The organism is Rhodococcus rhodnii NBRC 100604 (genome assembly GCF_001894925.1).
GTDB lineage: Bacteria > Actinomycetota > Actinomycetes > Mycobacteriales > Mycobacteriaceae > Rhodococcus_F > Rhodococcus_F rhodnii.
Window position 1 is genome coordinate 1 of sequence record NZ_BCXD01000017.1, and the last position, 57,671, is coordinate 57,671.

General features: G+C 69.8%; 47 protein-coding genes and 1 pseudogene (1 of these 48 running past the window's edge). 31 read left to right on the forward strand and 17 right to left on the reverse strand.

Going from position 1 to position 57,671, the window contains the following annotated elements; genetic code table 11:
* Positions 1–26 precede the first annotated feature (26 nt).
* From RR1_RS13505 to RR1_RS13520, 5 genes are all read right to left on the reverse strand, one after another.
* Entirely contained in the window at positions 27–794 is a 768-nt protein-coding gene (locus RR1_RS13505) for an ABC-2 membrane transporter-related protein (RefSeq protein ID WP_143153839.1), read from the reverse strand.
* Positions 795–825: 31 nt separating this feature from the next.
* On the reverse strand, positions 826–1,566 hold the full coding sequence (locus RR1_RS13510) for an ATP-binding cassette domain-containing protein (protein WP_010837752.1): 741 nt from the start codon (positions 1,564–1,566) through the stop codon (positions 826–828).
* Between the two features lie 188 nt (positions 1,567–1,754).
* A complete protein-coding gene (locus RR1_RS22910; protein WP_238558970.1) occupies positions 1,755–2,039 on the reverse strand; it encodes an RNA-directed DNA polymerase in 285 nt (94 codons plus the stop codon).
* Positions 2,036–2,989 carry a reverse transcriptase family protein gene (locus tag RR1_RS13515; RefSeq protein WP_238558969.1) on the reverse strand — a complete coding sequence of 318 codons (954 nt, stop codon included), beginning with the start codon at positions 2,987–2,989 and terminating at the stop codon, positions 2,036–2,038. Before RR1_RS13515 ends, RR1_RS22910 begins: the two co-directional genes overlap by 4 nt.
* A gap of 189 nt (positions 2,990–3,178) precedes the next feature.
* Complete coding sequence (locus tag RR1_RS13520; RefSeq protein ID WP_040772713.1) at positions 3,179–4,567, reverse strand: aminotransferase-like domain-containing protein; 1,389 nt, start codon at positions 4,565–4,567, stop codon at positions 3,179–3,181.
* Between RR1_RS13520 and RR1_RS13525 the strand changes: the two genes are divergently transcribed.
* Positions 4,566–5,597: a DMT family transporter gene (locus tag RR1_RS13525; protein WP_010837748.1), complete on the forward strand. Its 1,032-nt coding sequence runs from the start codon at positions 4,566–4,568 to the stop codon at positions 5,595–5,597. The two genes, RR1_RS13520 and RR1_RS13525, sit on opposite strands and share 2 nt — an antisense overlap.
* Positions 5,522–6,397 carry a class I SAM-dependent methyltransferase gene (locus RR1_RS13530; RefSeq protein WP_040772711.1) on the forward strand — a complete coding sequence of 292 codons (876 nt, stop codon included), beginning with the start codon at positions 5,522–5,524 and terminating at the stop codon, positions 6,395–6,397. The genes RR1_RS13525 and RR1_RS13530 overlap by 76 nt, the downstream gene beginning before the upstream one ends.
* On the opposite strand, the gene RR1_RS13535 is transcribed toward RR1_RS13530, so the two are convergent.
* Together RR1_RS13535 and RR1_RS13540 are read right to left on the reverse strand one after the other, a co-directional pair.
* Positions 6,372–7,937, reverse strand: a complete 1,566-nt coding sequence (locus RR1_RS13535; protein ID WP_238558968.1) for a glycosyltransferase family 39 protein — start codon at positions 7,935–7,937, stop codon at positions 6,372–6,374. The genes RR1_RS13530 and RR1_RS13535 overlap by 26 nt on opposite strands.
* Entirely contained in the window at positions 7,934–9,835 is a 1,902-nt protein-coding gene (locus tag RR1_RS13540; protein ID WP_143153840.1) for a glycosyltransferase, read from the reverse strand. Before RR1_RS13540 ends, RR1_RS13535 begins: the two co-directional genes overlap by 4 nt.
* Positions 9,836–10,064: 229 nt before the next feature.
* Between RR1_RS13540 and RR1_RS13545 the strand changes: the two genes are divergently transcribed.
* The 3 genes from RR1_RS13545 to RR1_RS13555 are packed head-to-tail and all read left to right on the forward strand — an operon-like array spanning position 10,065 to position 14,301.
* Positions 10,065–12,314, forward strand: coding sequence for a hypothetical protein (locus tag RR1_RS13545; protein WP_010837744.1), 2,250 nt, complete (start codon positions 10,065–10,067; stop codon positions 12,312–12,314).
* A gap of 38 nt (positions 12,315–12,352) precedes the next feature.
* Positions 12,353–13,366: a glycosyltransferase gene (locus RR1_RS13550; RefSeq protein ID WP_010837743.1), complete on the forward strand. Its 1,014-nt coding sequence runs from the start codon at positions 12,353–12,355 to the stop codon at positions 13,364–13,366.
* Positions 13,363–14,301 (forward strand): NAD-dependent epimerase/dehydratase family protein, encoded by a 939-nt coding sequence (locus tag RR1_RS13555; RefSeq protein WP_010837742.1) that lies wholly within the window; start codon positions 13,363–13,365, stop codon positions 14,299–14,301. The genes RR1_RS13550 and RR1_RS13555 overlap by 4 nt, the downstream gene beginning before the upstream one ends.
* 9 nt (positions 14,302–14,310) lie before the next feature.
* On the opposite strand, the gene rfbB is transcribed toward RR1_RS13555, so the two are convergent.
* On the reverse strand, positions 14,311–15,318 hold the full coding sequence (rfbB, locus tag RR1_RS13560) for a dTDP-glucose 4,6-dehydratase (RefSeq protein WP_072713639.1): 1,008 nt from the start codon (positions 15,316–15,318) through the stop codon (positions 14,311–14,313).
* 93 nt (positions 15,319–15,411) lie between these two features.
* On the opposite strand from rfbB, the gene rfbA reads away from it, so the two are divergent.
* The 5 genes from rfbA to RR1_RS13585 are packed head-to-tail and all read left to right on the forward strand — an operon-like array spanning position 15,412 to position 19,427.
* Positions 15,412–16,284: a glucose-1-phosphate thymidylyltransferase RfbA gene (gene rfbA / locus RR1_RS13565; protein ID WP_040772980.1), complete on the forward strand. Its 873-nt coding sequence runs from the start codon at positions 15,412–15,414 to the stop codon at positions 16,282–16,284.
* Positions 16,285–16,330: 46 nt separating this feature from the next.
* Complete coding sequence (locus RR1_RS13570; RefSeq protein ID WP_010838042.1) at positions 16,331–16,918, forward strand: dTDP-4-dehydrorhamnose 3,5-epimerase family protein; 588 nt, start codon at positions 16,331–16,333, stop codon at positions 16,916–16,918.
* 11 nt (positions 16,919–16,929) lie between these two features.
* The gene (locus RR1_RS13575; RefSeq protein WP_010838043.1) at positions 16,930–17,412 is read left to right on the forward strand and encodes a GtrA family protein; all 483 of its coding nucleotides are present in this window, start codon (positions 16,930–16,932) and stop codon (positions 17,410–17,412) included.
* Positions 17,409–18,263: a glycosyltransferase family 2 protein gene (locus tag RR1_RS13580; RefSeq protein ID WP_010838044.1), complete on the forward strand. Its 855-nt coding sequence runs from the start codon at positions 17,409–17,411 to the stop codon at positions 18,261–18,263. The genes RR1_RS13575 and RR1_RS13580 overlap by 4 nt, the downstream gene beginning before the upstream one ends.
* A gap of 57 nt (positions 18,264–18,320) precedes the next feature.
* Positions 18,321–19,427: a S1C family serine protease gene (locus RR1_RS13585; RefSeq protein WP_010838045.1), complete on the forward strand. Its 1,107-nt coding sequence runs from the start codon at positions 18,321–18,323 to the stop codon at positions 19,425–19,427.
* Between the two features lie 37 nt (positions 19,428–19,464).
* Here RR1_RS13585 and RR1_RS13590 read toward each other — a convergent pair whose 3' ends face one another.
* Positions 19,465–22,863, reverse strand: a complete 3,399-nt coding sequence (locus RR1_RS13590) for a bifunctional proline dehydrogenase/L-glutamate gamma-semialdehyde dehydrogenase (RefSeq protein ID WP_040773026.1) — start codon at positions 22,861–22,863, stop codon at positions 19,465–19,467.
* Between the two features lie 84 nt (positions 22,864–22,947).
* Between RR1_RS13590 and RR1_RS13595 the strand changes: the two genes are divergently transcribed.
* The gene (locus RR1_RS13595) at positions 22,948–23,325 is read left to right on the forward strand and encodes a hypothetical protein (protein WP_010838047.1); all 378 of its coding nucleotides are present in this window, start codon (positions 22,948–22,950) and stop codon (positions 23,323–23,325) included.
* Positions 23,326–23,328: 3 nt separating this feature from the next.
* On the opposite strand, the gene RR1_RS13600 is transcribed toward RR1_RS13595, so the two are convergent.
* Positions 23,329–23,820: a GtrA family protein gene (locus tag RR1_RS13600; protein ID WP_010838048.1), complete on the reverse strand. Its 492-nt coding sequence runs from the start codon at positions 23,818–23,820 to the stop codon at positions 23,329–23,331.
* Between the two features lie 98 nt (positions 23,821–23,918).
* Between RR1_RS13600 and dprE1 the strand changes: the two genes are divergently transcribed.
* The 7 genes from dprE1 to RR1_RS13645 all read left to right on the forward strand — a co-directional run bounded on the left by dprE1 (position 23,919) and on the right by RR1_RS13645 (position 37,695).
* On the forward strand, positions 23,919–25,367 hold the full coding sequence (gene dprE1, locus RR1_RS13605; protein WP_040773030.1) for a decaprenylphosphoryl-beta-D-ribose oxidase: 1,449 nt from the start codon (positions 23,919–23,921) through the stop codon (positions 25,365–25,367).
* Positions 25,364–26,125, forward strand: coding sequence for a decaprenylphospho-beta-D-erythro-pentofuranosid-2-ulose 2-reductase (dprE2, locus tag RR1_RS13610; RefSeq protein WP_010838050.1), 762 nt, complete (start codon positions 25,364–25,366; stop codon positions 26,123–26,125). Before dprE1 ends, dprE2 begins: the two co-directional genes overlap by 4 nt.
* Positions 26,126–26,135: 10 nt before the next feature.
* Positions 26,136–28,034, forward strand: coding sequence for an arabinofuranosyltransferase (locus RR1_RS13615; protein WP_197736978.1), 1,899 nt, complete (start codon positions 26,136–26,138; stop codon positions 28,032–28,034).
* Positions 28,035–28,188: 154 nt separating this feature from the next.
* Complete coding sequence (locus tag RR1_RS13620) at positions 28,189–28,497, forward strand: hypothetical protein (RefSeq protein ID WP_010838052.1); 309 nt, start codon at positions 28,189–28,191, stop codon at positions 28,495–28,497.
* Positions 28,498–28,575: 78 nt separating this feature from the next.
* Entirely contained in the window at positions 28,576–31,803 is a 3,228-nt protein-coding gene (locus tag RR1_RS13625; protein WP_010838053.1) for an arabinosyltransferase domain-containing protein, read from the forward strand.
* A 69-nt stretch (positions 31,804–31,872) separates the two neighbouring features.
* A complete protein-coding gene (locus RR1_RS13630; protein WP_040772986.1) occupies positions 31,873–35,187 on the forward strand; it encodes an arabinosyltransferase domain-containing protein in 3,315 nt (1,104 codons plus the stop codon).
* 858 nt (positions 35,188–36,045) lie between these two features.
* Complete coding sequence (locus tag RR1_RS13645) at positions 36,046–37,695, forward strand: carboxylesterase/lipase family protein (RefSeq protein ID WP_010838058.1); 1,650 nt, start codon at positions 36,046–36,048, stop codon at positions 37,693–37,695.
* Positions 37,696–37,698: 3 nt separating this feature from the next.
* Here RR1_RS13645 and RR1_RS13650 read toward each other — a convergent pair whose 3' ends face one another.
* From RR1_RS13650 to RR1_RS13665, 4 genes are read right to left on the reverse strand one after another with little or no spacing between them, the layout of a single operon-like run.
* A complete protein-coding gene (locus RR1_RS13650) occupies positions 37,699–38,304 on the reverse strand; it encodes a response regulator transcription factor (RefSeq protein WP_010838059.1) in 606 nt (201 codons plus the stop codon).
* Positions 38,301–39,440, reverse strand: a complete 1,140-nt coding sequence (locus RR1_RS13655; RefSeq protein ID WP_081634143.1) for a sensor histidine kinase — start codon at positions 39,438–39,440, stop codon at positions 38,301–38,303. The genes RR1_RS13650 and RR1_RS13655 overlap by 4 nt, the downstream gene beginning before the upstream one ends.
* Positions 39,377–40,117 (reverse strand): hypothetical protein, encoded by a 741-nt coding sequence (locus tag RR1_RS13660; RefSeq protein ID WP_010838061.1) that lies wholly within the window; start codon positions 40,115–40,117, stop codon positions 39,377–39,379. The genes RR1_RS13655 and RR1_RS13660 overlap by 64 nt, the downstream gene beginning before the upstream one ends.
* Positions 40,114–41,016, reverse strand: a complete 903-nt coding sequence (locus tag RR1_RS13665; RefSeq protein ID WP_010838062.1) for an ABC transporter ATP-binding protein — start codon at positions 41,014–41,016, stop codon at positions 40,114–40,116. Before RR1_RS13665 ends, RR1_RS13660 begins: the two co-directional genes overlap by 4 nt.
* Positions 41,017–41,170: 154 nt before the next feature.
* Between RR1_RS13665 and RR1_RS13670 the strand changes: the two genes are divergently transcribed.
* From RR1_RS13670 to RR1_RS13720, 12 genes are all read left to right on the forward strand, one after another.
* Positions 41,171–41,704: a DUF2243 domain-containing protein gene (locus RR1_RS13670; RefSeq protein ID WP_010838063.1), complete on the forward strand. Its 534-nt coding sequence runs from the start codon at positions 41,171–41,173 to the stop codon at positions 41,702–41,704.
* On the forward strand, positions 41,701–42,669 hold the full coding sequence (locus RR1_RS13675; protein WP_010838064.1) for a cytochrome c oxidase assembly protein: 969 nt from the start codon (positions 41,701–41,703) through the stop codon (positions 42,667–42,669). Before RR1_RS13670 ends, RR1_RS13675 begins: the two co-directional genes overlap by 4 nt.
* A 62-nt stretch (positions 42,670–42,731) precedes the next feature.
* The gene (locus RR1_RS21960) at positions 42,732–43,046 is read left to right on the forward strand and encodes a hypothetical protein (protein WP_143153841.1); all 315 of its coding nucleotides are present in this window, start codon (positions 42,732–42,734) and stop codon (positions 43,044–43,046) included.
* A 321-nt stretch (positions 43,047–43,367) separates the two neighbouring features.
* On the forward strand, positions 43,368–44,777 hold the full coding sequence (locus RR1_RS13680) for a tryptophan 2,3-dioxygenase (RefSeq protein WP_010838067.1): 1,410 nt from the start codon (positions 43,368–43,370) through the stop codon (positions 44,775–44,777).
* A gap of 154 nt (positions 44,778–44,931) precedes the next feature.
* Positions 44,932–46,221 (forward strand): aspartate aminotransferase family protein, encoded by a 1,290-nt coding sequence (locus RR1_RS13685; RefSeq protein WP_197736979.1) that lies wholly within the window; start codon positions 44,932–44,934, stop codon positions 46,219–46,221.
* A complete protein-coding gene (locus tag RR1_RS13690) occupies positions 46,218–47,570 on the forward strand; it encodes an amidase family protein (RefSeq protein WP_010838069.1) in 1,353 nt (450 codons plus the stop codon). The genes RR1_RS13685 and RR1_RS13690 overlap by 4 nt, the downstream gene beginning before the upstream one ends.
* A gap of 160 nt (positions 47,571–47,730) precedes the next feature.
* The gene (locus tag RR1_RS13695) at positions 47,731–48,918 is read left to right on the forward strand and encodes a pyridoxal phosphate-dependent aminotransferase (RefSeq protein WP_338010967.1); all 1,188 of its coding nucleotides are present in this window, start codon (positions 47,731–47,733) and stop codon (positions 48,916–48,918) included.
* 25 nt (positions 48,919–48,943) lie between these two features.
* Entirely contained in the window at positions 48,944–50,077 is a 1,134-nt protein-coding gene (locus tag RR1_RS13700; RefSeq protein WP_255312195.1) for a DegT/DnrJ/EryC1/StrS family aminotransferase, read from the forward strand.
* Positions 50,078–50,355: 278 nt separating this feature from the next.
* Positions 50,356–50,652, forward strand: a complete 297-nt coding sequence (locus RR1_RS13705) for a hypothetical protein (protein WP_010838073.1) — start codon at positions 50,356–50,358, stop codon at positions 50,650–50,652.
* A 283-nt stretch (positions 50,653–50,935) separates the two neighbouring features.
* Complete coding sequence (locus RR1_RS13710) at positions 50,936–51,478, forward strand: HNH endonuclease (RefSeq protein WP_010838075.1); 543 nt, start codon at positions 50,936–50,938, stop codon at positions 51,476–51,478.
* A 25-nt stretch (positions 51,479–51,503) separates the two neighbouring features.
* A complete protein-coding gene (locus tag RR1_RS13715; RefSeq protein WP_010838076.1) occupies positions 51,504–51,767 on the forward strand; it encodes a WhiB family transcriptional regulator in 264 nt (87 codons plus the stop codon).
* Between the two features lie 77 nt (positions 51,768–51,844).
* On the forward strand, positions 51,845–52,276 hold the full coding sequence (locus RR1_RS13720) for a VOC family protein (RefSeq protein WP_010838077.1): 432 nt from the start codon (positions 51,845–51,847) through the stop codon (positions 52,274–52,276).
* A 29-nt stretch (positions 52,277–52,305) separates the two neighbouring features.
* Here RR1_RS13720 and RR1_RS13725 read toward each other — a convergent pair whose 3' ends face one another.
* A complete protein-coding gene (locus tag RR1_RS13725; protein WP_040772994.1) occupies positions 52,306–52,740 on the reverse strand; it encodes a nuclear transport factor 2 family protein in 435 nt (144 codons plus the stop codon).
* Between the two features lie 109 nt (positions 52,741–52,849).
* Between RR1_RS13725 and RR1_RS13730 the strand changes: the two genes are divergently transcribed.
* Positions 52,850–53,323 carry a MarR family winged helix-turn-helix transcriptional regulator gene (locus tag RR1_RS13730; protein WP_010838079.1) on the forward strand — a complete coding sequence of 158 codons (474 nt, stop codon included), beginning with the start codon at positions 52,850–52,852 and terminating at the stop codon, positions 53,321–53,323.
* Between the two features lie 28 nt (positions 53,324–53,351).
* Here RR1_RS13730 and atzF read toward each other — a convergent pair.
* A pseudogene (gene atzF, locus RR1_RS13735) lies at positions 53,352–55,063 on the reverse strand (allophanate hydrolase).
* On the reverse strand, positions 55,060–57,671 hold the 3' portion of the coding sequence (uca, locus tag RR1_RS13740; RefSeq protein ID WP_010838082.1) for an urea carboxylase. The gene runs 976 nt beyond the window's last position; only the last 2,612 of its 3,588 coding nucleotides appear in the window; its start codon lies beyond the right edge, outside the window; its stop codon occupies positions 55,060–55,062. Before uca ends, atzF begins: the two are co-directional and overlap by 4 nt.

A 57,671-nucleotide genomic window follows, 5' to 3' on the forward strand; every position in this document is an offset into this window, starting at 1 on the left:
GCATCACGCATCGCAAGCGCGAGGATTCAGGCCGGTCGCCGGGCGCTCATCCGCTGCAGCCCCACGACCGCCGCGAACAGCATCGCGATCGATACGGCCACCATGACGGCGCCCCCGACGCCTTGCACGAGCCCGAACTGGGCGTTGGGCAGGAACGTGACCAGGCTTCCGCCGTCGGCGAGGGGCGACACGTCCAGCACGTGACCTTCGGTCAGGTAGACCTCGAGCGGGTCGGCCGATGCAGGCAGAACGCTGGTGTCCTCGCTCGCCAGCGACAGAAACGCCTTGGGGAGCACTAGCAGGAGCACGACCTGCGAGATGAGCGTCAACGCGATCGCGGGAACGATCAGGCGGGTGACCACCGACAGCAGCAGTCCGGCACTGACCGCCAGCAGCGCCGACGCCGGCAGAAAGACTCCGTGGGTCGCCACGTACTGATCACTCATGTGGTCGAACCCGGCCAGCAGGGGCCGCCTACGGTCGCTGATCTCGACGATCACCGTCAGCAGGACGCCGAATGCTGCGGCACCGAGCAGCGCCGGCGAGATCCGGGACCAGAACCATCGTGCGCGGGTGACGCCCTGGGTCCACGACCAGATGTTCGTCTCGGATTCGAACTCCTTCGAGAGGCTTGTCGCGCCCCACGCGACACCGACGAGAACCACGCCGAAGGACGCCAGGTACTGCGTCACACCCGAACCGGGCTTGTACGTGGACTCCCACAGTGCCGCTCCCAGCAGCGCGGCCGCCGCCGCGACGCAACTGACGATCGCCGTCCGGTCCAACCGGATCATGTGTCCGAGCATGTTCGCGAATCCCCCGTGCCTATCGTCGTTCTCGGCCTGCGGCCGAACTCGTGCGTGTCGACCGGAGCGCACCGAGCACCTTCGCCTCGAGTGCTGCGTGATCCAGCCGTACGCCCTCCGGGAATGTCGTGCCGATGTCGAGCGCGACGGCCCCGTCTGCCAGTACGACGATCCGATCGCAGATCGAGGACACGTACGCCAGCACGTGCGTCGACACAAGGAACGTCCGGCCCGACTCGGCCGACATCAGCGCGATCCGTTCACACACACGCTCTTTCGCGATGGGATCCAGATCGGCGAGCGGCTCGTCGAGGACGACGACATCGGTGCGCTGGCCTACCGCCACCGCGAGCGCCACCTGCGTGTGCTGGCCGCCCGAGAGGTTCTTGCACCGATCCCCCAGCGAGACACCGAAGTCCTCGACCCAGTCCATGGCGAGGCCGATGTCGAACTCGTCGTTGAGATCCGCCGCGTAGGCCAGGATCTCGCCGACGCGCAGCGTCGTGTGAAGCGGACGAGACTGCGCCAGATAGGAGACGCTCGGCGGGACGCCGAAGCCCACGGGCATCCCGGCCACTTTCACCGTTCCCGCGTCGGCACGCTCCAGTCCCGAAGGGATCTTCACGAGTGTGGATTTTCCGGATCCGTTGAGCCCCATCAGCGCGGTGATCGATCCCGCGCCGACCGAGAAGCTGCATCCGTCCAGCACTCTCTTCGATCCGAGAGTCTTCACCACTGCGTCGACCGTCACTGCATCCACTCGGACCTCCCCCGTTCGATCGCCACGTCATCCGCAGTGCCGATTCCGAAATATACTGCAATGCAGTATTTCTCGATCGAACCACTCGTCGGTGGCGCGTTCGTAGCGAACGAGAATAGACCGCGCACCCTCTGGCCGGGCGCCGCCGGACACCATTCTCGGCACCGGTACCGAATCGTGATCTACGTCTACCCGTGCGCCCAGTCGATACGGGATTCCAGCGCGAGAAGCACATCGCGGCGGCGCGTGCTGGTCTGCCCCACCCACGCGATCCGGCCTCGCAGGTGGGAGCGAAAGTCACTCCTCCCCTGCATATTCTGCGAATCCGGTCCGAACCGAACACAGTTGAACAGGAGCGCGCGTAGTGCGTCGTACTCGCTCCTCGGCACCTGCGCGCCCGCGTTGACGACGAGCCCGGCGAGCTTCTGCTGCCGATGCGCTCGCATGATCCGCGTCTTGCGTACGTTGATCACGAAGCCCTCGTCCGCACACACGGCGGGACCATCGCGAGCAGTCGCGAGACGTCGACGTCGCTGCCCGAGAACGCGAGATCGTCCGCATAGCGCGTGTACGTGAGCGCGTGACGTCGTGCGACGCCCGACAGTCTGCGGTCGAGATTCCCCGCTACGAGATTCGAGAGCGCCGGTGACGTGGGCGCGCCCTGGGGGAGATGAGGTGCCCGCATGAGCGACGCGATCTCGAACGGCACGCCGGCCAGCGCGGCGGGAGGCGTCGACGTCGTGCACAGCCCCGCGAGTCGGCCGGCGACCCACGGCGGGTACCCGAGCGCGGCGAAGACTGCTCGCACGCGTGTCGCCGTGATCGTCGTGAAGAACGCGCGGAGGTCGACGCGGATCACGACCTCCGAATTCGAGTGCGCCGCGGCGAAACCGACGACTCCCCGACCGGCCCGGAAGCCATGGGCGGCGGGATGCGGCGGCACGGCGTCGAGAACCGACACGCGGACCTTCCGTTGAACCTCGCGCAGTCGTTCCTTGGGGATCTCGACGACACGTCCCGAGGGAAGCGTCTTGACCCGATAATGCTGCAGCCGATCAGGTTTCGTGCGCAACCAGCCTCGCGGGTCGGCGAACCAGTCGAGTTCGCCCGGCGTGAGATTCAGTGAACTCGCGAGCGCGGGAAGCGTGTTCCATCTCGGGACGCCGAACAGCCATTGCGGCCGCTGCGCACGTACGGGAATCGGACCTTCGAGCCGCGGCAACTCGGCGAGAAGCCGATCGACGGCATCCACTCCATCGACGGGAGGCGTGGGCGCGAGATCGTGAAGCCGCCGCGCGATCTCCTCGGCACGATCGAACCCGATTTCGGAGAACCTCTGCGCGAGTGCGTTCTTCGTCCACGGACCGGACATGGCGGCTGCAGCGAGCCTCGCCGCCCAGCCCGCATCGAGTGCGCGGCTCATGTGCGCGAAGGTGCGAGCCGACCGAGACCTGTCGTCTGCGGCGCACGGTGGCGCGCGGAGCGCGCGGGAGTGCGTCGGACGGTGTGCCCTGCCGATATCCGTGTGCCAGGGGTTGCCCCTGACCCGGATCGTGCCGACGAATCGGCCGATCCGCTCTCGCGCTCGCACCTTCGCACGCGCGGCAGCATCTCACACCCCGGCGGCCTCCGCGAGGATTCCCACGGCCTCGCGATAGCGCGTCGGCAACGTCGCAACAAAACCCATACGTACGCATTGTCCTGGAGGTTCGGCAGGAAACCAGTCGTCGCCCGGAGCGACCTCGAGCCCCAGAGCCGATGCCCGACGCGCGACGTCACGCGCAGGCACGTCGCCGGGCAGCCGCACCCACACGCTCATCCCGCCGCCCGGCACGCGGTCCACGGACAGGGGCGTCGCCCGCAACTCCCGCACCAGCGCGTCACGACGCTCGCGCAGCTCGCGACGCAGCGTCGCGATGTGCCGGCGCCAGCCCGGCGCGGTGAGGACGTCGAGCGCGACGTGCTGCGCGAGCCCCGGGACGAACATCTCCCCCGCCCACCGGCTCGTCGAGATCCGGCGCAGCGCGGGGCCCCTCGCCACGATCCCGGCGACCCGGATCGACGGCGACATGCTCTTCGTCAGCGAGCGGACGTAGACGACGTGCCCGTCCGGATCGGCCGCCGCGAGCGGCGGTGGGGCGTCGTCGATCGCGAGGTCGCGCGCCCAGTCGTCCTCGACGACGAACGCCTTGTGCTCGGCGAGGACTCGCAGCGTCTCCGCCCGCACGGACGGCGACCAGACCTCGCCGCTCGGATTCGCGAACGTGGGCTGCGCGTAGAACACCCGCGCGTTGTGGGCGGCGAGCGCATCCGCCAGATCCCCCGGATCGATCCCGTCCACCGTCCGCGCGATCGGCACGATCCGCAGGCCGTGCGCACGGGCGGCGAGCATCGCGCCCCAGTACGTCGGCGACTCCATGACGACGGCGTCGCCCGGCGCCGCGAGCGCGCGCAACGTCGCCGACACCGCCGACTGCCCGCCGTTCGTGACGAGGACGTCGTCGGCGTCGTACCCCGCAGCAGGACCGGGCTCGTTCGCGAACCAGGCGCGCAGCCGCGGCAGTCCTGAGTTCATCTGAGCATCGAGCACCACCGACGAATCGCGCGCGGCACGGGCGAGCGCCGAGCGCACCAACGCACCCGGAAGCAGTTCGGGCGCCGGGTAACCGCCGTGCATCGCGAGGGCACCGGGCGCCGCCGAGCGCGCACCCGGCAGCTCGACGTCGAGCGGACCGGCCGGGCCCAGCGCCGTGGTCTGCCACGACAGATCCCGCTCATGCGGCGGCCGCGGCCTCCTGGCGACGAAAGTGCCGTTCCCGGGCCGGGTCTCGACGATTCCCTCGGCCACGAGCAGCCGCAGCGCACTCTGCACCGTGACGGGTCCGACGCCGTGCTGCGCCGCGATGGCGCGGGTCGACGGCAGCCGCGTCTCGGGCGGCCGGCCGCCGTACTCGCGGCGAAGACTGTCGGCCACCGTGTGCGCACTGCTACTCTCGGACATGGGTATTGATGATAGCGCTACTGCTCCCAGGCGAGAAACGCTTTCGCTCGGACGATCGGGGCTCCTGTGGGGGCTCCTCGGCGTCCTCGCGTTCTCGTTCACCGTTCCCTTCACCCGCGTCGCCGTCGGCGCGATGGAACCGCTGTTCGTCGGGACGGGACGCGCCGTGGTCGCCGGCGTGCTCGCCGCGATCGTGCTCGCCGTCGCGCGCCCCGCCCGGCCCCGTGGCCGGCAGTGGCTCTCGGTGGCCGTGGTCGCGGGCGGCGTCGTCCTCGGCTTCCCGGTGCTCACCTCGCTCGCCCTCGAGACGGCGTCCGCGTCGCACTCCGCCGTGGTCATCGGTGTGCTCCCCGCCGCCACCGCCGTCGTCGCCGTCATCCGCGGCGGCGAACGCCCGAGCCTCGGGTTCTGGGTGTGCGCGGGCGCCGGAGCGCTCGCCGTCGCGGCGTTCGTCGCGACGAGCGGCCCCCTCGGGACCGTCGGCGTCGCGGACCTCCTCGTCGCCGGGGCCGTGATCGCGGCGGCCTTCGGCTACGCCGAGGGCGCACTGCTCGCGCGCTCGCTCGGCGCGGGGTTCACGATTTGCTGGGCGCTCGTCGTCTCGCTCCCGGTCACGACGGCACTCACCGCGACGACGCAGTGGCCCACCGCCGCCTCGCCGACCCAGTGGGCGGCCTTCGGGTATCTCGCCGCCGTCAGCATGTTCCTCGGGTTCTTCGCCTGGTATCGCGGCCTCGCTATCGGGCCGATCGCGAGGGTGGGCCAGGTGCAACTCGTCCAGCCCGTCTTCACCCTCGCGTGGGCGGCGATGCTGCTCGGCGAGACCATCACGCCCGTGACGATCGCCGGCGCGGTCGCCGTCGTCGCGTGCGCCGCAGCCGCGGTGCGCTCGCGGGTCCGGACGAACGCGCCGAGACCGGCACGGGACGGCGATCGACAGCCTAGATTCAGGGCATGTTCGAGCGCATCCGGGCAGCAGCACGCGACCGATTCCAGCGCGCCGTCGACGAAGTCGTCGACACGCGGCTGACCGAGCAGGCCGACGCCGCCGCCGCCGCCGACGCGATGGCGGAACTGCACGCCGAGGTCCGAGAGCTGCGCACCGAGCTCGCGCAGACGCGGGATCTCGTCGACGAACGTACGCACGCACTCGACACCCTGACGCGGGAGATCGATCATCGGCGGCGGCGCGACATCGCCGTCGCGGCCGAGACCGACGCTCTCACGGACACGGCGCGCTTCGTCACCGAGCACCTGCCGCTCGCGCAGCGGCGTCCCGATCCCCGCGCGACTCTCGACTACGCCCTCTCACAGGTAGACCGCGGCCTCGGCGGACTCGCGCTCGAGTTCGGCGTCGCGACGGGGGCGACGCTCACCGCGATCGCGGACGCACTCCGCGGCGCCGTCACCGTCGCGGGATTCGACGTCTTCAGCGGTCTACCCGAGACGTGGCGAACCGGCTTTCCCGCAGGCGAATTCGCGCAGGACACGATCCCCGATGTCGACGGCGCGGACGTCGTCGTCGGGCTCTTCGAGGACACCCTGCCCGGCTACCTCGCAGAGCATCCGGGGCCGGTCGCGTTCGCGCACCTCGACGCCGACCTGTACTCGTCGACGGCGACCGCACTGACACTGATCGAGCCGCGCGTAGTGGCAGGCACCGTCCTCGTGTTCGACGAGTTCTTCAACTACCCCGGCTGGCGTGAGCACGAGTACCGCGCGTGGCAGGAGTTCGCCGACAGGACCGGCTGCGAGTACGAGTACCTCTGCTACACACTCGATCACGAACAACTGGCGGTACGCGTCACCGCGCTTCCGTCCCGCGAGTGAGCAGCACGACCTGAGTGACGTGGATCGGCCACCTCTCCCGCACCTCCAGTCCGGTGTCCCGCATGACGGCGATCGCCGGGTCGTCCAGGATGTGGTGGGCCGGCAGATCCCAGACCTCGCCCGTCTCGTGCCGGATACGCTCGGCCACATCGCGATCCTCGTCGGCGACGAACCACACGACGTCGCACGCGGCGTAGCGCTCGGGCTGCTCGGTGGGGCCGATCTCGATGTCCCACAGCCATCCCGTCTCGTCGGCGCTCTGCCGCAGCCCGATGTCGCGGGCACCCTCGAACGCATGGGGATGCACGATCGCCACGAGCCGTTGCGACGCCGGATTCCATGCGGCACTGCCGAACACGACGCAGTCGCCGGGCTCGACGCGGCCGTCCAGAAAACGCCCGACCGCACTGAAGTCCATTCCACTGGGTTTCGCGAACGCCGTCCGTTGCTCGAGATACGCGGGCGCGGCGGCCGCCGCGAACACGGCGACGACGAGCAGCGCGCTCCACCAGCGCCGGGTGAGCGTCGTGACGAGTCCCCCGAGCAGCAGGCCGACCGCGGGTGCGGTGAACGTCGGATACCGCGCGAGGAAGGTCGGATCGTGTACTGCCGACAGCACGAGCAGCGCGGCCGGCGGCACCACGAGCCACGGAACCGTCACCGCGACAACGGCTCCGAAGCGCCGACCACCACGGATGCGGACGACGACGGCCGCGACGATCAGCACGGCCGCGAGCACCGCCGCCAGCGGAGCGCCGGGAAACCACATCACCTGCGCCACCGTCCGCACGGTGGACCGGTCGAGCGGCGGAATCCACGAGACCTGTCCGGTCTGCGCGACGACGACACGAACGAACGCCGCCGTCGCCGCCCCCGCGAGAACGACCGCCCCCGTCCACCACGCCCACAGTCGCCTGCCGGTACGCAGCCAGAGCAGCGTCACGGCATGCGCGAGCACCAGCAGCGACGAGTACACGAACACGACGGTCCCGAGCGCGATCGCCGCCGCGTAGAGGAGCCACAGCCACCATCGCGACCGATCGCACACGGCCGCCACCACGGCGACCGTCGCCCACACGGCGACCGCCGCGGACAGCGCGTAGCCGCGCGCCTCCACCGCCGCCCATGTCAGCCTCGGCGTGACGACGCACAGTGCGGCGGCGACCACCGCCGTCCGGGTGCCACCGAACCTGCGACCGAGCACCGCGACGCCTGCCGCCGCCGCGCCCACGGCGAGCGCGCTCGGCAGCCGCGCCGACAGCTCGGAGACGCCGAACACCCCGAACCAGACGTGCATCAGCAGGTAGTACGCGCCGTGCACCGCGTCGATGTTGCCGAGCATCCGCCACAGGTCCCCGGTGCTGCGGGTGCTCGCCCGTACCGTCGCCGCCTCGTCGTACCAGAACGACGGGACCCACGAACTCCAGAACCCGACGAGGGTTCCCACCACGAATACCGCCGCAGGGACGGCGAATCCGAGAAAACGTGGACCATCGCGCCCGCGCCGTGAGGGCGCAGGAGCGATGGTCCCGGTGGTCACCGGCCGTACAGTCTGGCCCAGTTCTCCCTGCTCGTCAGCTCCGGCATCGCGTCGCGGTAGGTGCCCGCGACGTCCGGCATCTCACGGCGCAGCCGCCGCAGCGCCCGCAGCCCGCGGACGAGGAGCGTCCGGGCCAGCGCCTTGTCGCGCCGCCGGACCCGCACCCCCTCCTGCGAGCTGTCGGTGACCACGACGTGCGAGAACAACGACACGTGCCACCAGTGCGCGTCCTCTGCCGGGACAGCGACGGGGTGCCCGATCACGCGGCCACGCCACTGCCCGAGGGCGCGCTTGGCGAGGATCGCCCACATGAGGCTCTGCTTCGGCGTCGATGCTGCCGGGTGGATCGTCATGTCGGCGGGACGCAGTCCCGGAACGTCGTTCGCGGGATGCCGGATCGTCTCGCCGTAGTCGCTGCGATCACGCCGGATCGCCGCCGCGGCCTCGACGCCGCCGTCCTTCAGGAACTCCGGTCCGCGCAGGAAGTCCTCGATGGCCTTGATCAGCGTGAACGCCATGCCGTACTGCATCGAGACCAGGTACCGGAACAGGTCGGTGCGCAGCTGCGCAGCAAGGGCTTTCGAGTCGACATCGATGTGCAGCGCCGCCGTGATCATCGCGTTGCGGAGGTTGAAGTAGCGGTGCCACTCGTCCCAGTCCTTCCACGCGAAGTCCGCGTGCCACACCGCGGCACCGGGCAGCGTCACCGTCGCGAAACCCTGTGCACGCGAACGGTATCCGAACTCGATGTCGTCCCACTGGAAGAACACCGGCAGCGGGTAGCCGACGGACGCGACGATCTCCGACGGGATCAGGCACGACCACCAGCCGTTGTAGGCGGCGTCGACGCGGAAGTCCTGCTTGTTCTTGATCGCGTTGCGGTTCGCGAGCGCGTCCTTGACGGGCAGACCCGCCTCGAGGCGCTGCAGATCCGCTGCCTCGGCGCCCACGTGCACGCGGTCGGGGTGAAGCAGATACAGCATCTGCGCGCCCACGATCGCCGGCTCCGTCGTCAGATTGGCGAAGGTGTTCATCCGGACGACGGCCTCGGGCTCGCACAGCACGTCGTCGTCCATGAAGATCACGTTCGCGTGGTCCTGCCCCCGGACGTCGTGCACCTCGAAGAGGCCGCGCGTGAAGCCGCCTGCGCCACCGAGATTCGGCTGGTTCAGGTAGACGAGCTTGCTGCCGAGCAGCTCGCGCACGTGCTGGAAACCGGCGCGCGAGTCGACGCGGTCGGTGCCCTGGTCCACGACGTACACCGTGTCGACGTCGAGCAGCGCGATCGGGTCGTCGGCCATCGCCGTGAGCGTCGCGACGCAGTCGTCGGCGCGGTTGAACGTGCAGATGACGACCGACGCCGGCCGCAGCCGCCCCTCGAACGGCACCGTCCACTCGGCGTGATGCACGGTCAGGCCCGCACCACCTGCGCGCAGCCGCGCGAACAGCGCGCCGCCGTCGACGAAGCGGTCGATCCGGGCGGGGATGCGGACGAGCTGCGTCGTCCCCGACGTGGCGTCCACGCGCGCCGTCGCGACGGTACGGCGCCGGCCCTCGTAGTCGGTCGCGACGATCTCGACGTCGCCGCGGCCCTCGACCTCGGCGACGAAGGCGACCTCGGTGACCGTCGTCCACCGCTGCCAGTAGCTCGCCGGAAACCGGCCGAAGTAGGTGTTGGTCTCGACGCTGCCGCGCGGGCCGAGCTGGATTCCCGCCCGCGACCGGGCGGCCGAGCCCTTGACCGACGCGTACATGTCGTCACTGACGAGGGGCGACGGAGCAGCGAACAGGGTGCGCTGCACCGTCAGGCCCGAGGGCCGGTCGGTGGACCCCACCTGCAGGCCGGTGAGCCCGGAGAGTTCTCCGTTCTCGGTGACTGTGGGGTGCTGCTCCTGCATCTGCTCTCTCAACCTCTCGACACTCTCGTACGGCATTTCCCGCTCGGCCAGCGTATCGCGACGGCACACGGCCGCCCGGCGGTCCAGTCGATCGCGGCCACCAGCGACCGAATCGAGACCCGTCCATCACCTGGCCGAGACGTGAGCCGACCGCCCGGTTCGGGAGTCCGCGCTCGGTTAGGGTCGGATGTCCGGGCGCTGCGGCGCGACTCACGAAGGGGGCGATCGAGTGGCTGCGCTGCAGGTCACGTCGCAGACCGCGCGGTCTCGGCAGGCGCGATATCTGTGGGGTGGGGCGATCGCCGTCGTCGTGGCCGTGACGTTCGCGGGGCTTCGTGCCGTGAACCCGCAGTTCTTCTACACCGAGGACACCTCGTCCGGCGCGGTCGGCAACTGGCTGCAGCTGGGCCGGATGATGCGCGAGGGCGACTGGTTCCCGACGCTCGTCCCGCACCAGTGGATGGCGGGCAACTATCCACTCGAGGGGCAGGGCGGGCTGTTCAATCCGCCGCAGATGCTCGTCAACTGGATCGCGCCGTCGGTCGACGACCTCTCGCTGCTGTCCGCGCTGGTCAAGCTCGTGTTCTCGATCGTCCTCGCGTGGGGCACCTATCGCGTCGCCCTCGAGTACGGGGCGCGTCCGCCGTGGGCGGCCGTCGCCGGCGCCGCGGCACCGTTCGTCGGGTTCTCGCTGTTCTTCGATCAGCCGTCGTGGGTCACCGCGCTCACCGGCGCCGCGTGGCTGATGCAGGCATGGGCGTCCGCAGTCCGGTACGCCCGCGGCAGGTCCGGGCCCGTCCCGATGTTCGTCTTCCTCGTCTTCGCCATGACGGTCGGCTACGTCCACACCGCACTGCTCGCGGGCGTGACGATCCTGTGCGTCGTCGTCGGCGAGATCGTCGTGAGCCGGAGCTGGTGGCCCGGGCTCCGCGTCGCGATCGCCGCGGGCGCCGCGGCGGCGTGCTCGGCGATCACCTTCCTGCCCGGCGCCCTGAGCTCGGACGTCACGTGGCGCATGGACTCCGGTGTGAGCAACGACAACTTCCTCACGGCGCCGTGGTCCGAGACGTTCACGGCGAGCATCCCGTCCGCCGTCTCGGCGATCGAGTCGTGGAGCGGCGAGACCACTCCGGCGCCGATAACCTACATCGCGTGGTTCGCGGTCCCCGCCCTCGCGTTCGTGTCGTGGCGCGCGGTCTCACGGTCGATCCGGTCGTTCACGACGCCGCTGCTGCTCCTCGGCGCACTGCTGCTGTTCACCGCCGGGCCCAGCGCGATCGGCCCGCTGCGCTGGCCTGCCCGCGTCCTGCCGACGGTCGCCGTCGTCTCGCTCGTCCTGCTCGTCGTGCTGCTTAGCCGGTTCGGGACGACGAAGCCGCTGCGCGGCCGCCTCGTCGCGGCGGGACTGCTGGTCCTCGTCCAGGTGCTGCGGGCCGGATCGTCGGGGCCCGAACTGTTCGGCCGTCACGTGCTGTGGGGGCTCGCGATCGTCGCCGTCGGCGCGGCACTGGTGTTCGCCGCACGCCGCGCCGGCGCCGTCCCGGTGGCCGTCGTCCTGCTGATCACGACGGCGCCGATCGCGTGGTACCAGGCCGCGAACTACTCGTATCCGGACGATGCGTGGCTGCTCCCGACGCATCAGTCCGAGGCTCGTGACGGTTTCCCGGACTGGGAGGGCACGACGGTGCAGCTCGGCGATCGTCAGCAGCTGGCGCCGTTCGACGGCCGCGACGACCCGGACTGGCCGTGGCACTCGCAGGTCTACGGCAACTACGCGAAGATCCTCGACCGCGACTACGTCAACGCCTACACACCCGTCGGGCACGAGCGCTTCGGCGTGCTGCTGTGCATGCAGTACGACGGCTCGACGTGCCCGGGCGGATTCGACGGACTGTTCCGCGTCGAGCCGTACACCGGGCTCACCAACGCCGACCTCATGCGCGTCGACCGGGTCGTGTTGCAGGACGAGCTCTTTCCCGACATCGACGTCCTGCCGATCCCGCCCGGCTGGGAGTTCGTGGAGCCGCCCGCCGTCACGGGCGGGCTCGTCCACGTCCTCGAACGCACCGACGAGCGCCTCTCCGATCTGCCCGGCACCGTCTCCGCGACGGTCGACGCCACCGCGACGAGCACCGAGTCGTCCGCGAACAGCGAACACGTGCGGGTCTCCGCGCCCGACGGCGGCTCCGTCGTCTTCTCGCGCCTCGCCTGGCCCGGATACACCGCGACGCTCGACGGCGAGCCCGTAGAGGTCGTCGGGCTCGACGATCTCTACGTGATGGTCGACCTGCCGCCGGGCACCGTCGACGCCGACCTCGCACTGTCGTTCCGGCCGCCCGGCTGGCGACTGGGCACCGCGTCCGCCGCCGGTGGCGTCCTGGTGCTCGCTGTCCTGACGGCCGTCCATCACGGTGCGCGGTTGCCGCGCAGGCGTTCGCGGGAGACGCCGGAAACGACCGCGCCGAGTGATGCCAAGTGAGCGGGACACCCCAGGGAGGTGGCCTAGACTCCCGGCCTGTGGCCGATTCTCCGCACCGGATCTCGATCGTCGTCCCCGTCTATCAGGGAGAACTGACGCTCGACGGGCTGATCGCGGAGATCGCTCCCCTCACGACGCCCTCGGTCACTCCTGACGGCCACCCGATGGTCGTCGAGGAGGTCCTGCTCGTGTTCGATCACGGGCCGGACGGCTCGGCCGCCGTCATCCGCCGACTCGCCACCGAACACGAGTGGATCCGGCCGGTCTGGCTGAGCCGCAACTTCGGTCAGCACCCCGCGACCCTCGCCGGCATGGCGTCGAGCGGCGGCGAATGGGTCGTGACGCTCGACGAGGACGGCCAGCACGACCCCGCCGACATCGGTGGACTGCTCGACACCGCGCTGCGCACCGGGTCGACGCTCGTGTACGCCGAACCGACCAATCCCGCCCCGCACGGTGCCGTCCGCAACGCCGCGTCGCGCGGCGCGAAGTGGGCGCTCGCGACGCTCCTCGCGGCCGACGGGACGCAGCGCTACCAGAGCTTCCGGCTCGTCCTCGGCGAGGTCGGCCGCTCCGTCGCCGCCTACGCCGGATCGCAGGCGTATCTCGACGTCGCGCTCGGCTGGATCGCGGGAGAGGTGGCGACGAGCCCCGTGCACCTGCGCGACGAGGGCGACCGCCGCTCCGGATACCGGCTGCGCACGCTGCTCTCGCACTTCTGGCGCATGGTCCTGTCGAGCGGCACCAAGGGGCTGCGGCTCGTGAGCTTCCTCGGCTGCGCCTTCGGCATCGGCGGGCTCGTCCTCATGGTCTACGTGATCATCGGCGCCGTCTTCCTCGACGACGGCGACGTCCGCGGCTGGGCGTCGACGATGGTCGTCCTGCTGTTCGGCTTCGGCGCGACGCTGTTCTCGCTCGGCGTCATCGCCGAGTACGTGGGCGTCTCCGTCAAGACGTCGATGGGCAAGCCGCCCTATCTCATCGTGAGCGATCCCGCGGCAGGTCCGCTCGGGCGCACGAGGCGCGTCGAGCGGCCGCCGACGACGCGATGACGCCCGCCACCGTGCCCGCGTGGGTCGTCGGCGCCGGCGGCCTGCTCGGCCGCAGCGTCCACGGCGAACTCGAGCGGCGCGGTGGCCCGGTGCGGGTGAGCAGCGTTCCGTGGCACGACGCCGACGCCGCGCGCGCCGTCCTGGTCCGCGACGCGCGGCAGTTCGCCGACGACGTGCGCGGCGGGCCGTGGCAGCTCGCGTGGTGCGCGGGCGCGGGCGTCAACGGGACGACGGACGAGCAGTTCGCCGTCGAGAATTCCCTGCTCCAGGCGACGCTCGACGCGCTCGCCGTCGCGGAGCCCGGTCACGGCGCACTGCTGTACGCGTCGTCGGCGGGCGGCGTCTACGCAGGCGGCGACGCGGCCCCGTTCGACGAGCACTCCCCCGTCGCGGCACTCTCGGCGTACGGCCGCGCGAAGCTCGCGGCCGAGGACGTCGTCGGCGAGTTCACGCGCCGTACCGGCGTACCGAGCGTGCTCGCGCGGTTCGCCAACCTGTACGGGCCGGGCCAGAACCTCGCCAAGCCGCAGGGGCTCGTCTCCCACCTGTGCCGCGGCTACCTGCTGCGCCGGCCCGTCTCGATCTACGTCTCGATGGACACCCTTCGCGACTACCTGTACGTCACCGACGCGGCGGAGATGACCGCCGATGCCCTCGCGCGGGCACTGCGTCACCCCGACGCCGACGGCCCCGTCGTCAAGGTGTTCGCGTCGGGACGCACCGTGACGATCGGCGCTCTGCTCGCGACGTGCCGGGCGGTCTTCCACACCCGGCCCGAGGTCGTGCTCGCGACGTCACCGCTCGCCGCGGGACAGCGGCGCGACCTGCGGCTGCGGTCACGGGTGTGGCCGGAACTCGACGACCGCAGCCATCGCACGCTCGTCGACGGCGTGGCCGCGACGCTCGCGTCGATCCGGGGTCAACTCACCACGTGACGGCCCCGGCTATTTCGTGACGGCTTCGCCGGCGGCGCGGTAGGCGGCCTCGGTCGCGTCCTTGCGCGGGCCCCACCAGTCCTCGTGGGCGCGGTACCACTCGATCGTCGCCTCGAGCCCCGCGCGAAAGTCGGCGAACCGCGGCTCCCAGCCGAGTTCGGTGCGCAGCAGCGTCGAGTCGATCGCGTACCGGCGATCGTGACCGGGCCGGTCGGTGACGAAGTCGAAGTCCTGCGAGTCGCGGCCGAGCAGTTCGAGCACCGTCTCGACGACCTCGCGATTGCTCGTCTCACCGTCCGCGCCGATGAGATACGTGCGGCCGATCGTGCCGCCGTCGAGGATCGCCCACACCGCACTGTTGTGGTCGTCGACGTGGATCCAGTCGCGCACGTTGCGGCCGTCGCCGTAGAGCCGGGGCCGCACGCCGCGCAGGACGTTCGTGATCTGGCGCGGCACGAACTTCTCGACGTGCTGGTACGGGCCGTAGTTGTTCGAGCAGTTCGAGAGCGTCGCGCGCACCCCGAACGACCGGGTCCACGCGCGCACGAGCATGTCGCTGCCGGCCTTGGTGGACGAGTACGGGCTCGACGGGTTGTACGGCGTCGACTCGGTGAACCGCGACGGATCGTCGAGTTCGAGATCGCCGTACACCTCGTCGGTGGAGATGTGGTGGTACCGCACGTCGTACCGGCGCACCGCCTCGAGCAGCGTGTACGTGCCGATCAGGTTCGTCTGCACGAACGGCCACGGGTCGCCCAGCGAGTTGTCGTTGTGCGATTCGGCGGCGAAGTGGACGACGACGTCGGTGTCGCGGACGAGGTCGTCGACGAGCGGGCCGTCCGTGATGTCGCCGTGGACGAACCGGATGCGATCGGCCACCGGGGCGAGCGATTCGCGGTTGCCGGCGTACGTCAGCGCGTCCAGAACCGTGATCTCGACGTCGGGGCGCTCCGCGACCGTCGCGTGCACGAAGTTCGCGCCGATGAAGCCGGCGCCCCCGGTGACGAGCATCCGCATGGCAACTCCCTGTTCCCCGTCGTTCCCGGTTCGCTGCCGGGCTGTTCCCTGTCGGACCTCCCGGCCACACCCGGGCATGGAACACTACCCGCCATGCGCGGAATCATTCTGGCCGGTGGCACCGGTTCCCGATTGCACCCGATCACCCTCGGAGTCAGCAAGCAACTCGTCCCGGTGTTCGACAAGCCGATGATCTACTACCCGCTGAGCACCCTCATGCTCGCGGGGATCCGCGACATCCAGATCATCACGACCCCCGACGACGCGCCGCAGTTCCAGCGACTTCTGGGCGACGGATCACGTCTCGGCATCTCGCTGACGTACTGCGTGCAGCATCGGCCCGACGGCCTCGCGCAGGCGTTCGTGCTCGGCGCCGACCACATCGGCAACGACTCGGTCGCGCTCGTGCTCGGCGACAACATCTTCTACGGCCCGCGCCTCGGCAGCACCCTCTCACGGTTCGAGAACATCGACGGCGGCGCCGTGTTCGCCTACTGGGTCAAGGACCCCGCCGCGTACGGCGTGATCGAGTTCGACGAGAACGGCACCGCGCTGTCGCTCGAGGAGAAGCCCGACAAACCGCGCTCGAACTACTCCGTACCCGGCCTGTACTTCTACGACAACGACGTCGTCGAGATCGCCCGCGAACTGAAGCCCTCGGAGCGCGGCGAGTACGAGATCACCGACGTCAACCGCGCGTACCTCGACCAGGGGCGGCTCGAGGTCGAGGTGCTGCCCCGCGGGACGGCGTGGCTCGACACCGGCACGTTCGACTCACTGCTCGACGCCTCGAACTACGTCCGCACCATCGAGCAGCGTCAGGGCCTCAAGATCGGCGCGCCCGAGGAGGTCGCGTGGCGACGCGGGTTCATCGACGACGACGAACTGCGGGCCTGCGCGCAGCCGCTCGTGAAGTCGGGTTACGGCAGTTACCTCCTGGACCTGCTCGAGCACGACCGCCGGTAGAGTTCGTCTCCGGCCACAGCGACGGCGCCGGACCCGAAGGAGAGCGATGGAGTACCGCGAACTGAAGGTTCCGGGAGCCTGGGAGATCACGCCACGCCAGTTCGGCGACGACCGCGGCGTCTTCCTCGAATGGTTCCGCGAACCGGGGTTCTCCGAGGCGACGGGCCGCGTCCTCGACCTGCAGCAGGCCAACTGCTCGGTGTCGGCGGCCGGCGTCCTGCGCGGCATTCACTTCGCCGACGTCCCGCCCGGGCAGGCCAAGTACGTCACGTGCGTCTCCGGTGCCGTGCTCGACGTCGCGGTGGACCTGCGCGTCGGCTCCCCCACCTTCGGGGTGTGGGACGCGGTGCTTCTCGACGACCGCGAGCGTCGCGCGATCTTCCTGAGCGAAGGACTCGGGCACGCCTTCCTGTCGCTCGAGGACGGCTCGACCGTCGTCTACCTGTGCAGCACCGGGTACGCGCCCGAGCGCGAACACGAGATCTCCCCGCTCGACCCCGAGATCGGCATCGAGTGGCCTGCCGTCGACCGCGCCGGGGCGCCCCTCGAGCTCGTCCTCTCGGACAAGGACCGCGCCGCCCCCACCCTGCGGGAGGCGCGCGAGCGCGGACTGCTCCCGGCCCACCGCGAGTGAGGACGGACCGTGTGAGCGAGCCGGAACCGGAGTCCGCCGAGCCGCCCGACACCCCCGACGGGGTGCGGGTGGGGCGGCCCGGACCGCTCATGCGGGTCGTCCGCAATCAGAAACTCGCGTTCCTCCTCGTCGGCGGCTTCAACACCGTCCTCGGCACGCTGTGGTTCATCGGATGGCAGACGGCGATCGGCGACCACGCCGACTACCGCGTCTCGATCGTGCTGGGGTACCTGTGCAACGTCGCGTGCGCGTTCGCGATGTACCGCTACCTCGTGTTCGAGGTCCGGGGGAACTTCTTCACCGACCTGTGGCGGTTCGTCGTCGTCAACCTCGGTGCGTTCGTGACGAACATGATCCTCATGACGATCGCCGTCAGCGTCCTCGGCTTCCCGCCGATCCCCGCCCAGATCGCGATCACCGCGATCACCGCGGTCGCCAGCTTCTTCGGCTACCGCGACTTCTCGTTCCGTCGCTCGAAGAAGGTGATCTCGTGACCAGTCCGTCCGGCGACCGCGCTCCCCGGGTCTCGGTGGTGATCCCGGCGTTCCAGAACGGCGCCTACATCGGCGAGACGATCCGCTCCGTCCTCGCGCAGACGTTCACCGACTTCGAACTGATCGTCGCGGACCACTCCTCGACCGACGACACGCTCGCCGTGATCGAGTCGTTCGACGATCCGCGGATCACGGTGCTCCACACCGACGCCGGCGGCGGCGCCAAGCGCAACTGGGACCGGGTGAGCCGCGCCGCGCGCGGCGAGCTGATCAAGCTGCTCCCCGGCGACGACACGATCTTCCCGAACTGCCTCGCCGAGCAGGTCGCGGCGTTCGACGCGCATCCGTCGGCGGTGCTCGTCGCGTCCCGGCGCACCCTCACCGACGCGCGCGGCGAGACCATCGCCGCCGCTCGCGGGCTCGGGGGGCTCTCGGGTCTCGTGCCCGGCCGCGACGCCGCGCGCGCGACCGTCACGGCAGGCTCCAACATCTTCGGCGAGCCCGGCTGCGTGCTCGTGCGCCGCGACGTGCTCGAGAAGGTCGGCTGGTGGGACGACACGCAACCGTTCCTCATCGACGAGGCCACCTACGTCCGCGTCGCACTGCACGGCGACGTCGTCGCGCTGCCGGAGCCGCTCGCGTCGTTCCGGATCAACGCCGGGCAGTGGAGCGTGCGCCTCGCACGGCAGCAGGCCCGGCAGGCGGCCGACTTCCATCGCGGGCTGCGCGAGAGCGACCCGACGCTCGTGTCCGCGAACGACGTCCGGATCGGCGACTTCAAGGCGCTCGTGACGTCGTTCCTGCGGCGCGGCGTCTATCTGCTGTACCGGAAGCGGCTGCGCACGCCGTGATCCACGCGAGACGGAAACCGTTCCCGGCGCACCGTCCGCTTCGTTAGTTTCAATGACGTGCCGAAGTCGGGTGCGGTGCGCCGAATGGTGGTCGCCGCCATCGCAGTCGTCGCCGTCGGGACCGGGCTCGTCGCGACGGCTCCCGCGCTGCGCGACGGCGTGCACGACGTCCCCGCCGCCGCCCCACCGGCCGCTCCGTCGCACGAGCCCGTCGAGGACGCTCGTCCCGCCGACGTCGCCGAGGTCGCGCTCGAACCCGCCGCCCTCGAGCAGCACGTCGCGTCGGGGATCGTGGTCATCGACACCGACCTGGGCGCCTCGCACACCGCGGGCACCGGCATCGTCGTCGCCGACGACACCGTCCTGACGAACCATCACGTCGTGGACGGCGGCCGCTCGATCGTCGTCGCGATCCCCGGGAGCGGAACCGTGTCGCACGCGTACCTGCTCGGCTACGACCGCAGCCGCGACCTCGCGGTGCTCGACGTCCCCGGCCTTCCCGCGCCGACGCTGTCGTTCGCACCCGACGCCGACGTCACCCCGGGGACGGCGATCACGGCCGTCGGCAACGCCGAGGGTGCGGGCGTGTTCGCAGCCGCGCCCGGCACCGTCACGAGCGTCGGCAACACCATCACGACGCGCAGCGCGACGGACGGTTCGCTCAACCGGTTGCACGATCTCATCGAGGTCGACGCGCGCGTGCGGCCCGGCGACTCCGGCGGTCCGCTCGTCGACGCCGCAGGCCGCGTGATCGGCGTCAACACCGCGGGCGACGCGGACCAGAACACGCGCATGCAGAACGCTCGCGCGCGGTCGTTCGCGATCCCGATCGCCGATGCGCTCGCGACGGTCGACGCCGTGCTCGCGGGCCGCGAGACCGACACGGTGCACATCGGGCCGCCGCCCGCGCTCGGCGTCGAACTCGCCGACCGCGGCCACGGCCCGCAGGTCCAGGCCGTCACCCCCGACGGTCCGGCCGACCTCGTCGGCATCACGGTCGGCGACGTCCTCACGATGTTCGACGGCGCGCCGCTGCACTCGAGCACCGACGTCCGCGATCACATGAACGACGCCCACCCCGGCGACCGCGTGCAGATCACCTGGCTCGACGCCGCAGGTGCGACCCGCTCCGACACCGTCGTCCTCGTTTCGCGGGGGCGATGAGGACGGGGGCACTCCACTCGCGTCGCCGAACTCGCTGTCACAGCACCCCGTCGGTGAGGTGATCGGGCGTCCCGAACCGGTGCGCCGTGACGCTGATCGCCTGTTCGCGGAGGAACGGCAGGGCCTCGATCCGACCCGACTCGGTGACGGCCGCGTCGTGGATCGCGACGGTCGCATCGCCGCGCCGAGCGAGGGCGGCCGCGTCGTCGCCGAGCACCCGGACCCTCGCCTCGCTGGGCGTGTGCGCGAGCCACCGCTCCCGCGACTCGACGCGCACGACCACGCCGTGCTCGGTGCACAGCGCCGCCACCGACTCCGGGAGAGGCTCGGCCGTCGAGACCGTCAACGGCCCGCCCGCGCGCAGTCCCGCCGCGACGACGCGCACCACGAGCGCGAGCGATTCGCCCTCGCTCGCCCTGACCGTCACCGGCACCGGCAGGTACCGCAGAATATTGCGCTCGACGCCGAGCGCCGACGGATCCGCCGCGCGCGAGAAGCGTTCGTCCCAGGCCGCGACGTCGCTGCGCAGTGCGCGTTCGAGATAGGCCCTGTCGCCCGCGGCCGCGGTGTCGTCGATCGACGTGAGCACCTCGCGGGCGAGGTCGTCGAGCGGGTTCACCGCGGCGGCCGTCGTCGTCCGCCAGCCGGTGAGGGCGACGAGGTACTCCGCCCCGCCCGCCTTGGTCCCCGGCCCGACCGACGAGCGCTTCCAGCCGCCGAACGGCTGACGCCGGACGATCGCGCCCGTGATCGACCGGTTGACGTAGAGATTGCCCGCCTGCACGCCCGCGAGCCACTGCGCGAGTTCGCCGGAATCGAGCGTGTGCAGGCCCGCCGTGAGCCCGTACGCGGTGCCGTTCTGCAGCGCGATCGCGTGCGGCAGGTCGTCGGCGGCCATGATGCCGAGCACCGGGCCGAAGTACTCGGTCGTGTGCATCGGCGAGCCCGGCCGCACGCCCTCGCGCACGCCGGGCGAGTAGAGCCGGCCGGAGTCGTCGAGCGCGCGGGGCCGGACGAGCCACGACTCACCGGGCTCGAGCGTCGTGAGCGCATCGCGGAGTTTGCCGTGCGCCGGTTCGACCAGCGGTCCCATGCGCACCCGCGGATCGGACGGGTACCCGACCGGCAGCGACCGCACGGCGTCGGCGAGCTGATCGCGGAATCTGCGCGAGCGCGCGACCGAGCCGACGGCGACGACGAGCGAACACGCCGAACACTTCTGCCCCGCATGCCCGAACGCCGAGGCGACGATGTCGCGGACCGCGAGATCGAGATCGGCACTCGGGGTCACGACGATCGCGTTCTTGCCCGACGTCTCGGCGAACAGCCGCAACTCGGGCCGCAGCGAACGGAACGCGCGCGCGGTGTCGAACGCGCCGGTGAGGATCACCTGGTCCACCCGCGGGTCGGCGACGAGGGCGCTGCCGACCGTCGCCTCGTCGGCGTCGACGACGTGCAGGACGTCGCGCGGCACCCCGGCGTCGTGCAGCGCCGCGACGACGAGTGCGCCGCAGCGCACGGCCTGCGGCGCGGGCTTCATCACGACGCTCGACCCGGTCGCGAGCGCCGCGAGGACACCGCCCGCCGGGATCGCGACGGGGAAGTTCCACGGCGGCGTCACGACGGTGAGCCGGCGCGGCACGGGCTCGGCGCCGTCGGTCAGTGCGAGCTCCTCCGCACACAGCGCGTACCAGCGGGCGAAGTCGACGGCCTCCGACACCTCCGGGTCGGCCTGGTCGACGGTCTTCCCGGTCTCGGACGCCATCACCTCGATCAGCTCGCCGCGGCGGGCCTCGAGCCGGTCTGCTGCGGCGCGCAGGATCCCGGCGCGCTCGTGGGCGCCGCGCTGCGCCCACTCCGGTGCCGCGTACCGTGCGCGAGACAGGATCGCGTCGAGGTCCTCGCGGGTGCGCACGAGCGCGGCGTCGGCTTCCTTGCGCCCGGCGTCCGAGCCGTCGATTCGCGCGGTGATCGCGGCCATCCACGCGCGGTTCGGAGCGAGCGACGGGTCGGTGTCGGGGGTGTTCGCGAAGGGCTCCGGCGCCGTCTGCTCGGGCGGGCGCGTCCGGTCCTGTGTGCGGCGGCGCGTGGGCGGCGGCGCATCGCTCGTGGCGCGCGTCCACGCGGCCTCGAAGCGTGCCCGCTCGCGCTCGAACGCCTCGGCGTCGTCGTGCAGCGTGAACGCGGAGGAGACGAAGTTCTCGGGCTCGGCGCCCTCGTCGAGCCGCCGCACGAGATACGAGATGGCGACGTCGAACTCGCGAGGGTGGACGACGGGCGTGTAGAGCAGGACGCCACCCGTGTCGGCGCGGACCACCTCGGCCTGCCCCTCGGCCATGCCCAGCAGCATCTCGATGTCGACGCCGTCGCGCACCCCGCGCTCGCCGGCGAGCAGCCACGACCACGCGACGTGGAAGAGGTTGTGTCCCGCGACGCCGATCCGGACGTTCGCGATGCGGTCCGGGGTGAGCGCGCGGTCGAGCAGCCGCAGGTAGTGCGCGTCGGTGTCCGCCTTGGTGTCCCACGTCGCCTGCGGCCACCCGTGCATCGCCGCGTCGACCCGCTCCATCGGCAGGTTCGCGCCCTTGACAACGCGCACCTTCACGGGAGCACCGCCGGCCGCGCGACGCTGCGCCGCCCACGTCTGCAGCCGCTCCATCGCGTCCCACGAGTCGGGGAGGTAGGCCTGCAGCACGATCCCGGCCTCGAGGTCCGCGAACTCGGGGCGGCTCAGGATCTCGGTGAACACCGCGACCGTGAGATCGAGATCGTGGTACTCCTCCATGTCGAGGTTGACGAAGGTCCGCGGCGTGACACTCATCGCCGCCCGGTACAGCGGCGTGAGCCGGGCCGCGATGTCGGCGACGACCTCGTCGAACGCCCACGGCGAGTGCGGCGCGACGGACGACGACACCTTGAGCGAGACGTAGTCGACGTCGCTGCGCGCGAGCAGCCGCTCGACGGCGCGCAACCGGCGCTCCGCTTCGGCACCGCCCAGCACGGCCTCGCCGAGCACGTTGAGGTTCAGCCGCACCCCCTCGCCGCGGAGCGAGGCGATCGCACGGCCGAGGCGGCGCGGCGACGCGTCGACGACGAGATGGCGCACCATCTGCCGCATCGCCCGTCGCGCGACGGGCACGACGAGCCACGGTGCGATCGTTCCGGCCCGCGCACCCGCGGCCAGCGCCACGCGCAGGTGCCGCGGCACGAACGCGGGAGCATCGCGTGCGATCTCGGCGAGCGCCCGGGCCGCCTCGCGCGGATCCTCGGGGCGGATCACCCGATCCACGAAGCCGACGGTGAACTCGAGCCCGCGCGGGTCGGCGAGCACGTCCGCGAGCAGTCGCGACGACCGCCGCACCGGACGGCGCGCGGCGTCGTCGACCCAGCGGCGCACCTGGGACGAGACCTCGCCCAGCAGTCTCGTGTCGGCCATGCCAGCCTCGATTCCCGCCCGTCCGGCGATCGTGTCCGCTTCGGCCCGTGCGCCGCAGCGCACACCCGACTCGATTGTGCGCCGATGTTCCACGAGAAGCGCGGCGGTGACGTTAGATTCGGGACATGCCGCGGATCTAACGTCACCGCGACCGGTCTGGCGCTGGGCGCGCTCGTGTACACCGGCGCCTACGTGCAGAGTTCACCGAGACAGCTGTGCGACGGATTCGAGCAGCAGGTCATACACTCGGCCCCCGGCTATCCGGTGTTCGACGTCCACGAACGACTCGCGCGGCTGCCCGTCGTCGCGGCGCGATGCACCGTCGACTTCGCCGACGGCACGACCCCCGACCGCGCGACGCTCGTGATCGACTGGCAGGCGAATCTGACGGTCCTCGCCGGTGTCATCCTCATGATCGCTGCCGTCGCCTATCACTTCCGGCACCGCCACGACGTGACGTGACGGTCACCGCAGCTTGAAGATCACCGCGCGCTGGACGACGAAGTTGATGACCGTCGCGGTGCCCTGCGCGACGACGAAGCCGGCGGGAAGCCGCCACCACTCGTCCGGCAGGACGCTGTACATGATCGAGTTGAGCCCGACCTGCACCGCGAACGTCGTGGCGTAGAGCACCACGACCGCCGCGAACCGCGAACGGCTCGGCGGCGCGCGGAACGTCCACCGGCGGTTGAGCAGATACGCCGTCGTCGTCCCCACGACGAAGCTGATCGCCTTCGCGATGTCGACGTGGACGCCGACGACCGCGTACAGCAGCGCGTACAACCCGAAGTCGACGATCGCGGACAGTCCGCCGGTGACGACGAAGCGCACCATCTGCGTCCCGAGCGGTACGGGCTGCTGCGCGACGGCACTGTCGAGGGGGAGCTCGGCGGGAAGCGGAAGGTCACCTTCGAGGTGATGCGTCGGTTCTTCCGAGTGCGGGCGATCAGAGGACACGGAGCGAGCGTACTCACCCGCACGCCCGGCGAAGCTCCTCACCGGGCAGGGACCGAGTGCCGTTCCCGCCCGGATACCGCGGGGTAATGTCTCTCTCGATGTCCGAGACAGCGAACGAGACGGCCCCGGCGACACCACCGCGACCGCTCGACACCACCACACGCAAGCTCGACGGCTGGGGTCGTACGGCGGCGACGACGGCACACGTCCTGTCGACGCCCGACGTCGACGTGATCGCGTCGGCGGTCGCCCAGGTCGCCGATCACAACGCCTCCAAGCCCTCGTGGCTGCGCCGCGGCGTCATCGCGCGCGGCCTCGCGCGCTCGTACGGCGACGTCGCGCAGAACGCCGGCGGCCTGGTGATCGACATGAACGCCCTGAACACGATCCACAGGATCGACCGCGAGACGCGGCTCGTCGAGGTGGATGCGGGCGTCAATCTCGATCAGCTCATGAAGGCCGCGTTGCCATTCGGGCTGTGGGTCCCGGTGCTTCCGGGGACGCGCCAGGTCACCGTCGGCGGTGCCATCGCGAACGACATCCACGGCAAGAATCACCACAGCGCAGGCAGCTTCGGCGACCACATCGTCTCGCTCGATCTGCTCACCGCGGACGGCAAGGTCCGCACGCTCACCCCCAAGGGCGGACGCAACGATCCGAAGGGCGCGCTGTTCTGGGCGACGATCGGCGGCATCGGCCTCACCGGCGTCATCCTCAAGGCCACGATCGAGATGACGCCGACCGAGACGGCGTACTTCGTCGCGGACGGCGACGTCACGGCGACGCTCGACGAGACGATCGCGCTGCACGAGGACGGCAGCGAGTCGAACTACACGTATTCGAGTGCGTGGTTCGACGCGATCTCGGCGCCGCCGAAGACCGGTCGTGCAGCGATCTCGCGCGGCTCGCTCGCGCGGCTCGATCAGCTGCCCGCGAAGCTGCAGAAGAACCCGCTGAAGTTCGATGCGCCGCAGTTGCTCGACCTTCCGGACGTCTTCCCGAACGGGCTCGCGAACAAGTACACCTTCGGCCCGATCGGCGAGGTCTGGTACCGCAAGTCCGGCACGTACCGCGGCAAGGTCCAGAACTTGACGCAGTTCTATCACCCGCTCGACATGTTCGGTGACTGGAACCGCGCGTACGGCTCGAACGGCTTTCTGCAGTACCAGTTCGTCGTGCCGACCGAGTCGGTCGAGGAGTTCAAGAAGATCATCTACCGGATCCAGAGCTCCGGGCACTACTCCTTCCTCAACGTCTTCAAGCTCTTCGGCGAGGGCAACCGGGCGCCGCTGAGCTTCCCGATGCGCGGCTGGAACATCGCCGTCGACTTCCCTGTCACCAAGGGCCTCAACGAGCTCGTCACCGAACTCGACAAGCGCGTCCTCGAGTTCGGCGGCCGCCTCTACACCGCGAAGGACTCGCGCACCACCGCCGAGACCTTCCACCGCATGTACCCGCGCATCGACGAGTGGCTCGCCACACGCCGCAAGTACGATCCGGACGGCGTTTTCGCATCCGACATGTCGCGACGATTGGAACTGCAGTGATCAATGCCGTGGGCAACCCTCAGACCCTCCTGCTGCTCGGCGGGACGTCCGAGATCGGCCTGGCCATCTGCGCCGAGTACCTGAAGAAGGGCCCGATGCGCGTGGTCCTCGCCGCACTGCCCGGCGACGAACTGCGGGAGACCGCCGTCGCTCAGCTCAAGGCAGACGGCGCGACCGACGTCGACATCGTCGACTTCGACGCACTCGACACCGCGTCGCATCCCGCCGTGATCGACCAGGCGTGGGCCAAGGGCGACATCGACGTCGCGATCGTCGCGTTCGCCCTCGACGGCGATCCCGAGGTGCTGTGGCAGGACCAGGCGAAGGCCGTCAAGGTCGCCGAGGTCAACTACACGGCCTCGGTCTCCGTCGGGGTGCTCGTGGGCCAGAAGATGCAGGCGCAGGGCTACGGCCGCATCGTCGTCATGTCGTCCGTCGCCGGCGAGCGCGTCCGCCGCTCCAACTTCGTCTACGGCTCCACCAAGGCGGGCCTCGACGGCTTCTACCTCGGTCTCGGCGAGGCGCTCGCGCCGTCGGGCCCGCGGGTCACGGTCGTGCGTCCCGGCCAGGTGCGCACCCGCTTCTCCGCACACGCGAAGGAGGCGCCGCTCACCGTGAACAAGGAGGAGGTCGCCGCACTCGCGGTGCGCGCCTCGGACAAGGGCAAGGAGATCGTGTGGGCGCCGAACGCGTTCCGGTTCGTCATGACCGGACTGCGTCACGTGCCGCGCGCCGTTTTCCGCAAGCTTCCCGTCTGATCCGGGCTTCGTGAGTACGCTCGCCCCCGCCCGTAGGAGCGTCGCGGCACTCGCGGAGATCGTGGCGGCCGTCGTGGTCGCCGCGGTGGTCGCCGCCGCGGGACTCTTCGCGTTCGCGCAGATCTCGTGGCCCGCGTTCCCGTCGTCGAACGTCCTGCAGGCCGTGACGACGGCAGCGCAAGTCGTGACGCTCGCGGTCCTCGCGTTCGTCGTGTGGTGGATCCGCCGCTCGCGACGACTCGGCCGTCGCGCGGGCTGGTGGCCGAAGCCGCTCGCGTGGGCGTCGCTGTCGGGATTCGTGACGGCGAGCCTGGGGCTGCCGCTCGCGGCGACGACGCTCTACCTGCACGGCGTCTCCGTCGATCAGGAGTTCCGGACGCAGTACCTCACGCGGCTCACCGACTCGGCGGCGCTGCGCGACATGACCTACGCAGACCTGCCGCCGTACTACCCCGCCGGATGGTTCTGGCTCGGCGGACGCGTCGCGTCGGTTCTCGGGCTCGACGGCTGGGAGGCGTTCAAGCCGTACTCGATCGGGTCGATCGCGGTCGCCGCCGTCGTCGCGCTCGTGCTGTGGATGCGCCTCGTCCGGACGGATCTCGGTGTGCTCGCGGCGGTCGCGACGACGGCCGTGACCGTGACGTTCGCGTCGCCCGAGGCGTACGGCGCCGTCGTGATCGTGGTCGCGATTCCCGCGCTCGTCCTCGCATGGGGCGCGCTGCGCCGGCCGCCGGGACGGGGCGGGTGGGGTGCCGTCGTCGGGACGGGTCTCTTCCTCGGCGCCGCCGCGACCGTCTACACGCTGTATCTGGGGTGGGCGGCGTTCACCGTCGTCGTGATGGGTCTGATCGCCGCGATCCTCGCCTATCGCAGCGGCACACGCCGTGACGCGCTCGAACCGCTGCTGCGGGTCGCCGTGATCGCCGCGGTGTCGGGGCTCGTCGCGCTCACCGCCTGGCTCCCCTATCTCGTCGCGGTCGTCGGCGGCACGCCCGCCGAGTCCGGGACGGCACTGCACTATCTGCCCGAGGCCGCGGCGACGCTGCCGCTGCCCATGGTCGACTTCTCGCTCACCGGCGCGCTGTGCCTGATCGGCACGCTGTGGCTCGTCACGCGTGCCGCGACGTCGCGGCGGGCGCAGGCGCTGGGGCTCGGCGTCGTGACGGTGTACGCGTGGTACCTGCTGTCGATGGTCGCGACCGTCCTCGGCACGACGCTGCTCGCGTTCCGGCTAGAACCCGTCCTGCTCGCGCTGCTGGCGGCGGCGGGCGCGTTCGGCGTCGTGGAGTTCGGCCGCTGGATACTGCTCGCGACCAGCGAGAGTCCGCGTGTGCGCGCGTCGATCGTCGCGATCGTCGCGGTGTGTGCGGTCGCGTTCGTCCAGGACGTCCCGAAGTTCCTGGGCACCGACATCGCCATCGCGTACTCCGACACCGACGGCAACGGCGAGCGCGCCGACCGCAGGCCGCCGAGCTCGGTGGCGTACTACGACGACGTCGACGCCGCGATCCGCGAAAGCACCGGGCGACCTGCGGACGACACCGTCGTGCTGACGGGCGACACGTCGCTGATGAGCTTCCACCCGTACTGGGGTTTCCTGGGCCGGACGTCGCACTACGCGAACCCGCTCGCCGAGTACGACGCGCGGCGCGAGGCGGTGCATTCGTGGGCCGAGTCGGAATCCGCCGACGAGTTGCTGGACGCTCTCGCCGGGGCACCGTGGCGGGCTCCCGACGTGTTCGTGCTTCGTGAATCCGCCGACGGGTACACCCTGCGACTGGGTGAGGACGTCTACCCGAACGATCCGAACGTCCGGATGTACCAGGTGACGTTCCCGGCGGCGTTGTTCGACGATCCGCGCTTCGACGTGCAGAAGGTCGGGCCGTTCGTCGTCGCCGCGGTGAGATAGAGCACGTTTACCTACCGCTGTTACCTTTCCGTTGCAAGCCGACACGCCAACCCGTGGTCGAGTTGTGACCTTTCACGAGTCAAAATCGGTACCGCTCGGTATTTACTGGATTAGCGGGGAGTTACCTCGTGTCGGCCGCGGAGAGGAGTGCGCGATGGTGGAGATCCGAAGCGAGCACAGCCCGACATCGGCGCGCGTCAGCTCCGAGGAGGATCACCTCCTGGGAACGTCGGCGGGCCGATCGCTCGCCGACCTCAGTGCACTCGTCCTCGCGGGCGCACTGATCGGCATCTATGCGGGCGCGTGGATCGCCGTGCCGGTCGCCGTCGCCGTGTGGGCGGTGCTGCAGATCGCCACGCGCCTCTATCGCACATCGGGACGGCACGCACCCGATCGCCCGGGCGCCGTCCACACCGTCGTCATCGGCTCGGGGCAACACCGCTCGGCCCACCGCGCCGCCTGAGGCCGAGGCGGATCGCCACCCTCGGGGAACGGTGAAACCGGTCCGCGCGCGGACCGGCCACCCTACGATCTGTGAGTCGTGACGTCTGCACCGTCGGTGGCCGCTTCGGCGCGCTCCAGCGCCCGCTCCGCGCGCATCGTCGCGGCCGTCGCCGGGTTGATCGGCTTTCTCACCGCGATCGCTGTTCCGTTCCTTCCCGTGCGTCAGGAGCAGGCGTCGATCCAGTGGCCCGACGCCGCGGCCACGGCGTCCGCCGACGTCACGGCACCGCTGATCGCCGACGTTCCGCTCGCGGTGGAGGCGACGGTGCCGTGCGCGGTCACCGAGGAGGCGCCGCCGGGCACCGTGGTCGTGTCGACGCTTCCGGACGGCGCGCCAGATCGCCTCGCGTCCGGCCTCGTCGTCCGTACGTCCGCGGACGGCGGCGTCGAGGTCGTGCTTCGCGACGGCGTGCTCGCGACCGCCACCGGATGCGACACCGTCACCGTCACGTCCGATCACACCGCGACGACCGTGACCGTCGCAGGCGGGCCCGATACCGGCACGTCGTCGACACCCGCCGATCACCGGCCGCAGACCGTCGGGCTCTTCACCGATCTCGATCCGGACGCGCTGGCGGGGACGTCGGTGCAGCTCGACCTCGATTCCCGCTTCTCGTCGACGCCGGGACTGCTCAAGCTCGCGGCGATGATCATGTGCGTCGGCGCCACCGTCGTCGCCCTCGTCGCACTGCACCGCCTCGACAACGCCGACCGCCGCGGCGCGCGACGCTTCCTGCCCGCGCGCTGGTGGCGGATCGGGCCGGTCGACGTCGTCGTGCTCGGGACACTGCTGGTGTGGCACGTCATCGGAGCCAACACGTCCGACGACGGCTACCTGCTCACGATGGCCCGCGTCTCCGGCGACGCGGGCTACATGGCGAACTACTACCGGTGGCTCGGCGTGCCCGAAGCGCCGTTCGGGTGGTACTACGAGGTTCTCGCGCTGCTGTCGAACGTGAGCACGGCGTCGATGTGGATGCGGCTGCCTGCGCTGCTCGCGGGAATCGTCTGCTGGCTCGTCATCAGCCGCGAGGTCGTCCCGCGCCTGGGCGCCCGGGTCCGCCACAACCGCGTCGCGCTGTGGACGGGCGGGCTCGTGTTCCTCGCGTTCTGGCTGCCGTACGACAACGGCCTGCGCCCCGAGCCGATCATCGCGCTCGGCGCGCTGCTCACGTGGTGCGGCGTCGAGCGCTCCGTCGCGACGCGGCGGCTGCTGCCGGCGGCGCTCGCGGTGCTCGTCGCCGCGTTCTCGCTCGCGGCAGGGCCGTCGGGGCTGATCTGCGTCGCGGCACTCATCGCGGGATCGCGGGCGGTCACCGGCGTCGTCGTGGCGTATCGGCGGACGCGGGGCGTCGCAGCTCAGTTGCTGCCCATCCTCGCGGCGGGCACCGTCGTGCTGGTCGCGGTGTTCGCGGATCAGACTCTCGCGACCGTCCTCGAGTCGACGCGCGTGCGCAGCGCGATCGGCCCGAATCTCGCGTGGTTCGAAGAACGGCTGCGCTGGGACGCGCTGCTCACCATCTCGCCGGACGGCTCGCTCGCTCGCCGCTTCGGTGTGCTGGTGATGCTCATGTGCCTCGTCGTGTGCGTCATGCTCGTGCTGCGCAAGGGCCGCATCCCGGGCACGGCGGTCGGGCCGTCGCGACGGATCCTCGGGATCGTCTTCGCGTCGCTGCTGCTGATGATGTTCACGCCGACCAAGTGGACGCACCATTTCGGGGTCTACGCGGGACTCGCCGGTTCGGTCGCGATCCTCGCCGCGGTCGGCGTGGGCGCCAGGAGCATTCGCTCGAAACGCAATCGCGCGCTGTTCGCGGCGGGCGTCCTGTTCGTGCTGGCGCTGTCGTTCACGGGCTCGAACGGCTGGTGGTACGTCGCGAGCTACGGCGTGCCGTGGTGGGACAAGCCGCCGTCGATCGCAGGCAAGGGCTTCTCGACGGCGCTGCTCGCCGCGACGCTGCTCGCGCTGCTCCTCGCCGCCTGGTATCACCTGCGCGAGCCGTACGAGAACGGCAGGGTCGACGGCCACGTGGCGCGCATCCTCACCGTCTCGCCGCTGACGATCGCCGCGGCGGCGATGGTGCTGTTCGAGGTCGCGTCGCTCGTGAAGGGCGCCGTCGCGCAGTATCCGGCGTACTCGATCGCGCGCTCCAACATCGACTCGCTCGCGGGCGGGTGCGGGCTCGCCGACGACGTCCTCGTCGAGCAGGACCCCACGGCGGCGATCCTGCCGTTGCGCGAACCGCCATCCGACACCGACGGCGCGGGCGCGTTCGGGGCGACCGACGCGACCGGCTTCTCGCCCGACGGCGTCGCGAGCGACCTCACCGCGGATTCCGAGGAGGTCGCGGCGGGCGTCGCGAACTCGGTGCGCGGCACCGACCGCACGACGAGCGGGACGAGCGCCGGCACCGGGGGCGGCGCGGGGCTCGACGCCGGCGTGAACGGCTCGACGGTGCCGCTGCCGTTCGGGCTCGACCGCGAGCGCGTCCCCGTCCTCGGCAGCTACGTCGACGGCGGGCAGCAGGACGCGTCGCTCACGACGGGCTGGTACGCGCTGCCGCCCGAGACGGCGGACACCCCGATCGTCACGATCTCCGCCGTGGGACGCATCCGGTCCGTCGACGCGGACGGCGTCGAGACCCCCGGGCAGCACCTCGTCGTCGAATACGGCCGCGCCACACCGGACGGCGAGGTCGAGGTCTTCGGTGCGACGTCGCCGCTCGACATCGGGCCGGCGCCGTCGTGGCGCAACCTGCGCGTCCCGCGCGACGCGATACCGCGCGACGCCGACAGCATCCGGCTCGTCGCCGACGATCCCGACATGGCCGCGAATCAATGGCTCGCCGTGACGCCGCCGCGCGTGCCGCAGCTGCGGACGGTGCAGGACGTCGTGGGCTCGCAGGCGCCCGTCATGCTCGACTGGTCGGTCGGGCTCGCGTTCCCGTGCCAGCGGCCGTTCGCGCACCGGTGGGGTGTCGCGGAGGTGCCGGAGTACCGGATCCTGCCCGACCGGCTCGGCGCCGAGGCCACCAACACGTGGCAGGACCACTTCGGCGGCGGGCCGCTCGGCTGGACGGAGGAACTGCTCGACGCCGCGACCGTCCCGACGTATCTGCACGGCGACTGGCGGCGCGACTGGGGCTCGCTCGAGGTCTACACACCGAAGGCGTCCGACGCCGTGCCGGCCGACGTGACCGTCACGCAGGTCGACCGGGGCGGGACGTGGTCGCCGGGGCCGATCCGGTACGCCACCGAATCGTGACGCGTGTGGCGCACGTGACGATCCGGTCCCGGTGGGTGCTACGGCATTTCTGGCCTACCATCGTTCATCGTGCCCGACGCCGTGCCCGCTCCGCCGAGAGAGCCATCCGACACGAGTTCACCGGCGCGAACGGATCGCCGCGGCGAGTTCCGTAGCGCGCGCCTGATCGCCGCGGTGTGCGGCGTGCTCGGCGCGATCCTCGCGATCGCGGTTCCGTTCCTCCCCGTCGTGCAGACGACGTCGGCGGTGCAGTGGCCGCAGGCAGGTCAGGGGGACGTCGAGCTGCCGCTGATGTCGCAGGCGCCGATGTCGTTCGACGCGACGATTCCGTGCTCGGCGGTCGCGGCGATGCCGGAGCAGGGCGGGCTGCTGCTCTCGACGGCTCCCGCGCAGGGACAGAACGCGCCGCTGCAGGCGATGTTCGTCCGGGTGTCGGAGCAGTCGGTCGACGTCCTCGACCGCAACGTCGTCGTCGCGAGTGCGCCACGCGCCGAGGTGCAGTCCCCCGCGTGCGGCGAGATCGTCATCCGCTCCGGCATCGACCGGACGTCGGCCGAGTTCACGGGTCTCACGAACGACGGCGGCACTCCCGTCGCGGGCGAGCTGGGCGGCGATCTGCGGCCGCAGATCGTCGGCATCTTCAGCGATCTCGACGATCCCGCCGCCGCGGGCCTGTCGGTGTCGGTCGACATCGATTCGCGGTTCTCGACGAGCCCGACGCTGATCAAGCTCGTCGCGATGATCGGCGCACTCGCCGCGACGGTCGCAGCGCTCGCAGCGCTCGCGCGGCTCGACGGCACCGAGGGCCGTGGCCATCGCCGGTTCCTGCCGGCGCGATGGTGGAGGTTCACGCCGATCGACGGCGTCATCGTCGGCACGCTCGTGCTGTGGCACTTCATCGGCGCGAACACGTCCGACGACGGCTACCTCCTCACGATGGCCCGGGTCTCGGACGACGCCGGCTACATGGCGAACTACTTCCGCTGGTTCGGCGTCCCGGAGGCGCCGTTCGGCTGGTACTACGACGTGCTGGCCGCGCTCGCCCACGTCTCGACGGCGAGCCCGTTCATGCGGCTCCCGGCGCTGCTCGCGGGCATCGCGTGCTGGCTCGTCATCAGCCGTGAGGTGGCGCCGCGGCTCGGCCGCTCGGTGCGCGGCACCAAGGTCGCGCTGTGGACGGGCGGCCTGGTCTTCCTCGCGTTCTGGCTGCCCTACAACAACGGGCTGCGTCCCGAGCCGATCGTCGCGCTCGGTGCACTGCTGACGTGGTGCTCGATCGAGCGCTCGATCGCGACGCGGCGGCTGCTGCCCGCCGCTGTCGCCGTCGTGATCGGCGCGTTCACGCTCGCCGCCGCGCCGACGGGCCTGATGTGTGTGGCTGCGCTGCTCGCGGGTGCGCGGCCGATCATCCGCATCATCGTCCGGCGTCACCGCGAGGTGGGTTCGCTGCCGCTCGTCGCGCCGATCGTCGCCGCCGGAACCTCGGTGCTCGTCGTCGTGTTCGCCGATCAAACCCTCGCGTCCGTCATGGAAGCGACGCGGGTGCGCACGATCATCGGCCCGAACCTCGAGTGGTACAAGGACTTCCTGCGCTACTACTACCTGTTCGTCGAGACGGTCGACGGCTCGCTCGCCCGCCGCTTCGCGTTCCTCGTGATGCTGCTGTGCCTGCTGACGACGCTGTTCGTCCTGCTGCGACGCCGCCGCGTCCCCGGTATCGCGAGCGGTCCGGCGTGGCGGCTCATGGCCGTCGTCTTCGGAACGATGTTCTTCATGATGTTCAACCCCACGAAGTGGACCCACCACTTCGGGGCGTACGCGGGCATCGCGGGTTCGCTCGCTGCGTTGACCGCCGTCGTCGTGTCGGCGTCGGCGTTGCGGTCCCGGCGAAACCGGTCGGTCTTCCTCGCAGGTCTGCTTCTCGTGCTCGCGTTCTCGTTCGCGGGCATCAACGGCTACTGGTACGTGTCGAGCTACGGTGTGCCGTGGTTCGACAAGCCCGTCTCGCTGGCCGGCCACCAGTCGAACACCCTGTTCCTCATCCTGTTCGCGGTCGCGCTCGCCGTCGCCGGATGGCAGTACCTGCGTGAGGGTTTCGCGTCCGCGCCGCCACGTGCCGACACCCGCAAGGGCCGGCGCTGGCGGACGTTCGCGGCGGCACCGCTCACCGTCGTCGCGGGTGCGATGGTGGTCTTCGCGGTCGCGTCGCTGCTCAAGGGAGCGGTCTCGCAGTATCCGGCGTACTCGCTCGCACGCTCGAACGTCGATGCGCTGACGGGCAATTCGTGTGGGCTGGCGAGCGACGTTCTCGTCGAGACCGATCCGAACGACGGCCTGCTCGCGCCGGCCCCGGATCCGAGCGAACCGCTCGCGAATCCCGCCGACCCGCTCGCCGGGGCGTCGCCGACGGGCTTCTCCCCCAACGGGATTCCGTCCGATCTCACGGCCGATTACGTCGAGGTCAAGCAGGGCATGAGCAACACGTCGACGCAGAGCATCGGGCCGTCCTTCGAGACCGGGTCCAATGCGGGCACCGCGGGCGGCACCGGCGGAGCCGGGGTCAACGGCTCGACGGCCGCGCTGCCGTTCGGCCTGAATCCCGCGACGACGCCCGTCATGGGCAGTTACCAGGACGGCATCCAGGAGCCCGCGCAGCTCACGTCGAGCTGGTACGCGCTGCCCGAACGCAGCGAGGAGCGTCCGCTCGTCGTCGTGTCCGCAGCAGGACGCATCTGGTCGGTCGACCCGATCAGCGGGTCGACGACGTACGGGCAGTCGCTGCTCGTCGAGTACGGCAAGCGCGCGCCCGACGGCAGCGTCGAGGTGCAGGGCAGCTACCTGCCCAAGGACATAGGGCCCGCGCCGTCGTGGCGCAACCTGCGAGTGCCGATCGACGAGCTCGCACCCGATTCCGACGTGGTGCGCATCGTCGCGTACGACCCCAACCTGACCGGCGACCAGTGGCTCGCGTTCACGCCGCCGCGCGTACCGACCCTCGAGACGCTCGACTCGTATCTCGGGAGCGAGCAGCCCGTGCTGCTCGACTGGGCCGTCGGGCTGCAGTTCCCGTGCCAGCGGCCGTTCCGGCACGAGTACGGCGTCGCCGAGATGCCGAGCCACCGGATCCTGCCCGACCGCGGGCTCGCGGTGAGTTCGACCGACACGTGGCAGGCCGGTGAGTTCGGCGGGCCGCTCGGGTGGACCGAGATGCTCGCGGGCGCAACGACGATGCCGACGTACCTCCGCGACGACTGGGGCCGCGACTGGGGTTCGGTGGAGCGCTACGACCGCCACCGTCCCGACGCCGACGCCGCCGAACTCGACCTCGGCGAGAAGACGCAGTGGGGCTGGCAGAAGGACGGGACGATCCGCGTCTACGAGTAGGCACCACTACCCCCTCAACCTGGTGCCGGCCCCACCGGGTACGGGGTTCGGCGGCGTCGCCAAGGGGGTGTGGACGACGACAGACCTGTGGATGATCGGGCTGTTCGTCGGCACTGCTCGGGCTCCGATGTCACACGGCGCAACCACGCTCGGCGCCATGAGACGTGGGGAATGGGCGATCGATCTGCAGGCCGTGTACGACGCATCGCAGGACGGAGTGATCCGAGCGGGCACGCTGGAGCAACTGCAGATCCCTCGATCCTAGGGCGCGGCGCCGCGTCGTCGACGATCTGGTCGAGGAACTCCGACACGCGCCCACTCGTGGAACGACGATCCCGCGCTCGGTGCTCCGTTGCCGGAGTACCGGGGGTGGCTACGAATCCGCGATGATCGCGGCGCGGCGCGGCTCGTAGTCGTTCTCACTCAGGAAACTCGGTCCTGGCACGGCTCCCGCCCCTGCCGGGCGGCCGCTTCTGTCGACACAGAAGCGCGATCCCTGGCTGATCGGTTCCCGCTCAAGACCGACCCACTCGACGATGACGTGCGCGGGATCGGGACGAACGATCCTGCCAGGGTGCCCTGCGCTGAGCACCGGAGGTCGTGTCGCGGGGTCGAAGATCCCACGATCCTCGTCAGGACCGGTGTAGATCACTGCCTGCCCCCGTCGGGTATCCGACTCCGCGAGCGGAGGACGGTCCCGAGCAGCGGAGTCGACCGTTCCGTTCACCTCCCGATCTCGAGCCCAGGCACCTCTGCGACTGGCAGCCGACCGCACAGTAGCGTGCGTGCGGCCATCTCATCACGGGAGAGGATGCAGAATCTTCCACTGCCGGGGAATCTCGCGCCTACGCTGCCGCAATGGGTACAGGCCGTGAACCCCGGGTCCGTGTTGCTCGGCGCTTCGGTGCCGGGGCGTTCGCCGCGCTGCTCGCCGCCGTCCTGGTGGCAACAGCGTGTTCGTCGCCACCGGACGACGCGGCGACGGCCGACTCCGGCGCCACCGACGTCGCGACCACCGGCGGCCGGCTCCACGGCATCCGCGACGACACCACCACGCGGTTCCTCGGTGTTCCGTACGCCCGCCCGCCGGTGGGCGAGGCGCGCTGGACCCTGCCCGACGCCGTCGATTCGCCGGACGCCGACGTCGATGCCACGCGTCCCGGGCATCCGTGCCCGCAGTCGATGCCCGTTCCCGGCGGCGCACCCGAGCCGGCGGAGGACTGCCTCACGGTGAACGTGACGGTGCCCCGGCAACCGCGTTCGCCCGGCCCGTTGCCGGTGATGGTGTGGTGGCACGGCGGCGGCTACACGAGCGGCGCGGGCAGCGCGTACGACGCGCGGCGCCTCGCCGAGCAGGGCGATGTCGTCGTGGTCAGCGTCAACTACCGGCTGGGTGCCCTCGGCTATCTCGGTGTTCCCGGGCTCGAGGGCGGCGGCAACTTCGGATTCGCCGATCAGATCGAGAGCCTGCGATGGGTGCACGCGAATGCCGAGGCGTTCGGCGGCGACCCCGGCAACGTCACGGTCTTCGGTGAGTCCGCGGGAGCGATGTCCGCGTGCGCGCTGACGACCTCGCCCGTGGCCGACGGCTTGATCGACAAGGCGATCCTCGCATCGGGGTCGTGCATGCTGCGCTGGCCGGACGGCGGCCTGTATCCCGGTGTTCCGGCGCTGGGCCCGTACGCGTCGCGCGACGACAACGAACAGGCGTCGCTGGCTGCGGCACAGCAGTTGGGATGCACCGGCGACGACGTGATCGACTGCATGCGAGCGCTTCCCACCGAGAGTCTGCTCACCGTCGGCGACAGCTTCACCAACCAGCTGGCGTACGGCACGGACCTGCTTCCCGACGATCCCGCCGCGGTCCTCCGCGACGGCAGGCGGTCTGCGGTTCCGGTGATCACGGGCGGCAATCACGACGAGCATCGCTCGTTCGTGGGCGGGCTGCTCGCGGCGACGCCCGATGCCGTGACGCCCGAGAACTACGCGGATCTCGTCGCCACGGCGTTCGGGGAGCGCACCTCGGCGGTGCTCGATCTCTATCCGCTCGAGCGCTTTCCGAGCGCGGGCATCGCGTGGGCGACGGTCGTCACCGATTCGGCGTGGTCGTGCCCGACCCTCGCCGGCGCCCGGTCGATGTCGCGAACCGCGCCGACGTATCTCTACGAGTTCGCCGACGAGACGGCCCCGAACGTCAACGGAATCACGACGATTCCGCAGGGTGCCGCGCATGCGACCGATCTGCCGTACTACTTCGATCTCGGCGGCGAGAGCCTGCTGACGACGGATCGCCGGCGCGAGATCGGCGACCAGATCATCCGGTACTGGACGTCGTTCGCGCACGACGCGGCGCCGCGTGTCGACGGACTCCCGGATCCGGGCCCGGTCGACGCCGACACCCGCCGGGCACTACGGTTCGCGACCGACGAGACAGGCGAGGCCGATGTCGCCGCCGACCACCGGTGCGATTTCTGGCTCGGCGACGAGCCGGCCCCGCAGGGACGCTGAGCGTCAGATCCACCCGCGGGCCTGTGCGGTCCGTGCAGCCTCGACTCGGGTGCCGGCGCCGGTCTTGCCGATCGCCGAGGACAGGTAGTTGCGGACGGTGCCGGCGGAGAGGTTCACCTCGCGTGCGATGGCGCTGACGGTGGCCCCGGTGAGCGCGATCCGCAGGATGTCGCGCTCGCGTTCGGTGAGCGGATCGGGCCCGTCGGCGAGCGACTCGCTCGCGAGGGCGGGGTCGATGACCCGCAGGCCGGAGTGGATGCGCCGGACGGCCTCCGCGAGTTCCTTTGCGGACGTGTCCTTGACGACGAATCCGCTCGCGCCCGCGTCGAGCGCACGCCGCAGGTACCCCGCTCGCCCGAACGTCGTGACGACGAGGACGCGCGTGTCCGGGATCTCCCGGCGCAGCTCGCTCGTGACGTCGATTCCGTCGCGGCCCGGCATCTCGATGTCGAGCAGGCACACGTGCGGCGCGACATCCCGTGCAGCTGCGAGGACTTCGTCGCCGCGGCCCACCTCGGCCACCACGTCGATGTCCGGCTCGAGACCGAGTAGGGCTGCCATCGCGCCGCGCACGAGCGCCTGATCGTCGGCGAGAAGGATGCGGATCACGGCACCGTCACCTCGATCCTCGCTCCGCCGGTGGGCGACTCGGCGAGGTCGACGCTGCCGCCGATCTCGCGGGCACGTTCCACGATGCCCCGCAGGCCGTTTCCGTGACGGGACTCGCCGAGGCCGATTCCGTCGTCCTCGATCGTGATGTGGCCGGGCTCGACCGCGACGGTGCAGCGTCCGGCGCGGCTGTGCCGCACGACGTTCGTGGCGGCTTCGCGCACGATCCACGCGAACACGGGTTCGTGCTGCGGTGACACGTGTTCCGCGTGCACGCCGAGTTCGATTCCCGCTGCCGACAGCATCGTTCGGGCGGCGTCGAGCGACGCGGCGACCGTGGGTTCCCGGAGCTCGGCGACGGTGTCGCGGACGTCCGCGAGCGCCGAGCGCGCGAGTTCGTGCACCTCGCGCATCTCGGTGCGGGCGCGTTCCGGGTCGAGATCGACCATCGTCTGCGCGAGTTCGCTCTTCACCGCGATCACCGTGAGCCCGTGACCGAGGATGTCGTGGATGTCGCGTGCGACGCGGTTGCGATCCGCCGCGATCGCGAGCCGCTCCTCGAGATTGCGGCGTTGTACGGCACCGGATTCGAAGATGTGCGTCGTCGCACCGATGACCACGACGGGCAGCAGGATCAGCGTGAAGAGCCACTGCCCCGCTCCGCTCGCGCCCGACAGGGGTGGCACGACGATCGAGAGCGCAAGCGCGAGCGCACCTGTGATCAGACCGGCGCGCAGCCCCACCGCGAACATCGCGTAGCTGACGAGGAACGGCAGGAACCCGAGCGACGACACCCCGAGAACCGGAATGCTCACCGCGGCCAGCGCACAGAGCGCCGCGACGACGATCACCTCCGCGCGGCCGAACCCGCGATCCAGTTCCTCGGAGTCCCGGAAGGCAACGACGAACAGGACTCCGAACGCCACCGTCGCGGCGACGGAGAGCCACCGCAGGGGTGCGGCGGCCTCACTTGCGAGGATTCCTCCCAGCGGGAAGAGCAGGAACGGCGTCCAGGGGATCGCCCACAGCCACCCGTGGCGGACGGGGTCGAACCACGACCGGACGCCGTCGTTCACCGGCGCCCCGTCGCCGCCCGCGCGGCCACCGCCGCCCACGTCGCGAACACCACCGTCCATACCAGCAGGTTAACGCCCGCCACCCAGAGCGGGGCGTCCATCGCGTCGCCGCCGGCGATCGGGTAGCGCGCGAGTGCGACCGGTCCGTACATGGGGGTGAAGCGCGAGAGGTCGAGCAGGAAGCCGCTCAGCGGCATGAACGCGTTGCCGAGGAACGCGAAGACGACCAGGAGCCCGCCCGCTGCTCCGACGGCGGCCTCGGTCCGGAACGTCATGCCGACGGCGAGCCCGAGTACCGCGAACACGATGCACGTGAGCCAGCATGCGAGCGCCGAGACCACCCAGCCGAACTGCGAGGCTCGGGCGTCGGTGACCGCGCCCAGGGCGAACACCACCATGACGGGGAGGGCTGCGACGGCGACCGCGACGACGGCCTTGACCGCCACGAATCCCGACGTTCCGATCGACGTCAGCGCGAGCTGCCGGCCCCACCCCTGGAATCGTTCGACCGCGACACTGCCGCCGAGGGTCAGTGCTGCCGTCGCCGCCCCGTACGTCGCCATCGAGACCATGACGATCGCCGCGGTGTTGGCCGATGTCCCGATCGGTTCGTCCGAATACGACTGCGTCGCACCGAAGATCAGGTAGAGCGCGCCGGGCAGCAGCACGATGAAGAACATGTTCGGGAAGTTGCGGACGGTGCGCCGCAACTCCAGTCCGGCGTAGGTCGTGGTCATCGGACAACCTCCTCGGTGAGCGAGACGAATGCGTCTTCCAATGCAGCGGACGTGATTTCGATGTCGTAGGCGGTCGTCGAGTCGAGCAGGCGGCGCGCGAGCGCATCCGAATCGTGCGAGTGCAACAGCACTCGCCTCCCCCGTACCTCCACGGAGTGGACGCCCGGCAAGCTCGCCAGAGTGTCGCGGTCGAGGTCCGGATCGGACTCGCGGAACGTCACCGAGACCGTGCGGCCGGTGACCCTCGAGCGGATCTGCTCGGTCGGCCCGTCCGCGACGATGCGTCCCCGCGCCATCACGACTACGCGGTCCGCGTATTCGTCGGCCTCCTCGAGGTGATGCGTCGCGAAGACGACGGTGCGGCCGGCGTCGGTGTCGGCGCGCATCGCCGCCCAGAACGCGCGGCGCGACGCGACGTCCATCGCCGCGGTCGGCTCGTCGAGGACGAGGAGATCGGGGTCCGCGATGAGGGCGAGCGCGAAGCGCAGGCGTTGCTGTTCGCCACCCGAGCACTTGCCGACGGGGCGTCGCGCGAGCTCCGTCAGGCCGGCGGTGTCGAGGACGCCGTCGACGGTGCGCATGGCGGGGACCGCGGACGCCACGATCCGCGCGGTCTCGCTCACCGTGAGGTCGGCCAGCAGACCACCGCTCTGCAGCACCGCGCCGATCCGTCCCGCGCGCACCGCGGCGCGTGGGGTCAGGCCGAACACCTCGGCGCTCCCGTCGTCGGGGAGCGCGAGGCCGAGCAGGATGTCGAGGGTCGTCGTCTTGCCGGCGCCGTTGGGGCCGAGCAGCGCGACGACCTCGCCCGAGCCGATCTCGAGGTCGACTCCGTCGACGGCAGTCGTGTCGCCGAACCGTTGCGTGAGTCCGATGGTGCGGATCGCTGTCGTGGTCATGTACCCACCGTCGCGCGAAACCCGGTGCCCCGTCCGTACCCGGACGTCACCGGTATCGCATGACAGGTGTCATGCCGGGATGCTCGGACCGCCACGCGGACCACGTCCCCGGTGTCATGGTGAGGTGACGCGGCGCGACCGAGAGGAGAGCGCGATGAGCACATCGACCCCCAGGAGACCGGACGTCGCACCGAGCATCGTCATGCCCGGGATTCTGCTCGGCGTGGGGCTCGGAGGCTTCGTCGACGGCATCCTGCTCCATCAGATCCTGCAGTGGCATCACATGCTCACGAGTGCCTCGACCGCCAACATCGACATCGGCGACTATCCCGCCACGACGGTGCACGGACTCGAGATGAACACGCTGTGGGACGGCTTCTTCCACACCTTCACGTGGCTCGCGGTGCTCGGCGGACTCGCGGTGCTCTACTACCGGGTCACCGAATCGCGCGGCCGGGTGTGGACGTCGCGGGTGCTGTGGGGCTGGATTCTCGCCGGGTGGGGCATCTTCAACGTTGTGGAGGGCATCGTCGACCATCACATCCTGGGGATCCACCACGTCGTGACGGGCCCACACCAGACGGTCGCCGATCTCGCGTTCCTGGCGTTCGGGGCGGTGCTGATCGTCGCGGGGTGGCTGCTGCAACGCTCGGGCCGTTCTCGTCCTGCCGCACACCACGACTCGTGATCGCAGCACACGCCGGCCACGATGCGTCGGGAAGCCAGCCGATGCTGGTGCCGCTGATCCTGCTCGTCGTCGTCGGAGCCGGGTACGTCATGCTGGCCGGCCTGCGCCAACGTGAGGCGCGCGGGTGGAGTCGTTGGCGCACAGCCGGTTTCCTCACAGGTATCGCGTTGCTGATCCTCGCCCTCGACCCGCTGCTCGCGCCGTTTCCCACCGACGACTTCCGCACACACATGTACCAGCATCTGCTCATCGGCATGTACGCGCCGCTGGCCCTGGTGCTCGGCGCGCCGCTGACGCTCGTGCTGCGGTCGGTGTCGCCGCAGCGTGGCCGCGCCATCGTGCGCGCTCTTCGCTCGGGGCCCGGACGATTCCTGGCGCATCCGGCAACCGCACTGACCCTCAATCTCGGCGGTCTCGCACTGCTCTACTTCACTCCGCTGTACGAGGCGACGACGCGGTCGGCGACCCTCCACCACCTCGTCCACCTGCATTTCTTCGTCGCCGGGTACGTGTTCGCGTACGCGATAGCAGGACGAGACCCCGGACCGCACAGGCCCGCCGTGCCGGTGCGCCTCGTCTACATCGGTGCCGCTGTGCTCGGGCACGCCGTCCTTGCACAACTCCTGTACGCCGGAGTGGGCGTACAGGTGGACGTGCCGGCGCAACAGCTCCACGGCGGAGCCTCCTTGATGTACTTCGGCGGCGACATCGCCGAACTCCTCCTCGCCTTCGCTCTCGTGTCGACGTGGCGGCCACGCCGTGGTCTGCACTCCCCGCCGAACGACGGTCGTGAACTGCACTCGTGTCGCCGAACCGTTGTGCGCGCCCGAAGGGTGGACCTGGAATCGACGACAGCGCTATCGTATGACTTGGCTCACTCGATGCCGATCGGTGGCATCCGCCGGAAGCTCCTGAATCACGGAGCGCATCACCCGCCCCGGCCCCGCACGTGCGGCGCGCAGTGACGCGCCCCCACATGGCTGCGGTCCGGGCCGATATCCACAGGGAGACAGTGATGAAACGAATCATGACCACAGCTCGCCTCGGCATCGTGGCGGCAGCTGCTGCAGCGGGAGCGCTCACGTTGTCGCCTGCCACAGTGAGTGCCCAGCCTGCGCCGGCGAACTACATCTGCGCCAGTGGCACCACGATCCTCGGGGGCACGGCCATCGCATTGAGCGGGTGCAACAACGGCGCTATATCCCTCCGCCCTGCCGCTGTCACCGTCCGGGAACTGACGGACCTCGCCGGCAACACCGTCTTCTATCGCGGAGTGTGCGGATCCGTGGTGGCCACCGTGCCGGGCGTGCCGTTGGCAGCGGTGAACTGCCTGAATCTCTGATCCCCTCGCCACACGCAATCGAAAAGGGTTGCGTCGCAATGAATGTATCAACCTGACGCGCAGAGCGAACTCGTACGGCAGTACCGCACGCCCCACGTCGGGACACCCCATCTGCCACATAGGGCACGTCGGTCACAGAAATGCTGCACGAATGGTCACCGGTCCGGCGAGGGAATCCCCGAATAACACTGGTGTAGCCATTATTTCGTGCAGTTCGGGTTCCAGATTCCGACCCCGTCCGGGGTGTCCCGCGCGTAGCGTCACTGAAACGCCAAGTCCGGGACATCGATCACCGGCCCATCGCGATCCTTTCGGAGTGACATGACCTCAGTTCTGTCGATCGACCCGCATGTCCGGACCGAGATCGAGGAATGGTACGAACGCTATCTACAACAACCTCACGACGATCTCGGGAGATCCGGACCCGTCTGCCCCTTCGTCGGCCCGTCGACCGCGGCTGGAGCAATGCGCTTCGAGCAGCTCGAACTCGGCGAGGACGTGTCCGTCACCGATATCGCGACCGCCATGGAGCGGCAACTGGAACGGTTTCCGACGCTGCAGTGGCCCGAGGGGAAGGACGGAGTTGCGGCGCTCGTGACCGTCGTCGATCTCCCGCCCTCTCGGTTACCTCTGCTGGACGAAGCTCAACGCATCACCAAGACGACTGCTGTCGAGCGTGGCCTCATGCTGGGGCAGTTCCACCCCGAGTGCCCGGAGCCCGCCGAGCGGAACCCCGAGTTCGAGGTCTCCCTGTCGCCTGTTCCCTTGTTCGTGGTGCGCAACATGGCACTTCACGACATTCTCTTCCTCCACTCCGACCCGACATGCTTTCGCCATTACGACGAGCGGTTCGGCGACAGGTACACCGGCACCTCGGTCGGCAAGGTCGACGACAGGTACACCGCCCTCTACGAGAACGCGATGCGCACCACCGCAGCGACCGGTTCCGAGTACATCGACTACCAGAGCATCGATGTTCTTCTGTCACTCCAGAATCCGCACACGAGGCAGCCCGCCGAGATGACGTTCTATCTAGCGGGGCAAGCGAAAGAACTCATGTTCAAGATGGTGTACGAGCTCGGTCGCCACGTGCGCCTCGCTCTCGTGCAGGACGAGTCGGACGCCGCGTGTTCGCTACTGTTTCGCGCCTCACGGGCGATGCGGTGGCTCGAGGGCGCGTGGGACGTCCTGGCGACACTGTCCCCGATGGAGTTCGAGAGCTTCAGGCCCAGCCTCGGCAACGCCTCGGGGATCGATTCCTACATGTACCGGATGGTCGAGTTCTCGCTCGGCAACAAGTCCACGAGGATGCTCGCCCGCTACGACGGACTCTCGGGAGTGTCCGAACAGGTTCACCGAGCGTTCAACGAATCGAGCATCTACGACGAAGCAATCGCGCATCTGACACGTCAAGGGTGGATGACCGGCGCCGGTCCGGCGGAAGTCCAGCTCGGTTGGCGGACGATCTACAGCCGGTGCGGGCCCGACACGAAGGAATTCCGGCTTGCGGAGGCGCTGATGGAGTTCGCGTACGCGTTCGCCCGTTGGCGCGCCGTCCATCTCCTCGTCGTGGAACGCACGATCGGGTGGAAGCCCGGCACCGGCGGAACTGAAGGTGTCGACTGGCTGCGCCGAGTAGCAGAACACCGCATTTTTCCCGAACTGTGGTCTGCCCGGGATTCTCTCGGAGCATCGTCGGTGAACCGGTCGCCACAATGCCCCTTCGCGTAGCAGACCACCCGACCCGAAGCACGGAAGGGACGGCATGACCAGTCCGCACCCGATCGACCGTTCCATCACCGCCGAGTACACGGAGCGAACTCCACGCTCGCAGGAGGCATTCGCGCGAGCGTGCAGGTCACTGCCCGGCGGAGACACCCGAACCATGACGAGCTACAAGCCCTATCCGACGTACTTCGCCGAGGGTCGTGGCGGGAGGCTCACCGATCTCGACGGGAACGAGTATCGGGACTTCCTCGCGAACTACGGCGCGCTGGTTCACGGACACGACCACCCGGCGCTGACGGAGGCCACCACGAGACAACTCGCCCGCGCGAGCGCTCCAGGAGGCCCCACGCCGCTTCAGTACGAGCATGCCGAACGACTGATCGCACGAGTGCCGTCACTGGAGCGAGTCCGCTACTGCAACTCGGGTACGGAAGCGACCATGTGGGCGATCAGAACAGCCCGGGCGTTCACCGGACGCGACCTCGTGATCAAGATGGACGGCGGTTATCACGGCACCCACGACTGGGCGGAGGTGAGTCCCTTCATCACGGGCGGGACCGCCGTCCCCCAGAACCTGTCGGGGCTGCCGGACGCGCAGCTCCCTCGTGGAATTCCATCCGTGGTCGCGGACTGCGTCTGTGCAGTGCCCATCAACGACCTCGACGTGATCGAGAGAGTCTTCGAGGAGCGTGGCGAGGAGATCGCCTGTGTGATCGTCGAACCGATGATGGGTGTCGCAGGGGGGATACGAGCCCGGCCGGAGTACCTCGAGCGGCTTCGGTCACTGTGCACCCGTGACGGCGCCCTGCTCGTGTTCGACGAGTGCGTCACGTTCCGGCTGGGAACCTGGCAGGCCCGCTTCGGGCCGGTACCCGACCTGACGACGCTGAGCAAGATCATCGGCGGCGGCCTTCCCATCGGTGTCTTCGGCGGAAGGCGTGACGTCATGGACATCTTCGATCCGCAGGGCGACGCTCCCGTCTACCACGCGAGCGCGTTCGGGGCGAACAGTGCATCGCTTGCGGCCGGCTGCGCTGCACTGGACCACTTCTCGGGCGAAGACATCGACGACCTGGAGCGAAAGGGAAATCGACTCCGCGGCTTGCTGGAGGAGGAGGCGTCCGCGATCGGCATCGCAGCGACAGCGGTCGGCCAGGGGTCGCTGACGTACTTCCACTTCGGAACCGGCGATCCGCGCAACGCTGCCGAGACCACGAAGCGGCGCGAAGGACGTGAGCCATTGCGGGCGCTGGTCCACCTTGCGCTGCTCAATCGCGGTTTCGCCACGGCGAAGCACGGCTTGATCTGTGTCAGCATCCCGACGACCGACACCGACATCGACCGGTTCGCACGGGCCTACGGTTCCGTCCTCGAGGAACTCCGCCCCATCGTCGAAGAACATCACCCCGAGCTGATTCGCGACCATCACAGCAGTGTGGCGGTATGACCGGCCTTGGGTCGCCTCGGACGCTGGCTGAATTTCGCTCCTTTGCAGGGACATACGGCTGGGATGCCGTACTGGGACTCCTCGCGTCTCGCGCCGCCGACGCCCGGTTCGAGAACGCCCTCGTGACACCCCTGTCCAGGACGGCGCGCACATCGGCCGACGCGTTTCCGCTGGTCGTGAAGGACAACATCGACGTAGCGGGTGCGGTCACGTCTGCGGGAACTCCCGCATTGGCCGACAACATCGTGCTCTCCGACGCTCCTGTGGTGAGCACATTGGAGGAGGCCGGGGCAGCCGTCGTCGCGAAGACGAACATGCACGAACTCGCCTACGGTGTCACCGGCGCCAACCGGCACTACGGGGACGTCGTCGATACCCGGTCGAGAACGCTTGCAGGCGGCAGTAGTTCGGGTACCGCGGCCGCCGTTGCGGACGGACTGGCACCGGTGGGCCTGGGCACGGATACGGGCGGCTCCGTCCGGATACCGGCCGCGCTGTGCGGTCTTGCAGGATTCCGACCCGGCCCCGGACGGTACTCCACACGCGGCGTTCTCGTGATCAGCCCGACCCGCGACACCGTCGGTGTGATCGCGCATACGGTGGCAGACATAGCCACCGTCGACCGAATCCTCGCGCCCGGCAGGCCGAGAGCCACGGGGGTGAAGCCCGATCGCATTCGGCTCCTATGCCCACTCGCGAACTGGTATCGATGCGCCGCCGACGTGCAGAACGGGCTCGACACGATCAGGAGGGCTCTCGCTCAGGTAGTGGATATCGTCGACGTCGACCACATCGACGGTGCGGACGGCCTCCTGGAACGCGCGGCACTCCCTGTGCCGCTCTACGAAACACCGCAGGCGCTGCAGCGTTACCTGACAGAGCATCGCTCGTCACGGTCGGCACGGGATGTGCTCGGCGCACTGGCCTCGGCGGACGTCGCGGCGGTGCTCGAGCCCCTCCTCACACGGTCTGTCGTCTCGATGCGTGCGTACGACGACGCACTCGCGCATGCGGCGCGCGCCTCGGCCGCTGCCGCCGAACAGCTTCGGCGCCATGGCGCATTCGGCTTCCTCACTCCCACGGTTCCGGTCGTCGCCGTGCCGTCGGACACAACCCACTCGTTGTCGATCGATGGCAGGGATACGGATACCTTCACGGCGCTCATCGCCGATACGGCGCGGGCATCGGTCTTCGGCTGGCCTGCACTGAGTCAGCCTGTGGAACCGGAGCGGCGCTGCCCCTCTCTTCAGATCGACAGCCCCGCAGGTACGGATGAGGCGCTGCTGACGTTGGGGCGATCGATCGAACGTCTGTTGCGGGGTGAGGGCGACCGTGCAACTCTACGATGACATCGCCGAGAGCGACGCCGCACTCTCATCGCATCCCGACACGACGTTGATTCGGGCACTTCGTGATCGCGGATACCCCTCGAACGAAATCGTGTACCTCTCCCTCGGTGAGACCTGGGACTCGGTCGCTCCCGGACTCGTCGATTGCCTGCGCACCGCAGTGCCGAGATTCGCTCACGGATACACCCTGTCGCCCTACGGCCTGCCTGCGCTTCGGCATCGGCTTCACGAGATGGTCACCCGGGAGCACGAACTCGCCCGCCATGAGGGGCGGTACACGGTCGCGGTGAGCCAGGCCGGCACGCGTGGAACGATGGCCGACTTCGCGCGGCTGCTCCGCCGATTACCCGATCGCGGTTCCCCGGCCGGCACTCCCGTGGCCTTGATCCCCTCACCCGGCTGGGACTACGCGAGCCTCCTCGCCGCACAGGGGTATCGCGTGCTGGGATACCCGATCATCGACGAAGGCGGCAGGTTCGGGCCGGACATCGAGTCCGCCATCGACCTGCTTCGTTCCACCACAGCACACTCGCCCGTGCTGCTCGTCGTCAACGCTCAGCACAATCCCACCGGATGGGATTGGGGTCCTGATCGCGTGACCGCGCTGTTGCGCGCGGCATGCAGTCACAGAGCCAACGTAGTGATCGACGACGCCTACTACAGCGTGCACGATCCACACCGGCAACCGACGAACGCGTTGCTCACCCAACTCGACACTGCGGAGGACAACACGCATTGGCTCGCAGTACGGTCGCTGGGAAAGCAGTATCAAGCCAACGGCTGGGGTATCGGATCGATGGTCGGCCCCCCGGCGACTGTCGATCGGCTCGTCGAGAGCACTACCACGCGCTCGTACGGTTCGGCGATACCGCTGCAAGCTGCCATGTCCGACTGGATCGAAAACCACGAATCGCAACTGCACACAGAAGAATTCCGAGGCACGATCGCGGCGCATCGACTTCACGCGGCCACACGGCTGGCCGAGCTGCTTCCCGGTGAGGACATCGTCTCCCCGGGCGACTGCACCACCTACATGCGCGTGGCGGTTCCCACCCGTGAGGTACCGGAATCTGCCGCGGCAGCGCAGCTCATCCGGGACCGGTTCGTTCGCGAACTCGCCATGCGGACCGGTGTGGTCCTCGGTCGGGGGTCGATGACCGACGCGGTCGACGCGGAGACGCCTGGCGCCTCCCGTACCGCGTGGGTCCGAATGCACATCGGGGTGCCGCGTCATGTCCTCGACGAGGGCCTCGAGAGGATCGCCGGCTTCCTGGAGGGCTGGAACCCGTCCGGAGGTGATCGCGACGTACGCGGAACCTATTCCCGGACTATCGAATCACCGACCTGACGAGAGGCGAACCATGACAATCGATATGCCTACGCCGACGATCCCGGCGGAAGGACATGCGCGCAGAGTGTCCGCACTACGAGAAAGCCTTCATCGGCAGATGGACAGTGTGATCGATTCCGGTGCGTTCCACAACGGACCGTTCACGCAGAGGCTCGAGGGGATCTTCTCGGAATCGACCGGCGGCCGTACGGTTGCGGGCGCCTCCGGAACACAGTCTCTCACCGCCGCGATTCATGCCGCCGATCTCGAGGACGGCGCCGAGGTGATTCTTCCCGCGTCGACCTTCGTCTCGACCGCATTCGCGGTGGCCGACGCGGGTGCCATCCCTGTGTTCGTCGACGTGGATCCGGATACATACACCATCGATCCCGTCGCCGTCGAGCAAGCGATCACGCAGCGGACGCGCGCGATCGCAGTGGTCCATCTGTACGGCCACCCTGCGGACGTCGAAAGTATCAACGCGATAGCGAACACGCACGGACTGAAGGTCGTCGAGGACTGCGCACAGGCGTATGGAGCCAGCGACCGAGGTCACGCGGTCGGAACCGCCGGCGACTTCGCGTGCTTCTCCTTGTGGGTCGGAAAGACACTCGGAGGCCTCGGGGACGGCGGTGTCGTGGTGACTCGAAACGACGACGACGCCGACCGGATTCGCCACCTGTTCAATGTCGGTCGCTCACCGGACGACCGATACCTCCATACGACGTACGGATTCCGGGCGAGGATGGCCGAGATCGATGCAGCCGCAGCCGTCCTCGAGGCCGAGCACTCGAACGACTGGCGAGCTCGCCGTGACAGCATCGCGCGGCACTACATCGACGAGTTCGACGGGCTTCCGATCACGACACCACATGTGCGTGACGGCGTCGACCACGCCTGGTACAAGTTCGTCATCAGGGTGCCGGATCCCATGCGGCTGTCCGACACTCTCGCATCTCTCGGCATCCGTACCGAACAGGTCTATCCCAAACTCGTGCATCACCAACCTGCGTTTCGGGAGATCCCGCATCGAATCGGGCCCGTGTCGACCGCCGAGGAAATCAACGCTCACCATCTGTGCATTCCCGTCTACGCAGAACTCGAGGACGACGAAGTGGACCGAATCGTCACGGCGGTACATCAGCACTTCCGCACGGGCACAGTTCAGCGCCCGTGACGACGTGCTCGGCCGGCGGGGCTCGGGCCGGACGGAGTCCGGGCAGGAGGTCGGATGCGTCTATGGCGCGCTGCGCGAGGCCGAGAGCTCGGATCCCACCGCGGGTGCCGCTCGATCCTCGTGACACATGACCGCTGTCACAGTGCCCCGCGGTATGGACCGCGACACCGGCGCCGGAGGTAGTGTCTCGCAAGCGATCCGATTCGGATTATCGCGGTGCTGCACCCTCGTTCGCCTGAACGCACCGTGAACCGGTGGGCGTGTCACGAGGGGGGACCATGTACTCGAAGAAGCAGGCGGGACAACCGGCTCGGCTGCCCGCTGCGATGTGGGGGACCGTCGCGCTTGCCGTCGTGGCGTTGTCGCTCAGCGTCCTGCAGAAGCTGGACGTGATCGCCTGGGGCGACCCCTCGGCGTCGGGGGTCTTCGGCACGCTGGGCGCCGGCCTCGTCACGTACGTCTACGTCGAACGCAATCTCCCTGCCCGCTCCGAGGCCCTTCGCTACGTCGCAGCACTCACGGCTGCGGTGCTCATAGGAGCGACTGCGTGGTTCGTCGTCGAGCGAGTGCTCTGACGCCGACCTCCAGCACACAGCGCCGCGCATCGCGGCTCGAACCTGCGCGGCCGGAAAATACCTCACCGGCAGCGGCGAACCGTGACACACTCATGGCCCGACACCTCGGCGACGAACGGAAAGGACAGCGGATGTACGACGACACGCGCGCGCAACGGCCTCTCGGTTCGCTGATCCACCGACTGCCCTTCGGGATCGAAACACACCGAACCACAGCAGGATTCCACGTCGACTGACGCCCCGTCGCCCGGGGTGTCCATGCCCCGAGAGGTCGCCGACCGTCATGGCCCGCACGTCCCCCACCGCGATCACCGCACGCACCTGGATGAATACCCACGTGCGCGTCATCGGCGTCGCGTACGACGACATCGACGTCGTACCCGCCCCTCGCGCCATCGTCCTCGTGACGGAGGAACTCGCGGTCACCGTCGTCGAGCACAGCCCACGCTTCGTGGTGCGGTCTCAGCACGTCGCGATTCCCTTGCCCCACACCGTGCAGTTGGTGGACTACGTCCACGTACCGACGCGGCCCGTCGTCGACGACGATTCGCGGGCGACGTTCGCCGCGATCCTGGCGCGCGACCGGCACCGGTGCGCGTACTGCGGCCGCGGCGGGGCCCGCACCGTCGATCACGTTCACCCGAAGAGCCGCGGCGGCGGTGAGACCTTCGGCAACCTCGTCGCCGCGTGCGCGGCATGCAACGGCCGTAAAGCGAACCGGACTCCGGAGGAAGCCGGCATGCCGCTGCTCTGGGTGCCGCGTGCACCCCGTGACGACCACAAGCGTCAACGCGCCATCTGGCGCGAGTTGGCACCCGCACCCTGAACCGCCTCGAAAGGAGGCACAACCGATGACGACGACGATCCTCGAACTGCCTTCGTTCGACCGGGACGACCCCGAGTGGGAACTCGCGGCGTGCCGGGGCGATGCGCACCCGGACCGCTGGTTCCCGGATCCCTCCGAACCGTTCGAGTACGCGGCCGGAGTGTGCGGCCGGTGTCCGATCCTCGCGGAGTGCGGCGCGTTCGCGGCCGCCACTCTGCAGTCCGGCGTGTGGGGTGGACGCGAGTTTCGCCGCGGCCGCGTCGTACGCGGCTCCGCCGCTCGTGCGTGAGTTTCCGGCCTTTGGGCCGAAAGTCACGCACGAGCGCGAAGCGCCTCACAGGCCCGCAACGGTGTTATCCTGCGGCGATGTCCACGATCAGGCGGTTCGACGTGACCTTCGACTGCGCGAAACCTGCCCTCCTCGCGGCGTTTTGGTGCGAGGTGCTGGGGTACGTCGTACCGCCCGTGCCGGACGGATTCTCGTCGTGGGAGGACTACCACGACTCGCTGCCGCCCGAGGACGAGATCTACTTCTCGTGCACCGACCCCTCAGGCGTGGGTCCGCGTGTCCTCTTCCAACGAGTTCCCGAAGGGAAGGTCGCCAAGAACCGGGTGCATCTCGATGTACGCGTCGGCAAGGGACTCGTCGGCGACGAGCGACTGGCCGTGCTCGAGGCCGAATGCGCGCGCCTGAGCGCACTCGGCGCGACCCATGTACTGACGCAGCGCGCCGACGACGAGAACGAGTCGTGCATCACGATGCAGGACATCGAGGGCAACGAGTTCTGCCTCGACTGATTCGTGTCCGAGTATCGGCGCGACGTCCCTCACAGAACTCGTGCGAGCGGTGCGGTGAGCGCGATCGGCGTGATGTCGAGACTCGTGAATCGCCAACCACTCTCGGTTCGTCGCGCCCCGTAGCGATGAACGGCGGCGGCGATGGCCTCCGACTCGTCGTCGATCACGAAGACGGCGAGGTCGTGGGCACGCACGGTCGCCGTGTCGCCGTCCACGTCGACGACGAGGTTCGATTTGCTGTGCATCCGGCGGCTGTAAGCGTCGTGCCCGGCCCGGGCGAGCGCCACGAGCCCGTCCAGCCCGGTGGCCGTGCCGCGAGGTGAGCGCACGACCACATCCGTGGTGAACAGCCGGTCGCTCTCGTCGTACCGCGCCTCGTCGAGCCAGACGCTGTGGCGAGCGACGAGGTCGGTGAGCTCGCTGCGATCCGTCAGCGAGCGGAGCAAGTCTTCTCGGTCGGACATGACGACTCCTCGTCGGCATCGAGTGAGCATTGCATTAGGAGCACTAACATTAGTTCCACTAGCGACCTTAGAAGGTTAGTGCCACTAATGCAATGGGTAGAGTGCGAGCATGCCGACGGACGACGACCTGCGTTTCGACGACGGCGAAGCGACGCCGCAGCGCCTGCGAGGGCAACTGTCGCGGCTTCTCGGCCTCACCGCGGCCCAGACGCACCGCGTCGCCGGAGACGCCCTCGGAGCGGTGGGCGCGCACAAGGACCACTTCATCTCCCTCGCCGCACTCGACGAGTTCGGGCCGCTCAGCCAGGCGAAACTCTCGTCCCACACGAGGATCTACACGAGCGACCTCGTCGCCGTCCTCGCTCGGCTCGAACAGGACGGCTACGTGAGCCGCGCGCCTGATCCCGCCGACAAGCGGCGCAACGTCGTGACCATCACCGATCGGGGCCGAACCCGCCTCACCGAACTCGACGGCATCCTGGCCGTCGTCAACGAGCGCATCCTGGCGCCACTCGAACAGGCCGAGCGGGCGCAACTCTTCGACCTGTTGCGACGCATAGGCGGCTCCGCCGCTCGTGCGTGAGTTTCCGGTCTCTGGACCGGAAACTCACTCACGAGCGCAAAGCGCCCAGGTATGCCCGCCAGCCGCCGTATTCGGTGATGTCGACGGCAGCCGCTGCCGCATCCGCCGCACACCCGAAGCCCACGACCCACGTTCCGTCGCCGCCCGTGCCATCGTCGAGTTCGACGGCGCCGAGGTTCATCGGCGCCGGCAGTGCCGCGAGGAATCGACCCAACGCGCCGTCGGACAGATGCCAGATCTCGCCTTCGATCACGGCGCCCGAGTCCACCCGCGTGAGCCCCGGCTTGGCGGGCACGGTGTCGAGCGCACTCAGCCGGTAGCGCGGCGCGGTACGCGCAGCACCACCCCACCGCGCCCCGAGAGCGGTGAGCTGCCCCTCGAGCGGCTGGCCACGCAGGTGAGCACCGACGACGAACAGCGCCGTGGACGACGCACCCGCCACCTCGGGCCATGGTCGATCGGGACGCGGCAGCGGACCCGACGCCTCGGCCGCCGCCACACTGCGCGGTGCGACGACGACGCGGCGCGCGAGATCCAGCGCGACGGCATCGTGAAACGCCCGGGCCACGACCGTCACACCGAACTGGGCTTCACCCGCGTCGCCCTCGTCGACGACTCCGGCCGGAACCGCGACCCCGCACATGTCGAGCAGATTGCAGAAGTTCGTGTACGTCCCGACGCGCGAGTTCGCGGCGACGGGCTCGGCGGCCACCTCCGCACGCGTGGGCTGGAACGGTGCGGTCGGAACGAGAAGAGCATCGAAACCCGCTATGAGGCGGTCACATTCGCTCGCGAGCGCGTCGAGACGGACACGGTCACGAACGTAGGCAGAGCCCGACACGTCGCCCGCTGCCGTCACGATCGCTCCGACCGTCGGATCGACGACCTCGGGGTTGCGGTCGACGAACTCACCGACCGCGGCGTGCCTTCGGCGACGAGCGCGCCGTCGTACAGCAGACGTGCCGCCTCCAGGAAGGGGCCGAACTCGATCGGCTCGACAGCGACGCCACCGTCGCGGAACCGTTGCACCACAGCGTCGAATGCTTCGGCCCAGCCCGCCGCCATCGCGGGCAGTTCCGCCGGAACCGCGATGCGCGCGTGCTCGGGAGCGGCGAGCGGTACGTTCGCCGGCCACGCACGAGTCCCCGGCCCTCCCGCCATCGCCGCCGTCGCCGCGTCGGCCGTGTCGACATCGCGCGCCATGATCGTCACGGCGTCCCACGACGGGCATGCGGGCACGACACCCTCCGTCGAGACGACACCCAGCGTCGGCTTGATCCCGACCAGCCCCTGGAACGCGGCGGGAACCCGCCCGGAGCCCGCCGTGTCGGTCCCGATCGCGATATCGGCGGCACCGAGTGCGACGGCGACGGCCGGCCCCGAACTCGAACCGCCCGAGACGAAGTCGGGCCGCCGCGCGTCGCGGACACCTCCGTACGGGCTGCGTTGCCCGACGAGACCCGTCGCGAACTGATCGAGGTTCGTGACGCCGACGACGGTTGCTCCGGCGCCCCGCAGCCTCGCCACAGCGGGCGCATCCGCCTCCGCGGGGTCCGAGGCATACGCGGGACATGCTGCGGTCGTAACGAACCCGGCGACGTCGACGTTGTTCTTCACCGCGAGACGAAGACCGGCGAGCGGACCCTGTGCCGCCCTCCGGTCGCCCTCGATCTCGGCATCGGTGCGCGCCGCGAGGAACACCTCGGGCCGGCTGCGGACCACGTCGTCGACGGGGCTCACTGCGCCACCGGCCCGAGCACGACGAGCGGATCTCCCGCATCGACCTGCGCCGCAGGCGCGGCGGCAACGGACGTCACGACGCCGCTCGCGGGAGCAGTGATCGCCGTTTCCATCTTCATCGCTTCGAGCACCACGAGCTGCTGGCCCTCCTCGACCGTATCGCCTTCTGCCACATCGACCTTCCACACGTTCGAGGTGAACGGGGCGTCCACTCGGACGCCGCCGTCGGGAACGACGACGTCCTCCACCGCGACCGGAATCGCCGCAGCGGCGGACTCCGCGCGATCGAACTCACCGGCACGCTCCCACGCCTGCCGCTCCGCCTCGAACGCCGTCGACTGCCGTTCCCGGAACTGCGCGATCGACGCGGCGTTGTCGGCCAGGAAGCGCTCATGCTCGGCGAGCGAGAAGCTGCCCTCCGTCACCTCGAGTTCGCGACGGCCCGCCGCGACATCGGCGCGCATGTCGAGCAGTTCGTCGGGTGACACCGGATACCAGCTGATGCGATCGAAGAACCGGAGCAGCCACGGATTTTCGTCCGGTCGCGGATGCGTACGCCACACCTGCGTCGTTCTGCCGACGAACTGGTAGCCGCCGGGGCCCTCCATACCGTAGACGCACAGGTACGCGCCGCCGATGCCGACCGAGTTCTCCGCGGTCCACGTCCTGGCGGGGTTGTACTTCGTCGTCACGAGCCGGTGGCGCGGATCGAGCGGCGTCGCCACCGGCGCGCCGAGGTAGACATCACCCAGTCCGAGAACGAGATACGACGCGTCGAACACCGTCCGGTAGACGTCGTCGACCGTGTCGAGTCCGTTGATCCGACGGATGAACTCGATGTTCCAGGGGCACCACGGCGCGTCGTCGCGGACACCCGCCATGTAGCGCTCGATCGCCTCGCGCGTCGCCGGATCGTCCCAGCTGAGCGGCAGTCGCACCTCGCGGCTCGGGACGACGAGATCCCGTGCCGCGGGCAGGGAATGCTCCAGTTCGATCAGCAGATCGAGGAGCTTCGCCTGCGACAGGACGTCCGGGTCGACGTGCACCTGGAGCGACCGGATTCCGGGCGTGAGATCGAGGATGCCGCGAATCCGCTGTTCCGCCAGTGCGGTGTGGAGTGCGTGAACCCGGGCGCGGAGCGCGAGATCGAGCACGATGTCGCCGTACTCGACCAGGATGGCGTCGTCGCCCTGACGTCGGTACGTGACGGCGGGAGCCTCGGCACCGCCTCCCGCCTCGCCGTCGATCCGGCGCAGGACGCCGTCGTCGCCCGCTGCACCGAGTCCCGCGGTGGCGATTCGCCGGCGGTCCGTCGCGGGAACGAACGACAGCGTGTCGCCCGGACGCAGCTGGCCGAGCTTCCAGCGATCGGCCGTCACCACCGTGACAGGGCAGACGAATCCGCCGAGGCTGGGGCCGTCGGGACCGAGCAGAATCGGTGTGTCGCCGGTGAAGTCGAGCGCGCCGATCGAGTAGGCGTTGTCGTGGATGTTCGACGGATGCAGCCCCGCCTCCCCGCCGTCACGACGCGCCCACTCCGGTTTCGGCCCGACGAGCCGCACACCCGTGCGCGCCGAGTTGAAGTGGACCTCGTAGCGGGACGCATAGAGGGTCTCGATGTCGCTGCGCGTGAAGAACTCCGGCGCACCGTGCGGCCCTTCCGCGACGGTCAGTTCCCAGTGCGCCGGGAACGACGGACGCTGTGCGGGGTCGACAGGCCCGTCCGGTGCGCGGTCGTGCTCGCGCGGCCGGAGAACGTCACCCGGCCGCAACGCACGGCCACCGTGACCCCCGAACTTGCCGAGCGTGAACGTCGCTGCGCTCCCCAGGTAGTCGGGGACGTCGAGACCGCCGGCGAACGCGATGCAGGTGCGCAGACCCGCCGACGCCTCCCCCACCGACAGCCGGGCACCCTCGGGCACCAGTACCGGTTCCCACTGCGCGACGGCACCACCGTCGACGGTGACGGTCGCAGGCGCGCCCGCGACACAGACCCACGTGGCATGGCTGAACACGAGTTCCGGCCCGCCCGAGGTGCATTCGAGGCCCGGCGCGTTCTCGTCGTTGCCGAGAGATCGGTTGGCGAGCCGCAACGAGCGATCGTCCATCGCGCCCGACGGGGGAACGCCGACCTGCCAGTATCCGACCCGGCCGTCGGCGTCCTGCACCGTCGTGAGCAACCCCGGACGGGCGACCGTGATGCGGGGCTCCGGATCGCCGAGGTCGACGAGGGTGCGGGTCGTGTGCTCGGCCGCCGCGAAAGCGGGCAGGGCCACTGCAGCGCGCAGCATCCCGAGATTGACCTCGATGCCGTCGATTCGCGTGTCGGCCAGGGCATCCGCCAGACCAGCGACCGCGGCCGTGCGGTCGGCGCCCGTCACGATCACCTTCGCGAGAAGCGGGTCGTAGGCCGTCGGGACGTCCGTTCCGGTCCGTGCCCACGAATCGACACGCACGCCTTCACCCGACGGGTAACGTGCGCACGTCACGACGCCCGCGCTCGGCCGGAAGTCGGCAGCGGGATCCTCGGCGTACACGCGCGCCTCGACGGCGTGCCCCGCTACAGGGACCTCGTCGCCGTACTCGGCGAGGAAGCCGGTGTCACCGC

Excerpts from the sequence above, each read along its gene's own strand:
- RR1_RS13670 (WP_010838063.1), top strand. The coding sequence starts at position 41,171 with ATGAGCACATCGACCCCCAGGAGACCGGACGTCGCACCGAGCATCGTC.
- RR1_RS13540 (WP_143153840.1), bottom strand. The coding sequence starts at position 9,835 with ATGCAGGAGCAGCACCCCACAGTCACCGAGAACGGAGAACTCTCCGGG.
- RR1_RS13595 (WP_010838047.1), top strand. The coding sequence starts at position 22,948 with ATGTTCCACGAGAAGCGCGGCGGTGACGTTAGATTCGGGACATGCCGC.
- RR1_RS13665 (WP_010838062.1), bottom strand. The coding sequence starts at position 41,016 with ATGACCACGACAGCGATCCGCACCATCGGACTCACGCAACGGTTCGGC.
- RR1_RS13525 (WP_010837748.1), top strand. The coding sequence starts at position 4,566 with ATGGGTATTGATGATAGCGCTACTGCTCCCAGGCGAGAAACGCTTTCG.
- RR1_RS13730 (WP_010838079.1), top strand. The coding sequence starts at position 52,850 with ATGCCGACGGACGACGACCTGCGTTTCGACGACGGCGAAGCGACGCCG.
- RR1_RS13645 (WP_010838058.1), top strand. The coding sequence starts at position 36,046 with ATGGGTACAGGCCGTGAACCCCGGGTCCGTGTTGCTCGGCGCTTCGGT.
- RR1_RS13515 (WP_238558969.1), bottom strand. The coding sequence starts at position 2,989 with ATGAGCCGCGCACTCGATGCGGGCTGGGCGGCGAGGCTCGCTGCAGCC.
- RR1_RS13720 (WP_010838077.1), top strand. The coding sequence starts at position 51,845 with ATGTCCACGATCAGGCGGTTCGACGTGACCTTCGACTGCGCGAAACCT.
- rfbA (WP_040772980.1), top strand. The coding sequence starts at position 15,412 with ATGCGCGGAATCATTCTGGCCGGTGGCACCGGTTCCCGATTGCACCCG.
- RR1_RS13685 (WP_197736979.1), top strand. The coding sequence starts at position 44,932 with ATGACGAGCTACAAGCCCTATCCGACGTACTTCGCCGAGGGTCGTGGC.
- RR1_RS13570 (WP_010838042.1), top strand. The coding sequence starts at position 16,331 with ATGGAGTACCGCGAACTGAAGGTTCCGGGAGCCTGGGAGATCACGCCA.
- RR1_RS21960 (WP_143153841.1), top strand. The coding sequence starts at position 42,732 with ATGACCACAGCTCGCCTCGGCATCGTGGCGGCAGCTGCTGCAGCGGGA.
- RR1_RS13590 (WP_040773026.1), bottom strand. The coding sequence starts at position 22,863 with ATGGCCGACACGAGACTGCTGGGCGAGGTCTCGTCCCAGGTGCGCCGC.
- rfbB (WP_072713639.1), bottom strand. The coding sequence starts at position 15,318 with ATGCGGATGCTCGTCACCGGGGGCGCCGGCTTCATCGGCGCGAACTTC.
- RR1_RS13690 (WP_010838069.1), top strand. The coding sequence starts at position 46,218 with ATGACCGGCCTTGGGTCGCCTCGGACGCTGGCTGAATTTCGCTCCTTT.
- RR1_RS13530 (WP_040772711.1), top strand. The coding sequence starts at position 5,522 with ATGTTCGAGCGCATCCGGGCAGCAGCACGCGACCGATTCCAGCGCGCC.
- RR1_RS13520 (WP_040772713.1), bottom strand. The coding sequence starts at position 4,567 with ATGTCCGAGAGTAGCAGTGCGCACACGGTGGCCGACAGTCTTCGCCGC.
- dprE1 (WP_040773030.1), top strand. The coding sequence starts at position 23,919 with ATGTCCGAGACAGCGAACGAGACGGCCCCGGCGACACCACCGCGACCG.
- RR1_RS13680 (WP_010838067.1), top strand. The coding sequence starts at position 43,368 with ATGACCTCAGTTCTGTCGATCGACCCGCATGTCCGGACCGAGATCGAG.
- RR1_RS13700 (WP_255312195.1), top strand. The coding sequence starts at position 48,944 with ATGCCTACGCCGACGATCCCGGCGGAAGGACATGCGCGCAGAGTGTCC.
- RR1_RS13715 (WP_010838076.1), top strand. The coding sequence starts at position 51,504 with ATGACGACGACGATCCTCGAACTGCCTTCGTTCGACCGGGACGACCCC.
- RR1_RS13705 (WP_010838073.1), top strand. The coding sequence starts at position 50,356 with ATGTACTCGAAGAAGCAGGCGGGACAACCGGCTCGGCTGCCCGCTGCG.
- RR1_RS13725 (WP_040772994.1), bottom strand. The coding sequence starts at position 52,740 with ATGTCCGACCGAGAAGACTTGCTCCGCTCGCTGACGGATCGCAGCGAG.
- RR1_RS13710 (WP_010838075.1), top strand. The coding sequence starts at position 50,936 with ATGGCCCGCACGTCCCCCACCGCGATCACCGCACGCACCTGGATGAAT.
- RR1_RS13655 (WP_081634143.1), bottom strand. The coding sequence starts at position 39,440 with ATGGACGGTGGTGTTCGCGACGTGGGCGGCGGTGGCCGCGCGGGCGGC.
- RR1_RS13620 (WP_010838052.1), top strand. The coding sequence starts at position 28,189 with ATGGTGGAGATCCGAAGCGAGCACAGCCCGACATCGGCGCGCGTCAGC.
- RR1_RS13505 (WP_143153839.1), bottom strand. The coding sequence starts at position 794 with ATGATCCGGTTGGACCGGACGGCGATCGTCAGTTGCGTCGCGGCGGCG.
- RR1_RS13660 (WP_010838061.1), bottom strand. The coding sequence starts at position 40,117 with ATGACCACGACCTACGCCGGACTGGAGTTGCGGCGCACCGTCCGCAAC.
- RR1_RS13555 (WP_010837742.1), top strand. The coding sequence starts at position 13,363 with ATGACGCCCGCCACCGTGCCCGCGTGGGTCGTCGGCGCCGGCGGCCTG.